The organism is Rubidibacter lacunae KORDI 51-2 (genome assembly GCF_000473895.1).
Classification (GTDB): domain Bacteria; phylum Cyanobacteriota; class Cyanobacteriia; order Cyanobacteriales; family Rubidibacteraceae; genus Rubidibacter; species Rubidibacter lacunae.
In genome coordinates this window covers 57,672-115,342 of record NZ_ASSJ01000041.1, presented here as the reverse complement: position 1 = coordinate 115,342, position 57,671 = coordinate 57,672, and the positions used below count along the sequence as shown (strand labels likewise).

Sequence of the window (57,671 nt, the reverse complement as noted above, 5' to 3'; positions counted from 1 at the left end):
GCACGGATATTGCCGGTCGCCTCGAGCGCGAGGAGCTGTTCTTCTCTCTCGCGCCGCATCGTACCCTGTGGCAGCACATCTGCGACCTCGAAACCGCCGACCCAACTCTCTGCAGCGACTTCGGTAACCGCTTGCTTGCCCGTTTGCAAGACCGTCTGGCCAGCGATCGTGCTCTCGCACCAACAGCCTCCTTGTTACAGCTAGATGAAGCGAAAGCTCGCGACCTCGACCGCGCCAGCGTATCCGTCCGTGCCGCGATTGCCGCTCTCGAGCAAGTTACTTGCGAGAAACGCAAGCGCTATTGCCTGGAGCAATGGCAGCAGCTCGATCCCGTCGCCGATGCCGATCGCTCTCAGTACTACTACCAAGAGTTCTACAACGCTCAGCGCCGGAGTGCCGAACTCGCACGCCAGCGCAGTCAGATTCCCCTAACTGAAATCCTAAATGCTTGATGCCGGGCCGGCATAATTGCCCGCGATCGCAATACCGGCACGTCAACATCGGGATCGGCATTATCTTGATGGCAAAATCAAATTTGGCTAGTACTAAAAAGTAACGACAGATCTTCGTTTGAGCGAGCTCGTAAATTATTCTGAAAACACAGGAAGAACAGAGCGACTTTTTTGCTCCCCCTTACCTAACTGAAGCGGGGTGAGAGGTCTTATCCGAATGCTGTGTCAAGCTCTCAAACTAGGCTAACTCCGAGCGCCCGTTCTGATAGGGGTCTAGCCTGGATTATTCATGAACTCTTATGCGGAGACCCTAAACCTATAGCCGTTCAAGGCTTGCAGACTTTTTCGCTCAATGACAGTGCGTTTCTATACACGTAGATTGGAGCCTAGTCAGAGCAAGGGTTTGAGGCTACTTCAAAATCTTCGTGAATAATCCAGGCTAGAGGGCAACAACTCCTGAGGTCTTGCTTGACGCAGCAGTAAGTCTACGGCAACCACTGCGGGCGGTAGCCCAAGAGGGGAAGTTCCTCAAATTCGGGTGCGTCGGTATCCGATACAGTTGATGGCAACAGCAACCACAAGCGGCTGCCGGCGATCGCTTCACCCGAGTCGGCGCGTGGGGCATCGGGGCTGAGGGGTTGGGCAACTGTTTCGATCTGATCGAACAGCAACCCCAGGCCATCCGGTGCGAGGTCGAAGTGAATATTCGGCTGCGGTCCCGGCCACCCCAGGAGCGGCACTCGCTCAGCTGTTGCTAAGTCGATTGCCAACAGGTATGGAATCTCCACTAAATTCTGAGTCTCGTCGGTTTCCAAGCGCGTCAGCAAGCAATACAAGTCCTCAACTGTCGGAGCGAATTGGCAGGAGCGGATCGTGCCATCAGTTTCCAGAAGTTTCTGTTGCGTTCCCTGGTTGGTTACTAGATGCAGCGAGCGCACGTATTTCAGCTCGGGCGCATCGGTGTTGAAGTTCACCATAGCCGCAGCCGTCCCGTCGGGCGCAAAATCCAGCACCAGTCCGTATGCCGGCAGGAAATCCAGCGTCTGTCCGTCCGGATCCAACGGCAGCAATGCGATACCTTCTCCTTGGGCCATGGCCAGCGTCTGTCCGTCGGGGGCGATCGTAAAATCTCCACCCTGGGGATTGTTCAGCGGTCGCAGCTGCTTGTCGCTCAGGACCCACAACCCGAAGTCGGCTGGATCCTTGCGGTTTGCTCGCCTTACCACCACCGTTTCGCCGTCCGGTCCGAGGTCGAACTGCAGGATGCGATGGGTGCGGTGGTCGAGCACCAACTCGGTTTTTCCCGATGAGAGTTTGTCGGCAGCTGCTGTTGCATCGGGCAGGTTTGCACCGGTCGTGACGTCGTAAAGCTGCACGTCTAGAAATAAGCCCTGCCGCCAATCTCGACGTGAGGTTGCAGCAAACAGGATGCGATCGCCTTCGGGATAAGGCTTAAAATCGGTCACGACTAGTTCGAGCGGCGTCAAGATAGTCTTTTCTTGTCGTGTCAAGTTGTAGAGCACGAGCCGGCCTTGCTCTTCACCCTGAACGCCGATATAGGCAAAGGCGCGATCGCGCGTCCGAAATGAACTGCGGTACATTTGCACGGCATTACCCATGCCATCACTTGCCCGGGCGCGGGCTCCGTCTAGTGTTAGCTCGAAGGTCGTTCCGTAGGGTGCCGCCGCCGCCAGCGTGTAAGCCATCCGCCGTCCCGACCAACTAAACTTCCCCGGTAATGGCGGCACGATTTTCAGACCGTCTTCAACGCTCTCGCGATCCATCGGGCGGTCGAAAGTCAGAATGAATGCCCGATCCTGGCGGCCGATGCGCCCCTCGTCCCAGGTGAAGTCTCGCACGCGCGGGCGGCTGAGCCAGGAACAATTCCGACCGCAGGCGAGCGGGCTGCCCAGCAATAAAACGATCGCGCTGCCGAGGGTGGCAATGGTAAGAAGCGCGACGCGATCGAGTGGGCGCAACCGTCGGAAAATAGCTTGTTGGCGAGCATTACCCATAGGGAAGTCTTGTGATTCAGAAATCTCTTATGAACTCTGGGTTGAAGGCATTGGGAGCATTGCCGCTCGCGCGCTGACGCCTGCCCCATCGATTTTATTACGGCGGTTGAGTTACTAAAGACTGCCGCCAAGGCGTTCGCCAACTCGGACGCGCGTGCCGTTGACAAAATCCCAGCCGGATTGCGGTTTCTTGCCGCTCGGCTGCACTTTACTCAGCAAAAGCACGCCCCCGCCCGTCCGCACGACAGGACCGAGTTGCTTTGCCAGATGGACGACTTCTCCCGGTGCCCCTTCAGGGAATGCGATCGCTTGCAGTGCCGCAATGTTAGGCAGCAGGTTTGCGTTCGCGCTCGCGGCAGAGGTCAACGGCACGGTCTGGAGTATTTTTAACGGTTTGTCGGCGTAGGTTGCCGTGCAGCTGGGATAGAACGCGCGCACTTGGTTGTGGAGCGCGATCGCCGTTCGCGACCAGTCAAGGGCGTAGTCCGCTTTCTGGATGAGCGGCGCGTAGGTTGCTAATTTGCTATCTTGCGGCAGGGGTTCGATGTCGCCGCGCTCGAGCTTCAGGAGCGTCTCAACGAGCAGCGTCGCCCCGAGATCCGCCAGGCGATCGCCCAACTGCCAAGCATTTTCCCCCCAGGCGATCGGCACGCTCGCTTTCAGCAATACCGCACCTGTATCCATACCTGCATCCATCAGCATTGTCGCAATGCCGGTCTCGGTCTCGCCGGCGTGCAAGCACCATTGAATCGGTGCCGCACCGCGATACTTCGGTAGCAGCGAGCCGTGAACGTTGACGCAACCCAAGCGCGGCATATCGAGGATTGCCTGGGAGAGAATCTGCCCGTAAGCCACGACAACAAAGGCATCGGCTGCCGCCTGACGCAACCGCTCGAGCGTCGGTTGGTCCTTCTTAATGCGGCGCGGCTGCCACACGGGAATCCCCTGCTCTTCGGCAAGCTGTTTGACCGGTGACGGCATCACCTGTTTCCCGCGCCCGCGCCGTTTGTCCGGCTGCGTAACAGCTGCAACAACCTCGAACTCCGATCGCGCCAACAGCTGCTGCAGCGTCGGAACTGCAAATGCTGGCGTCCCAAAAAAGACGATTCTCATGTCCTTGCCTCACGTATTCGGCGATCGCGATGCTTTCGCGCGCGGGTAGCGCTCCATCAGCGATCGCACCTGCTCGGCGTGATAAGAACTCCGCGTCAGCGGTGAGGATACGACCTGTAGGAAGCCGATCTCTTCCCCGTAAGCTTGCCAAGTGGCAAATTGCTCGGGCGTTACGAATTGCCGAACGCCCAGGTGCTTTTGCGTCGGTTGCAAATATTGTCCGACGGTCAGGATATCGCAATCGACTGCCCGCAGGTCGCGCATCACCTGCCGGACTTCGGCATCGGTTTCGTCCCAGCCGACCATGATCCCGGACTTGGTGTAAACCCACGGTGCAAGCTGGCGCGCGGCTTGCAACAGGTCGAGCGATCGCCGGTAATCTCCCTGCGGGCGCACGCGGCGATAGAGACGCGAGACCGTCTCGGTATTGTGGTTGAGTACGTCTGGCTCGGCGCGCAGAATCGCCGCCAATGCGTCCCAGTTCCCGCAGAGGTCGGGGATTAACAATTCGATTGTCGTCTGCGGCGAGACTTTGCGAATTGCGTCAATACTGCGAACAAACTGAGCCGCTCCACCATCGTGCAAATCGTCGCGATTGACCGACGTGATCACGACGTGGGCAAGTCCCAGGCGCGACACAGCTTCGGCAAGGTTCAGCGGTTCCAGCGGATCGAGGGCTTGCGGGCGCTTCTCGAAATCGATGTCGCAATAAGGACAGGCGCGCGTGCAGGCCGGACCCATAATCAGAAACGTTGCCGTTCCGTTGTGGAAGCACTCACCAATATTGGGGCAAGAGGCTTCTTCGCACACGGTGTTGAGACCGAGGTCGCGCAGGATTGCCTTGACGCTACCAACGCGCTGTTGCTGAGGAGCTTTAACTCGCAGCCAGTCTGGTTTTACTGTCACGTTTCTATTTTGGCGATCGATTATCGCAATCTGTGGTGATGAGTTTGGACTTTCCGTATGCTATCAACCAGGGACTAACAGCATTGTCGAGGATGCGTGCTATCCTGGTTAGGTTCAAAGCGGGATGTAGCGCAGTTTGGTAGCGCACTTCGTTCGGGACGAAGGGGTCGCTGGTTCGAATCCAGTCATCCCGATCGCTAGGAATACTCGTTTAAGAGGGGTTCGATGCCGCGAAGGGCTCGGACCCCTTTCCGGTGGATGGGAGGATGCGAGCACCCCCAGCTTGCCAAGCCTTACAGGTTTAAGAAAGCGCTTTAAGAAGGGTCAGATAGCGCATGAATATTAAGCTCTGCAGTTCTCGCTTGTTATCAAGCCGAACCTGCAGAGCTCTAAAAAATTGCAATGTCAAATTGAGTCGAGAACAGCTAGAACTAGTGAGCGGTCGCGCGATCGGTGTCGTCATCGTCGCGGGAAACTCCAGGCGAGTTCTCATACAACGCGTCGAGTTTCTCGCGTGCATCCTCGACACTGACCGATCGCATCACGAGTAGCGGCTCGTCGATCGGGCGACCCCGCTCGTCCAGCAGCTCCGGGTGAATGGGTTCAGGGGTAGGCGGGCGCCGGCGGGCAGTTGAAATCTGGGGCTCGCTATTGACACTAACCATGCTGCGGATGAGATTGCTGACCGCAAGGAAAGCAATAATCGAAAATGCAAGGATGTAAAGAAGGTGTAGCATAGTCGCTTTCGGGTTCTAAAGGCGGATCGCTGATGCGCCGCGATGACTGTCAAGGATAATGGAAGTGAGGAGCTACAGGTCAAGGTTCTCTAGCTGCCGCAGAAAGCTGGATGGTGCCCGAGTGATTTCCCCGAACTCCCAAAATATTTTGTAAATCCTCATACACATGGTAAGGCTCGCTAGGGTGCAATGGGAAACAGCATCTTGTTCCTGCTGCCTCACGTTACATCTGGCGGGAGGTGAGCCAATTTCCCAATAAGATACGGGGTCATGCTTCAGCAGACTCGTCCGTTCGATCTGCCTCGGTTATCCCCGTCGATTGGCGGCTCAGTGCCGACACTCGCCAGCATTCGGTGACGAGCTGGTGCCACGGTGCCACTGCGTTCATGTCGATCCCCACCGCACCGTCGGTCGCGCGAAACAGCCCTTCCGCCGCCGTTACTTCCAGCTGTGCTTGCTTGAGGCGCTCCAACAAGCGATCGCGCTCCTCTGGTTGCAACATTGGCAGGTCCCGCGTTTCAAGCATGTCGCGCGAGCGGGAAAACCAATACTGAAAGTCTGCGAGGAGGGGTCCCAAAACTGCCTTGAGCACCGCGCGATGGTCGTCTGAGTGAGGTGATGGCTGCATGTTTAAACGACGCACTTATTAGGGCGTATTGGGAGGCATCTGCAAATTTTATATTCATTTATTATTATCGCTCCCCGGCTCGCAGCGGACCTCTTACTAACGAGCGACTCCTGTATGAGACTCAGTGGCTCAGTTCGCTAGGGCAAACTCATACTCGGAATCACGGCACGATTTTCGCGATCGGCGAGGCTCGATCTGGACTGGCTGTGAACAAAGAGCTAGGTTCCAGCAATCCAGTTCGCTAAAGCCTGAATTCGGTCCTGGCGCAGAAAAGCTGTATGCGTTTGTTTTTCTCAGTTTGCCCGTTCGAATCGGTTCGGGGGCGATTGCTAAGGTAGAATAAATCGCGTTTGCGCTGCCCTCGCATTACTTTTTTGGATGCACTGAATCACCGCGAACGCCCTTTCAAAGCATTTTCCGAATCCGAACGAGCTCAGACAGACAGGGCAAGCCATGCAGAGTGCCGAGCAGAGTGCCGAGCGCGCCGAACAGTCTCCAGAACCTATCCACCTGCCCCGCACGAGCGAGTCCGAACAGCTCAAGCGCATCCGCCATACTGCATCGCACGTGTTGGCAATGGCCGTACAGCGATTGTTCCCCAAGGCGCAGGTCACGATCGGACCGTGGACAGAAGCCGGTTTCTATTACGACTTCGATAGCCCGGAATCTTTTGCAGACAAGGATCTGAAGGCCATCCAAAAGGAGATGGTCAAGATCGTCAAGAAAAAGTTGCCCGTCGTGCGCGAGGTCGTCAGCCGCGAAGAAGCCGAGCGCCGCATTCGCGAGATTCAGGAACCCTACAAGCTCGAGATTCTGGCAGATATCAAAACCGATCCGATCTCGATTTATCACCTCGGCGACGAGTGGTGGGATCTCTGTGCTGGACCGCACTTGGAATCAACGGCTGATTTGAATCCCAAGGCGATCGCGCTCGAATCTGTAGCCGGGGCGTACTGGCGCGGCGACGAAAATAAGCAGCAGCTCCAACGCATTTACGGCACGGCATGGGAAACGCCCAAGCAGTTAGCCGAATACAAGCGCCGCAAGGAAGAAGCCCAACGTCGCGACCATCGCAAGCTCGGGAAAGAACTCGGACTGTTTCTGTTTGCCGATCCGGTCGGACCGGGACTGCCGCTGTGGACGCCGAAGGGCACGATCTTGCGCGACCTTCTGCAAGATTTCCTCAAGCAAGAGCAAGTCGCGCGCGGTTACTTGCCGGTGATTTCGCCACACATCGCGCGCGTGGATCTCTTTAAAACATCGGGACACTGGCAGAAGTACAAAGAAGACATGTTCCCGATGATGGCGGAGTCGGCTGAAGCGGCTGCCGAGGAGTTGGGCTTCGTGCTCAAGCCGATGAACTGTCCGTTCCACATCCAGATTTACAAGAACGAGCTGCGGTCTTACCGGAATCTGCCGCTGCGGTTAGCGGAGTTCGGGACGGTGTATCGATACGAACAGTCGGGCGAACTCGGCGGATTAACGCGAGTGCGCGGCTTCACCGTAGACGACTCGCACTTATTCGTGACGCCGGAGCAGCTCGACGCGGAGTTTCTCAATGTCGTGGACTTGATCCTGTCGGTGCTGACGAGTTTGCAGCTGAAGGACTTCCGCGCGCGCTTGAGCTTCCGCGATCCGGACTCCGACAAATATATCGGCTCCGAAGAGGCCTGGAATAAGGCCGAGAATGCCATTCGCCGCGCTGTCCAGCATATGGGTATGGAACATTTCGAGGGCATCGGCGAAGCTGCCTTTTACGGTCCAAAACTAGACTTCATCTTCCGCGATGCCCTGGAGCGCGAGTGGCAGCTCGGGACGGTGCAGGTCGATTACAACCTGCCAGAGCGCTTCGATTTAACTTACGTGGCAGAAGATGGCTCGCGCCAGCGTCCGGTGATGATTCACCGCGCGCCGTTTGGATCCTTAGAGCGCCTGATCGGCATCCTCATTGAGGAATATGCCGGGGATTTCCCGCTCTGGCTCGCGCCCGTGCAAGTGCGGTTGCTGCCGGTCAGCGACGCGCATTTGGAATACGCGCAGCAGGTTGCAATTCAGATGCGATCGCGCGGCATCCGTGCCGAGGCGGATACCAGCGGCGAGCGCTTGGGCAAGTCGATTCGCAACGCAGAGAAGGAAAAGATTCCCGTGATGGCAGTGGTCGGTGCGCAAGAAGTGGAGTCGAACAATTTGAGCATCCGCACGCGTGCCCATGGCGAACTCGGATCGCTGCCCGTTTCGGAGGTCTTGGATAAGCTGACGGACACGATCGCCCGTCGCATCACCTTCTAGTTATGCCCCACCTACTTGGAGTACGGTCGAGAATTCAGTCTGCTTGACATCTGATGCGCGCACCGTGACCCAAACACAACTTTGGTCTGCAGAGTATCACCAGTTTCATTTGGGGATGCTGGCGTTATTGCATGCACGTCAGGAAACACATCAAACGAACGCTTGCACCAACTGCGCAAGGATTGCAGTCAATGCCCGAGAAGTCTCCCGGCGGCGAGCAAACCTTCTTTCTTCGCTGCTAGAGAGTAGTTCGCCCAGCTTTCACCAATCGAGTTTCACTCGTGTAAAATCGATCCTCGAGTCTGCTCCAGACGGCGGGCTTGCAGGTAGTTCAAGCCAATGAAATTTGGGAGCTACAGGAGCAATATGCATGATATTCCTTCAACTGGTTGCACTCGTCTCTGTTGCCTCGGCCGCGATCTCACTTTGCTAATTCCTTTTTAAGGGTCGTGATGCCAGACCAGGAGCTAGGCACTTGATGCGGGCGGATGATACGCACGTCCTGTTGGTCTTTGATGACAACGTCAATACGATGGATCGTTTGGTTGATTGCTTGGCTTCTCTCCCCAGAATTACTGAGGGCCGAGCGATCGAGCTGACGATGCGAGTGCACAATGAAGGCGCTGCCATCGTATGGGCGGGATCGAAGACGGACGCTGTTACATGCACCGCCGTCATAGCAGATAACGGCTTGAGCGTTCGCATGACTTCGATCGCGCCCGCCGACACCACGAACTAGACTCGCGGTCTAGAATCAACCAAGCGGGTAATCTTGCCGGATCGTTGGCGGTATTGTCCACTCATCAGTGGGCTTGCATTGCGAGTCCGGTGAAGCAGCAGTTCTAAGGGCGCGATCGCCGGAATGCTAACGCACCGATCGCCTGCCGTCAGGGCACTTGGGCGTAGGCACGCCCTTTCCAACGTCCGCCTCGACCGCGCCAATGCCGCCACGCCGAATCCACGGTCATTGCCGTATAAAGCGCGGCGATCGCGGGCAATCCCAAACTCCAAAGCCGCGATCGCTCGTAAAATTTCAGGGTCGGTAGGTACGTGGCTGCCATCAGCAACCACGCGATCGCGCTCAGTGCAGCCACCAACCATTCCCCGCGGGCGACCCCCCACAGCGTCCCCAACGGCGGCACTAAATATACCAATGTCATGCCCAACACCGTCAGGACCAGCAGTAGCGGGGAGTAACGCAACTGTGCGTATGCCGTGCGTGCCACCATATCCCAAATACTCGCCAGCGAGGGATATGACCGCAAGCTCATCGTGTGCTGCGTAAGCCCCAACCAAATCCGACGGCCGCGGCCTTTCACGGCTGCCGCTAGCGCGCAATCGTCGATCAGCGCCGTCCGCACCGCCGCAAACCCACCGATTTCCTCTAGTGCCGCGCACCGGATCAAAATGCAGCCGCCGGCTGCCGCGGCCAGCGATCGTTGCGGGTCGTTCGCCCAACGAAACGGATAGAGCTGCATGAAGAAGTACACGAATGCCGGAATCAGCCAGCGTTCCCACGCCGTCTCGCTGCGCAACAGCACCATCAGCGAGACCAAATCGCGGCGATCGCCCACTGCCTTAGCCACTAACTGCTGCAGATTGAGCGGATCGTGTTGAATGTCCGCGTCGGTCAGCAACAGCCACTCGGTCTCCGGATAGCGCTCGGCTACAAAGCGCCGCCCCTGCTCCATCGCCCATAGTTTACCCGTCCACCCAGCGGGCAAGGGCTGCGACGCAATCGCGTCCAGCCGCTCCGTAAAGTGAAGTTGTTCGGCAGTTTGTTGCGCGATCGTGCCCGTGCCGTCCGTACTCTGGTCGTCCACCAAAACAATACGGAACGAACCGGCATAGTCCTGGGACAGCAGCGATCGCAGCGTTGTCGGCAGCAAGACTGCTTCATTGCGCGCGGGCACCACCGCACACACTGACGGATAGGTTGGCGACACGATTGCCTCTAGCCGCTGGTCTGCCCGCCAAAATTGCCCCAAAACTACCACCAGCACCAGCCAACTTGCTAATGCCAGCCCCACGATCGTCACGCCTGCGATTGCCATCGACTATTGCCATTCCTGTCCACTAGAGAGCAGAATACAGTATCTGCCCAACCAGGCAGGTAGATGTCAACTATCCAATCGCCCGCGATCGCGAATGCAACTTCATTCTGAGGTTGGGCTCGACCGGCTCGACCGTGCCGTGGCTGCAAGTCAACGTTATTTACTCTCCCACCAATATCCTGAAGGTTATTGGTGGGCAGAACTCGAATCTAATGTCACGATTACCGTCGAAGTGCTCCTCTTGCACAAAATTTGGGGAACCGATACGGTAAGGCCCCTGCATAAAATTGAAGCTTATCTGCGCCAGCAACAACGCGAAAGTGGCGGTTGGGAATTGTTTTATGGCGACGGCGGCAGTCTTAGCACCAGTGTTGAAGCCTATTTGGGTTTGCGCTTGCTCGGGGTTCCTGCTGGCGATCCGGCACTTGTCAAAGCCCGTACGTTTATTCTGGAACGCGGCGGCATCAGTAAAACTCGGATCTTTACGAAGTTCCACTTGGCGCTTGTCGGCTGCTACAACTGGCGGGGATTGCCATCGATTCCACCGTGGATCGTGTTCTGCAACCCGCCCTTTCCCTTTTCGATTTACGAAATGTCTAGCTGGGCGCGTGGCAGCACGGTTCCCTTGGCAATCGTATTCGACAAAAAACCTGTTTATCCGGTTGAACCGTCTGTCAAACTCGACGAACTCTTCGCCGAAGGTAGTGCAAACGTCCGGTACGAATTGCCGCGCAACAATGACTGGAGCGATGCCTTCGTTTGGCTCGACAATGCCTTTAAGCTCGCAGAAGACTGGAACCTCGTGCCGTTGCGCCAAGAAGGACTCAAAGCCGCCGAGCGCTGGGTAATAGAGCGCCAAGAAGTCACTGGCGACTGGGGCGGAATCATTCCTGCGATGCTCAACTCAATGCTGGCCCTGCGATCGCTCGACTACTCGGTTGACGATCCGATTGTCGTTCGCGGTTTTCAGGCGATCGATAATTTCGTGTTGGAAGACGACGAAGTGTATCGCGTGCAACCCTGCATCTCCCCCGTGTGGGATACGGCTTGGGTGGTGCGTGCGTTAGTCGATTCGGGCATGGCATCAGACGCGCCCGAACTTGTGGCTGCCGGTCGTTGGTTGCTGGAGCGGCAAATTCTCGATTACGGCGACTGGAGGGTTAAAAACCCCCAGGGGGAACCCGGCGGGTGGGCATTCGAGTTTGACAACCGGTTTTACCCCGATGTAGACGATACGGCGGTGGTCGTGATGGCGCTGGAGCAGTTACGCCTGCCCGAGGAAGCTCTCAAACGCCAAGCGATCGTGCGAGCCACGCAATGGGTTGCAACCATGCAGTGTCGGGCAGGCGGCTGGGCAGCATTCGACATCGACAACGACAGCGATTGGCTTAACCTTTTGCCCTACTCCGACCTTAAAGCCACGATCGATCCCAACACTGCCGACGTGACGGCACGCGTGCTGGAGATGATCGGCTACCTCGATCCCCAACAACCGGGGATCGCCCGCGAGCGCTGCGATCGTGCCCTCGACTATTTGCTAGACGAGCAAGAACCTGAGGGCTGCTGGTTCGGGCGCTGGGGCGTCAACTACATCTACGGCACCAGCGGCGCGCTCTCGGCCCTGGCGCTGGTGGCTCCCCAGCATGCCCGCGATGCCATCGAGCGAGGAGCAGCTTGGCTACTCGGCGTCCAGAACCCCGATGGCGGTTGGGGCGAAACCTGCCGCAGTTACGAGGATCCGACGCTCAAAGGTAAGGGAGTCAGCACGGCCTCGCAGACGGCGTGGGCGCTCATCGGGCTACTGGCAGCGGGAGACGCCACGGGTAGCTACGCGCAACAGTTTATTGTGCGAGGCGTCGAGTATCTGATAGGCTCACAACTGGAGAACGGACGCTGGGAAGAGGCGGAGTTTACCGGTACGGGTTTCCCAGAGCACTTCTTTTTGCGCTACCACTACTACTACCAGTATTTTCCCTTGATTGCCCTCGGGCGCACCCGGCAGATTTTTGCCGGGCGGACATAAATGCAGCTAAGTAATCGCTAAGACGGAATCTCAGCTTATAATTTTTTAATAAGTGGGGCACGTCGAGACTTGTTGAGAACATAGATCTAATTTCAAGCACCCTAGATCGTTGGAATATTAATTTAGGTTGTGGCACTAAAATCTATATACCTATGCCCTATCTGTTATCGCGATCGCATTTTCTCTCTGAGGATAGCTTATACAACTTCACTCTAAGGTTTAGCTCGACCGACTCGACCGTGCTGTGGATGCCAGTCAAGGTTATTTACTGTCCCAGCAAAATCACGAAGGTTATTGGTGCGCAGAACTAGAATCTAACGTCACGAATACAGTCGAAATGCTCCTCTTGCACAAAATTTGGGGGGCCGACTCAGTATTGCCATTGCATAAAATTGAATCCTATTTGCGCCAGCAACAAAGTGAAAATGGCGGTTGGAGATTGTTTTATGGCGGCGGCGGCGATCTTAGCACCAGTGTTGAAGCCTATTTGGGTTTGCTCTTGCTTGGGGTTCATGCTGGCGATCCGGCACTTGTCAAAGCCCGAACATTTATTCTGGAACGCGGCGGTATCAGCAAAACCCGGATCTTTACGAAGCTTCACTTGGCACTTGTGGTCTGCTACAAATGGCGGGGATTGCCATCGATCCCACCTTGGATCGTGTTCTGCAAACCACCTTTCCCTGTTTCGATTTACGCAATGTCCAGCTGGGCACGACTCGGCACCGTCCCCTTGATATCGTATTCGACAAAAAACCTGTTTATCCCGTTGAACCAGCTGTCAAACTCGACGAAATATTCGCCGAAGGAATTGCGAAAGTACGTTACGAATTGCCGCGCAACAATGACTGGACTGATGCATTCGTTTGGCTTGACGACGCTTTCAAGTTCGCAGAGGACTGGGACCTCGTGCCGTTGCGCGAAGAGGGGCTTAAAGCCGCCGAGCGGTGGCTAATCGAGCGCCAAGAAGCCACCGTTGACTGGGGTGGATTCTTTGCTTCGATGCTCAACTCAATACTGGCCCTGCGATCGCCTGACTACGCGGTTGACGACCCGATTGTAGATCGCGGTTTTAAAGCGTTGGACTACTTCGTGCTACAAGATGACAAAGTATATCGAATGCAAGCTAGCATCTCCCCCGTTTTGGATACGGCTTGGGTGGTGCGTGCGCTGGTCGATTCGGGTATTAAACCGGACGTAGCCGAGCTAGTGACTGCTGGTCGTTGGTTGCTGGATCGGCAAAGTCTCGATTACGGCGACTGGAGTTTTAAAAACCCCCAGGGAAAACCCGGTGGGTGGGCCTTCGAGCTGGACAACCGTTTTACCCCGATGTAGACGATACGGCTGTGGTCGTAATGGCACTAGAGCAGCTACGCATGCTCGAGGAAGCTTTTAAACACCAAGCGATCGTGCGAGCAACGCAATGGATTGTAACCATGCAGTGTAGGGCGGGCGGCTGGGCGGCAGATGACGTCGACAACGACAGCGATTGGCTCAACTTCTTGCCCTACTCCGACCTTAAATCCTCGATCGATCCCAACACCGTCTATGTGACAGCACACGTGCTGGAGATGGTTGGTCACCAAGATCCCCAACAACCCGCGATCGGCCGCAAACGCTGCGATCGCGCCATCGACTATCTGCTCGAAGAGCAAGAACCTGAAGGATGCTGGTTCGGACTTTGGGGTGTCAACTACATATACGGCACCAGCGGCGCGCTCTCGGCGCTGGTACTGATAGCTCCCCACCGAGTACGCGACGCGATCCAGCGAGGCTCGACCTGGCTAGTCGGCATACAGAACACCGATGGCGGTTGGGGCGAAACCTGCCGCAGTTATGAGGATCAGGCGCTCAAAGGCAAGGGAGTCAGTACGGCCTCACAGACGGCGTGGGCGCTCACCGGGCTAATGGCAGCGAGAGATGTCACGGATGAATACACGCATGAGTCTCTGGCACGCGGGGTCGATTATCTCTTAGGCTCGCAACTGGAGAACGGTTGCTGGGAAGAGTCGGAGTTTACAGGTACGGGTTTCACAAAGCATATGTAGGGCTTGCTGAAAAAGTCCACAAAGTGAATTTAGGGGACAGAGAGCTCATGAAATCAGGCTTTCGCCATCTAGCCCCAGATTTTCGCCCCTAGATCTCGGCTCAAGTGCAAGGGTTTTGAGGCTCTAGCAACCATAACCTTGCACTTCTCTGACGCAGAAAACGCTGGAACCTTCTCGCTAAAACAATTCCAGCCTTTTTCAGCAAGCCCTATGTACATCCGCTACCATAACTACTGTCAGTATTTCCCGCTCGCTGCACTTGGACGCTACAAACACATATTTGCCGGAAGCTAAAAATTTCCGCTCTAAGGCTAGATTGCGCACAGTAGTCATCTAAATGCGTGGCTTGAGTACGTATCAGACAATCGTGTGTTGATGAATAGTTAAACCGTCTGAGGAAACACTGTAGTATGGCTTTACTGCAAAATGCGATGGATGCGTTGAAAACGACCAGCAGCACTTTTCTGAGTCCAATTAGGGGATTGCCACCGCGTCTGAAAGAGGCTGTAACCTCTGCCTATTTATGCATGCGAGCGATCGATGAAATTGAAGATCACCCCGATCTCGACAATGCACTCAAGTCAAAGTTGTTGCGTTCGCTGAGTCTCACCCTTCAGTCGGCGAACCCGACTACTACTGTTGATGATTTCACTATTGAGCTGGAACCGATCAGCGATCGCTTGGAGTCAGTAACGATGCACCTCGGCGAATGGGCGCTGCTGGCCCCGGTTGAGATCGCTCCGAGGGTGTGGGATGCGACAGCAGCTATGGCCGACCGTATGGCCCACTGGGCGGAATGTAATTGGAAGATGCGATCGAAAGCCGACTTGGATTGTTACACCTTCAGCGTTGCCGGTGCGGTAGGCTTGCTGCTCTCGGATTTGTGGGGATGGTATGATAAAACCCAAACCGATCGCACCTACGCGATCGGCTTCGGGCGTGGGTTGCAGGCGGTCAACATTCTGCGCAGTCGCAGCGAAGACCTCGCTCGCGGCGTGGATTTTCTGCCTAATGGGTGGAGCATAACGGACTTACACAAGTACGCAAGCAATAATCTGTCGCTGGCAGATGCGTACTGTTCTTCGCTGCCTCCAGGTCCAGCATTGAATTTCTGTAGGATTCCGCTGAAGCTGGCATACGGGGCACTACGTAGTAGTACTTGCATGATACCAAGATGACTGACCCAGTCCAGCGCTTGTGGTTGGCGATTGCGTTAGCCACTCTGTGACTCGTCAGTGTAGGGTCTAAGAAAACGCGCCGCTATCAGCAAGTCCAAAATATTTTTCAAGATGGGTGGGACGCAGCCAATTCAGGGCATGGCTTGGCGGCAATTTTAGTCAACATGATTGCTCATGATATATAGCACTTGCACCTCGGTTACTCATGACAACTTTTGTATTAACCCGTCTCCTCTATCTCATTGTCTGCCTTAATAACGATGTTAATAAACCAAGAGCACTTGGTCTTAAGAATGCTCGAGGTAGCATATAACAAGTCTGCCCATGCTGCGGTTCTACACACCATCCGAAATGGTTCCATCACTAGATGCACGCAAAAGCATCTTCCTCAAGGGCACCTCGATTAATTCGCCCAAGACCGAAGGTGGGCACGGCAGCACGGGCATTTCAGCCGCAGATACGCCATAATCCGGCAATTTTTCGAGGTGCCTTAGCATTATTACTGCAAGTTTTTCCCCAAGTCGTTCTCTGACGCTACTGTCAAATCTTTGCTGGGCTAATATTAGTGCCGCTAGGGCAAACGCATAGCTTGGGAATCGCTGCTCAATTATCGCAATATGTGGGGCTTGATTTAGACACGTTGAGACCAGAGCGCTAGGTTTTAAGTATCCAGATCGCTGAAACTCTAACTTTGGTCGTGACAAAGAAATCTGTATACGTTTGCCCGCGATCGCTAGTTCAACTTCACCCTGAGGATAGCGAATGCAACTTCACTCTGAGGTTTGGCTCGGCCGGCTCGAAGAGGCCGTGGCTGCCAGTCAACGTTATTTACTTTCCCAGCAATATCCTGAAGGTTATTGGTGGGCAGAGCTCGAAGCTAATGTCACGGTTACAGTTGAAGTGCTTCTCTTGCACAAAATTTGGAGGACCGATAGATTAAGGCCGCTGCATAAAATTGAAACCTATCTGCGCCAGCAACAATGCGAAAGTGGCGGTTGGGAAGTGTTTTATGGCGATGGCGGCGATCTTAGTACCAGTGTTGAAGCCTACTTGGGTTTGCGCTTGCTCGGGGTTCCTGCTGGCGATCCGGCACTTGTCAAAGCCCGTACGTTTATTTTGGAACGCGGCGGCATCAGTAAAACTCGAATCTTTACGAAGTTTCAGTTAGCCCTTGTCGACTGCTACAACTGGCGCGGGTTACCGTCGATTCCACCGTGGATCGTGTTCTGCCACCCACCCTTTCCCTTTTCGATTTACGAAATGTCTAGCTGGGCGCGTTGCAGCACGGTTCCCTTGGCAATCGTATTCGACAAAAAACCTGTTTATCCGGTTGAACCGTCTGTCAAACTCGACGAACTCTTTGCCGAAGGTAGTGCCAACGTCCGGTACGAATTGCCGCGCAACAATGACTGGAGCGATGCCTTCGTTTGGCTCGACGATGCTTTTAAGTTCGCAGAGGACTGGAACCTCGTGCCGTTGCGCGAGGAGGGACTCAAAGCCGCTGAGCGCTGGATAGTAGAGCGCCAAGAAGCCACTGGCGACTGGGGCGGAATCATCCCTGCGATGGTCAACTCAATGCTGGCCCTGCGATCGCTCGACTATGCGGTTGACGATCCGATTGTCGATCGCGGTTTTCAAGCGATCGACAACTTCGTGTTGGAAGACGACGAAGTGTATCGCGTGCAATCCTGCGTCTCCCCCGTGTGGGATACGGCTTGGGTGGTGCGTGCTTTAGTCGATTCGGGCATGGCACCAGACGCGCCCGAAGTTGTGGCTGCCGGTCGTTGGCTGCTGGAGCGGCAAATTCTCGATTACGGCGACTGGAGGGTTAAAAACCCCCAGGGGGAACCCGGCGGGTGGGCATTCGTGTTCGTCAACAGGTATTACCCCGATATAGACGATACGGCTGTGGTCGTGATAGCGCTGGAGCAGTTATGCCTGCCCGAGGAAGCTCTCAAACGCCAAGCGATCGCGCGAGCAACGCAATGGATTGCAACAATGCAGTGTCGGGCAGGCGGCTGGGCTGCATACGACGTCGACAACGACAGCGATTGGCTCAACCTCTTGCCCTACTCCGACCTTAAAGCCACGATCGATCCCAATACTGCCGACGTGACGGCACGCGTGCTGGAGATGGTCGGCTACCTCGATCCCCAACAACCGGGGATCGCCCGCGAGCGCTGCGATCGTGCGCTCGACTATTTGCTAGACGAGCAAGAATCCGAGGGCTGCTGGTTCGGACGCTGGGGCGTCAACTACATCTACGGCACCAGCGGCGCGCTCTCGGCCCTGGCGTTGGTGGCTCCCCAGCGCGCCCGCAATGCCATCGAGCGAGGAGCAGCTTGGCTAGTCGGCGTCCAGAACCCCGATGGCGGTTGGGGCGAAACCTGCCGCAGTTACGAGGATCCGACGCTCAAAGGTAAGGGAGTCAGCACGGCCTCGCAGACGGCATGGGCGCTCATCGGGCTACTGGCAGCGGGAGACGCCACGGGTAGCTACGCGCAACAGTTTCTGGCACGCGGCGTCGAGTATCTTTTAGGCACACAGCTGGAGAACGGACGCTGGGAAGAGGCGGAGTTTACCGGTACGGGTTTCCCGGGTCACTTCTATATTCGCTACCACTACTACTACCAGTATTTCCCACTGGTTGCACTCGGACGCTACCGGCAGTTCCTTGCCGAGCGGACATGAGTACCGCGCTCCGGCTAGCTTGCTCGCAGCATACGTGTTACTGTGCTGGCTGGATCGGATGCAGATTAGTGGGTATCGTTAATTAGCTAAATCGTGTGAGGAGTCCTACTAACAATGAGTTTGCTTCGCAATGCGATAGATATGTTGCAGGCGACTAGCCGCACGTTTCTCATTCCAATTAGCGGATTGCCGCCGCGTCTTAAAGAGGCTGTAACTTCTGCCTATCTGTGCATGCGAGCGATCGACGAAATTGAAGATCACCCCCATCTCGATAATGTACTTAAGGCAAAGTTGTTGCGTTCTCTAAGCCTGAACTTGCAGTCCGCAAATGCGAGTACGGCTATCGATGACTTCACGATCGGGCTAGAATCGTTCCGCGATCGCCTGGATTCGGTAACGATGCGCGTCGGCGAATGGGCGTTATTGGCTCCAGATGAGATCGCACCGCGGGTCTGGGATGCGTCAGCAGCGATGGCCGATCGTATGGCCTACTGGGCGGAATGCAATTGGTTGGTGCGATCGCAAGCCGATTTGGATTGTTACACCTTTAGTGTTGCCGGTGCGGTGGGTTTGCTGCTCTCGGATTTGTGGGGATGGTACGACAACACTCAGACCGATCGCATGCATGCGATCGGTTTCGGGCGAGGGTTGCAGGCGGTCAACATTCTGCGCAATCGCAGCGAAGACCTCGGCCGGGGTGCGGACTTTCTCCCCGAGGGATGGAGCACAGCGGACTTACACGATTACGCGCGCTACAATCTTTCGCTGGCAGATCAGTACTGTGCGTCGCTACCTCACGGTCCAGCACTGAATTTCTGCCGGATTCCGCTGGCGCTGGCTTACGGGACGCTGGATGCACTGTCACAGGGCAAAGAGAAGCTCAGCCGCAGCGACGTGCTGGCACTGGTGGCAATGGCTACGAGTAGTAACTAGAAACGACCCGCTCACGCTCACTCTGCTTAAGCCAGAGACTCGGATGCTTCAGTGCCGATAAGGCGATAGCATCCTTATCGGCGTTGGTGTTTAGAAGCAATTGGCGTTCGATGCTCTATAAAGTCACATTTAGCTATTGACACTGCAGCGTTTGGGCTTGTTACTGGCGCTGGAAAAGCCCGCCGTTCCATTTAATCTCCGCCTAACTGCGTGGTGTTGAGCCAGCATGACCCTGTCTGATTTCTAGCTTTCCGTAGGCATTATCGCCTAATTCACAACTGGTCTTTCGCCGCCTGGATTCTCCCAGCGGGGTTAGACGGAAGCGGTTGGAAGTTGACTTGGGCGCGATCGCGACCAGCGAGTTCTTCCCAGTTTGTTTTCCTCGGGCCAAGCACGAAACAACTGATGGCAACGAGCACGGTTACCAGGGATCGCGTTGAGTGTAGATCGAGCGATGCTGGGCCGAGTTGATAGGTTCTCGAGAAAGTACCCTATCAAGAAAGCATTTTTTGATGGAGGCGATGCGCAGCAAGAACCCAATAGATTCTTCAGTGCTGTATGCTATTGCAGAAGACTAACGGACAGTATGAAGCCATACGTAAAATGTGAGGGTTTTCTCGTGCCGGCAATCGGTTGAGATAAGTAACACCCTGACTTGCGTCGCTGAGAACCGCATAACGTTTGCCGAGGTTTGCTCGATAGAAAACTCGCTCTATCGACGTTCGAGCTAGTAGGTAAGCTGAGGAGATAAGTTTGGTGTTAGTAGAAAAAGAAGATATTTTCCCTTTGCTACGCTGTCCCAGATCGGGTGTTTTCCTGAGGGCAATCGACAGAAAGCTGATTGCGGAACTCGATACGCAATGTATTGAATATAAAATAATCGATGGCTATCCGGTTTTGATCGACTTTGACAAAAGCGTTCTCACTGAGGACGGCGTCAAAACCCTTTCATCTGCTGTCGAGCGACGTTCTTATGGCAAGGTTTCGGGAGCGATCAGGCGCTTGATATCCCCGCCCCTGGAAACCACTACTGAAAACGTGAAGCATTTATTAGCGCTGTTATTTGCATCGCGCGATCGCGCAAGCATTTTAGTGATTGGCGGCGGGACTGTCGGCCAGGGTATGGAATCGCTCTACAACGACCCTCATATTGCACTGGTGTCTTTCGACATTTACTCTTCACCAAGCGTTCAGTTTATAGCTGATGCCCATAGTATTCCACTACAAGACAGTAGCTTCGATGCAGTCATCATTCAGGCAGTGCTAGAGCACGTTCTAGACCCAGGCAGAGTGGTTTCAGAAATTCACCGAGTTTTAAAGCTCGATGGAATTGTGTATGCCGAGACTCCTTTTCTCCAACACGTTCATGAAGGTGCCTACGATTTCACCCGATTCACTGAAAGCGGGCACCGCTATTTATTCAAGCAGTTTGAGGCGATTTCGTCAGGCGCTTCAGCCGGCGCCGGAACTCAGCTGCTGTGGTCGCTCGAACACTTCTTTCGCGGACTATTTAGATCCAGAAAGGCTGGCAAAGTCGTCAAGCTTTGTTTTTTTGGTTGCAATACTGCGATCGATTAATACCCAATGCCTACAATGTTGATGCTGCGAGTGGAGTGTTTTTCCTAGGAAGAAAGCAGGAAACGCCAGTTATTTCTACAGAAATTATTGCCCATTATAAAGGAGCTCAGAGATAAAAGAGCCCAAGGGTGAGAACTTGATGAAGCACTGTATACCTGTTTAACTGACTAAACACGGGTCTAAAATCTCCAGAGAAATCTCAGAAGTTCTCTCCAGATCGGTTTGTCCCACGACTACGATGTCCTAGAGCACCGCGATCGCAAGGGCCAACACTGGAAGGCTCGCATGCTTCAGCGAGAGCAGTTCCAGGAGTGCTGGACTCCTAGAACTCAAGCTCTTCTGACATCGGAAAGGTGCGACCATCCATAAGTTTTGTCGGTCAATCAGGTGCAACCTTCTCAATGGACGTAGTGGTTAATAAGTAGGGGTGGAGGCTCAAGCCTGGCTAATTGACACATCTCCTGAACCTCCCGAAATTTCGCCACAAACTTGCAGGGCTTGAGGCACTTGTTTAGTTATTCAGTCCCTCGCCCGATCGCGCAACGAAAGGCAACGAGAAGATGCCACAGGGAGAGCGTCCGGACCGCGATCGCCCGTAACCGGGGTCCCCTTTGTTCAACTGCAATGCGCCAGCGAGCAATGCAAGGTGGCGCGGATCGCTCGAGTAACAGAGGTGCTAGGCCTGATGCGTCCCATTAGATGCAAAATTTAGGAAAGCTCGAATAAGCATCTCAAATCAGCTCGCTGGCAGAACGTACCTGTGGAACTCGCTCTCGATTTCGATTTGGCCGGATACATCGACCACGCGCTCCTGGACCCCAGCGCTACGCCCAAACGCGTCGAGCAATGCTGTATCGAAGCCGAGCGTTATAACTTCCCTGCCGTTTGCGTATACCCATCTGCCGTTCGCCAAGCCGCTGACTTTCTCTATGGCAAGCGCATTGCCGTATGCACGGTCATCGGATTTCCGAGTGGAGCTACTACACCCGCCACTAAGCTCTTCGAAGCCCAAGAAGCTGCCGAAAATGGCGCTACCGAACTCGACGTGGTCATTAACGTCGGTTTACTCAAAGCCGGAATGAGCGACGAGGTCTACCGCGAAATTGCCGAAATCTGCGAGGAAACCGGCTTGCTGGTGAAGGCAATCTTGGAAATGGGCTTGCTCGACGACGAACAAATTCGTCTAGCCGCCGAAGTTTGCCTCGACGCCGGAGCTGCGTTCTTGAAAACCCATACTGGCTGGTTTGGCGGTGCTACCATCGCCGATGTTCGCATTTTGCGAGCGATCGCGGGCGGTCAAGTGGGTATCAAAGCCTCGGGCGGCATCCGCACCTACGAACAGGCCAGCGCTCTCGTCCGTGCGGGCGCGTCGCGCCTGGGAACCTCGCGCGGACCGTTCCTCCTGCGGCAGCGCGATACGCTGGAAGAAGCCGACCTACTCACCGGGCTCGACCGCGATCCTCGTGACGTCGGTATCTAAGGCATTTAAGACTTTGGTCTGTAAACTGCCTTTATTCAGGAGCACCTGCTCGCGGGTTGCTCTTGCCGCTCCTGCCCTACCCAGACTGCCGACCGAGATTGAATGAGCCGTACCTATCGAGCTACCGGCATCACTCTGAGGAGTACGTCCTACGGGGAAGCCGATCGCCTGCTAACTGTCCTCACGCCCGAATTTGGACTGGTTCGTGCCGTCGCTAATGGAGCGCGCAAGCCAACATCCTCATTGCGCGGGCGTTGCGAACCGCTTGCAGTCAACCACTGGCTGTTCGTACGTGGGCGATCGCTCGATAAAGTGTCCCAAGTCGAACGCATTCGTTCGTTCACCGGCGTTGGTTGCGACCTCGGTAAGCTTGCGGCTTATCAGTATTTGACCGAAATCGCCCTCTACGTCAGCGCGAGCGATCGCTCCCAAGCTGACTTGTATTCCCTATTGCTCGAACATCTGCACCGTCTCGAACGGGTGTCCGAGCGCGACCCGCAACACCTGCAACCGTATCTGGCGCAGGGGACTTTCCACCTTCTCGCGGTGGCTGGTATCGCGCCCCAGGTGCGCATGTGCTGCCGGACCCAGGAGCCGATCGCGATCGACACCTGCGATCCGGGCTGGCGCGTCGGGTTCAGCCCCGAACTTGGCGGGACCGTTGCGCGCGCGGACGATCGCTTAGCCAGGCAACCAGCCGGCGGCACGGCGGCACCCTCCGCGGAGGCTCCACGCGCGCGCAGCAATACACGCTTGCGCGCGTGCGAGCTGATGCTGCTGCAAGCCCTGGCTAGTCCGACACTCCCTGAAGTGATAACTTCAAGTACTGAGAGCGGATGCGAGGTCGACCGAGCTGCTTGGTCCCGCGTGGAGCGCGTCCTGCGGAACTACGCCCAATATCACTGCGGGCGTCCCATTCGCTCCGCTGCTTTGCTCGACGAGATCGCCGCCGGTGCCGAGCCGCCATCTACCGTTCGCCCGTCGCCCGCAGATCCAGCATCGACCCGATGAAAACACGACCGAACCTCACCGATCGGGCTATCAACTCGGAAACCGAATCCGTTGCTCCGATGGACTCCAACTCCTGCCACGAGGACACCGCCCCGAAAGGCTTCCTGCCCGTTTTGCAAAACGGACACTTTTTGATTCTATGGCTGGGACAGATTTTTTCACAGCTAGCCGATAAAATTTACCTCGTGCTCGTCGTCGCGACCATAGCCACCCATTTTCAGGGGCCCGATCGCGAGATCGGGGCTTGGGTCTCAGCAGTGATGGTGGCGTTTACGATTCCTGCTGTGCTGTTCGGCTCGCTGGCCGGTGCGTATGTCGATCGCTGGTCGAAGAAAGCCGTGCTCGTGGGCACCAATTTGATGCGCGGGTTGTTGGTGTGGTCGGTACCGTTGCTGCTGTATGTCTCGACAGATCGAGCGCCGTGGCTCGGGCTGCCAGTCGGCTTCTGGATGCTGTTGGCGATTACGTTTCTGGTTTCGACGCTGACGCAGTTCTTTGCACCGGCCGAACAAACAACCATCCCGCTGATTGTCCGCAAGCGCGACCTCCTGCCGGCCAACTCCCTCTATACCACGACCATGATGGCCGCGCTGATCCTCGGTTTCGCGATCGGAGAGCCGTTACTGGAATTGACCGACATTCTTGCCGATGGGCTGGGATTGACCTGGAGCTTCAGCCGCGAGTTAGTCGTTGGCGGTAGTTATGTCCTGGCCGGTCTCGTGCTGCTGCCGCTGCAAACCTACGAACGCGAACGCCGCCAAAATGACGATTCCCCTCACGTTTTACAAGATATTTGGGACGGCATTTGCTACCTGCGCACCCACCACCGCGTCCGCAACGCCATGGTGCAACTGATACTTTTGTTCTGTATTTTTGCCGCTTTGGCCGTGCTGGCCGTAAGCCTTGCCGATCGCATTCCCAGTTTGAAAGCCTCGCAATTTGGCTTCCTGTTGGCAGCCGGAGGTGTTGGCATGGCCGTCGGAGCGGGATTTTTAGGAACTTGGGGCGATCGCTTCAGTACCGCACGCCTCGGTATCATCGGCTCTGCAGGCGTTGCCGCATCCCTCGCTGGCTTGGCACTGGCGACCGACCGACTTTGGTTGGCGATCGCCCTGACGACGGCCTTAGGAGCCTTCGCTGCGTTGGTCGGCGTACCCATGCAGACCACGATTCAAGCTGAAACGCCTGAAGCTATGCGCGGCAAGGTTTTCGGGCTGCAAAACAATGCTGTCAATATCGCTCTGAGCTTGCCGCTGGCACTGGCTGGCGCGGCCGAAGCCGTCTTCGGACTGCGCGCCGTATTCTTCGGATTAGCTGCCCTTGCCATCGCGGGCGGGCTCTTAACCTGGTATATTTCCCGTACGGGAGTCGCAATCTCGGCGCGGACATGACGCGGCGAACAGTTAGGCTGCCACTCGGTCGGGGCGGCGAGATCGCCGTGCTGTTATTACCTCTTTAACTTTGTCGCGCTCGCAATTGCATGCATGTTGCCTGGTTGGGAAAGAAGTCGCCGTTTTGCGGCAATGTAACCTACAGTCGACAAACGACGCATGCATTGCTCGAACGAAACTATCAAGTTAGCTTTTTGCATTTTGCTCGCACAGCTGCGTACGGCGAAAGCTGGCCGCATTGCCATGAAGTGGCGCTGCCCTTTTGGCACAAGTCGCAGATCTATACGATTCCTGCCCCGAGGTCGAGTCAATTCCTGGCGAGAGCACTTGCTAAGCTCAAACCCGATGTGGTGCATGCGTCGCTAACACTGTCGCCGCTGGACTTTCGCTTGCCGGACATTTGCCAGGAACTTGGCATTCCGCTCATCGCAACCTTTCATCCCCCCTTCGATAGCAAGCTACGCAACTTTAAGGCCAGCACCCTGCAGCTTTCTTATCGCCTGTACGCCCCATTCCTCGCCCGCTACGATCGCGCAATCGTGTTTTCGCGCGTCCAACGGGACTTGCTCGAACGTTTGGGTGTTCCAGCGGGACGACTGGCAGTCATTCCGAACGGCGTAGACGCCCAGCAATATTCGCCCGGGCCGTCAAATTTCAAACAGCGAGTTGGAGCCGAGCGCCTCTTCGTTTATCAAGGGCGCATCTCGGCCGAGAAGAACCTGGAAGCACTGCTACAGGCGTGGCAGCAATGTCGGCTCGGCGATCGCTGCAAACTCGTTATTGTTGGCGATGGACCGCTATTGCCGTTGTTGAAACCGCTATACGGCAAAGCCAGCGGGATTATCTGGCTTGGGTTCGTTGCCGACGAACAGCAGCGGATCGATATTTTGCGCGCGGCAGACGTCTTCGTCTTGCCGTCTTTTGTAGAAGGACTTTCCCTATCGCTATTAGAAGCCATGTCCTGCGGTGTGGCGTGCCTGGCAACCGATGCCGGAGCCGATGGCGAAGTGCTGGCATCCGGAGCGGGAGTCATCCTCAGCACGCAAGATACAGTTGCCCAGCTGCGGACGCTTCTGCCGTTGTGCCGAGATCGCCACGAAGTTACAGATCTACTGGGGCAACGCGCGCGCCAGCGGGTCCTCGAACGCTACACCCTCAATGGCAGCATTGCCTTACTGGAATCACTTTATGCCGAGGTCCGGCAGCCCCAATCGCTCGGTGTCAGTTAGCGTCGTTTGTGCGGCAAGTAAAGGAAAAGGAGAGGAATAAAAGGTGCAATCGGGCCGGCAGTTTGAGCCAAGCTGGCTCTGTCCGACCAATAAATCTTCGGTGTCGTTAGGCTATCGCCTATTTATATAAATTTGCAGAATGCCTACGACAGATGGTGCAAGCGAGCCCCGGGAGTAAAAGTTCCCGAGCTGCCATTTGTCGCGGCACTTCCTAGAGTTGGTATTACCCTAGCCGGGCTGTCAGCATGCCGCGCGCCCCGAGCGGTTGAGAACACCGTCAGATAAAGTTGCCCACACTCCAAAAACTGAATGAGAGCGGCTGGGGCGGATGCGCTATGGAAACTTGGAGCACACCTCAGGAGGGCTTCCGTGGCAATACGCGGGGGATTTCGGTAATCAGGTCGCTGTTAAGCGACCAGCGGTAGTCTACTTGGTTTTGGGCTTGTTCGCAGGTGGCTTCAATTTGCTTCTGCTGTGCGAGTGCTTTGCGGAGCGTCACGACCAATTGGCGTACTTGGTCGCGCAATAGCGGATTGCGATCGCTGGCAGGTAAAGTCTGTCGCTCTAAAAGCTGCAGTAGCAGCTCGTAATGCACGTGGGAGGGTAGAGGCAGCGGGTTCATGGAACGTTCCTTCGCGTGGGCCGCGTTTGCTTACAAGCCAAACAGACTGGCAATGTGGCGGGCAGAATCGGGCGCAGCGAGCAACGACTCGCCGATCAGGACCGCATCGGCACCGGCCCGACGGACGACTTGTACGTCGGCAGCAACGTGCAGACCCGATTCGCTAACGATAGCGATACCGCGTTCTCGCAATTGCTTGCCGCGAGCGAGTAGCAGATCGCGCGTCGTCGCAACATCCACCGAAAAGTCTTCAAGATTGCGATTATTGATACCGACCAGCGTAACTCCATCCACCCCCAAGACACGATCGAGTTCGTCGAGCGTGTGGACTTCGATTAAGGGGGTCAGGTGCAAGCTGCGGGCAATTTTGACGAAATACGACAGATCCTTGTCATTCAGAACGGCTGCAATCAGCAGAACAGCATCGGCTCCATGTAAGCGCGCCCACATAATTTGATACGGATAGATCAGGAAGTCCTTGCACAACACTGGCAACGCTGTTGCTTGGCGCGCGGCAATCAGGTTTTCGAAGCTGCCCTGAAAGAACTGTTCGTCGGTGAGGACCGAGAGGCAGCTTGCCCTCGATCGCTCGTAGGTTTGGGCGATCGCGACGGGATCGAAGTCGGCGCGGATCGTCCCTTTGCTAGGGGAAGCTTTCTTGAGTTCGGCAATCAGTGCCGGTTGCGTTTTGCCCGCCTGCAGCGCGCCGAGGAAGTCGCGGACGGGTGGAGCACTTTGCTGCACCCGTCGGCGCAGGTCCGGCAGCGGTAGGCGCTCCCGCAGGCGCTCGACTTCCTTTTCCTTTTGCCAGACGATCTTTTCAAGAATGTTGCGCGGCTCGGCGTCGGGTAAGGCCACTTGGTAAAGCACCTCGCCCGTATTAACGCCGGAACCGACCGGACGGCGGCGAATTTCCATGTTCGAAATATGACGGCGATCGATATAGACGGTCGTCCAGCGCACGGGCTGCGACTGGCCCGCTGGCTGAAAGTTAATACTGCGCGGGCATCAGGCAGCGCGCTTGTAAGCTTCGTCCAGCACTTCCGAGAGCGTCGGATGCGTGTGGACGGTGAAGGCGAGATCGCGCACGGATTGGCGGGCGGCGATCGCGTTGGCGGCTTCCTGAATTAAGTCAGAAGCGTGAATGCCGATAATGTGCGCGCCGAGGATTTCCCCGGATTCCTTGCGGTAGATGACCTTGGCAATACCATCGGGTTCGCCTTCAGCGAGGGCTTTGGAGTTGGCCTTGAAGTACGTACGCACCGAGCCGACGGCAAAGCCTGCTTCCGTGCCGAGGGCTTTTGCCTGTTCCTCGTTCAGGCCGACGTAGCTGATTTCCGGATGGGTAAACGCTGCTGCTGGAATGCTGCGATAGTCGATCGCGCGGTCGTTACCGAGGATGTTTTCAATGGCCGCGATGCCTTGAGCGGAGGCGGCGTGGGCGAGCATCATCTTGCCGGTCGCGTCGCCGATCGCCCATAGGTGGGGAACGGGTTCGCCATCGAGCAGCACGTGCATGCGATCGTCCACAGGAATGAAGCCCCGGCGATCGGTTTGGACGCCGACGGATTCCAAGCCGAGGTTTTTGGTCGCGGGAATGCGACCGGTTGCCACCAATGCGGCATCGACTTCAATGACGTCTTTGACGTCTTTGGTTTTGGCGTCCGCAAGTTCGATGACTACCGGCGAACCGGGCGTGACTTTGAGAGCAAGGGTGCCGGTATGGGTTTCGATGTCGCGCGGCTCGATCAGAAGGCGTTGGGCAATCCGGGCGATATCGCGATCGAAGCCGGGCATCAAGTTATCGAGGGCTTCGATCATGGTGATTTCGCAACCCAAAGCGGAATAGACGTCCGAGAATTCCAGACCGATGTAACCGCTGCCGATAATGGCGACCCAGTCAGGCAGCCAATTGAGTTTAACGGCATCGTCGCTGGTGTAGACTGTCTTGCCGTCGATTTGAATCCCCGGCGGCACGAACGGCGTCGAGCCAGTACTGAGGATGATGTCGCGGGCGGTGACGATCTTTTCGCCTTCCTCGGCCAGCACGGAGAGCTTTTGCGGTCCGAGTAATTTACCCCAGCCGTGGATGGTTTCGACTTGCAGGCGCGTGAGGCTGCCCGTGAGGTCGTTGCGAATTTTGCTGACAAGATCGAGGGCGTGGTCGGCGATCGCCTGGCGATCGAAGCTGACGCCACCGACACTGATGCCGAGGTTATGGAGGTGATGCCGATCTTGCAGTTCGCGCACGCGTCCGGAAGCTGCGAGCAGGGCTTTGGAGGGAATACAACCGCGATTGACGCAGGTGCCGCCCATGTCCTTGGCTTCGATGATGGCAGTTTTGAGTCCTTGCTTGACGGCGTGCAATGCCGCACCGTGGCCGCCGACGCCCGCCCCGACAATCGCGAGGTCGAAATCAAATTCCTGAGTCACGTTTTAGCTCCTGTGCATGGCTGGAAAGGCTCGGCCGCTGCCGATGGCGGCACGGTCGCAACGGTTGCCGCCGGCAGCGTCTCGCCAGCCCGACTGGCTTTCTATGATACGAGAGTATCGCGTGCAGCCCAACTGACGGAGATGGCGAGGAGATCGTGCGATCGACCAGAGAACATCAACACACTTGCATTTAAAGCACGAGTTCGAGCGGTTGACGTTAGACATCCATCTGCACGAGCAGGTTTCTCCACAGCAAGTTAGAGCTTTTTGAAAAGGGTCCAGCTGAGTAGCAGACTACCCCGAGTCACCCGCAGAAAAGCCCCGAAAGTCCTGTTCCCCCGTAGTGAGATACCTGCCTAATTTCGCACAACTCGACTTTTTTAAACAGCCTCTAAAATGCTTCTCAAAGAAAACTTGCAATTTTATATTTTCTAACTTGACTCGGCAACTAGCGAGGTAGCTATGGTAGAATGCATTGCAAATTTATTGCATTTTCCATATTGACTTTAAAAGACTCTTTCGAGCATACCGGTTGAAACCTCGATGATGACAAACTCAACACATGTTGAATTTCACGATATTGCGGTCAAGCTTTACACGCATGTAGATCGAAATGCTCCGACGTTCCATCACGATCGTTCGCACTGGTTCAAGTCAAAATTCCGCCTTATTTTTCGCGGAGTCGAGGACTTTCTCCTGGTAGGAGATGATGTGACGATCGTCTTGGTAGGCGGATTTCGGCTTCTTCTCAACGACCGCTCAATTTACCAATACATTGATTGGAGTTCTAAGACCAGTACTCTAGCTGGAGTTGAGTTGCACGAGCTGAATTCCGATGACGAACCTGTCACCTGTTGGACTGTTTCGTTAGAGGAGTTGAAAGACGTGGCAAAAGAGCGCCCGATTCTCGATGCTCACGAGAAAGATACCCAAGAGGGGACTGGCAATAGTAACGATGGCATGCCCTCTAACAGTGAGTTCGAGCAATGTGGGAAACTGCATGGCGAGCAAGAACTTTCCGATCGGTCGCGGGCATCAATGCTTGGGAAGTATGGTGAAAACCCCAGCACTTCCTCGGATTCAAGGCGTGCTCGACCAGTTGTTTTTACCTTTCAGACAACTTCTGACAACCATCCACAGAATCCATCTGTCACAAGAGAACCTGTTCGAGATAAAAACAACGAATGTGATGCAATCGAACCTTCAGAATTCGAGTGGGAGTCCCCCGACGAAGATCGTGCTCGTTCGGCAAAAGTAGGTTCGGAAGACGTTAATGCTGGTTTAGAGCAGCCAGTCGAAGTTGTTTGCTCTGGCACTGATAGTAGTCATAGCTCTTACACTGCCATTTCTCACCTTAATGTGAGATATTTGATTTTACTTGGGAGTGCTGTGGCCGTGGGAGTTGCAATTCTATCAATCTGGCTTTTGGGTCAGTCTCCTCCAAAATCTTTCGAGGAAGCACCTCTACAACCGGAGGGGATTTCGATCTTAGGGTACCTCGATTAATTCGCTCAAGACCGAAGGTCGGCACCGCAGCACGGGCATTTCAGCCGCCGGCTCGCCACAATCCGGCGATTTTTCGAGGTGACCCTTATCAAAAGTTTCTACACAACCTGTTCTAGATTGCTAAAATTGTGGGAAACAGAAGTCCGAGTTCGTCTTACAGTCAGACATTGGAGCGAATTAAAATTGCATCTTGCCTATCTAGTAAGGCTGGGATCGACTCTCGTGAGATGGTTAAGCAATACTTGGCGAGCAGTTTTGTGATCGCCTTCAGGAGTCAGGTTACACATCCACCATAGAACGCTGCTTTGATAGCATCTCGGCCGGTCGGTCGCAACTAGCCGACTGAGGTGCTCGCAGTTCCAACCGGTCAAGGTGTATTCCCATTCAGAAAAAACATGAAGAGCATGTTTTAATCTTGCGATCGCTCGTTCTGGTTCAAAGGCTATGTCGTCGATACCTTCAACAAGTCCTGCATTCTCTCTTTCAAATACACGCAATCCTTGACCCGTATCAAATATGTGTGTATCTGAAAGACCGATCCCGTAGTGCCAGAATGGGTCGGGTGGATTCTGCCAACTGAGCAAACGTCCATAGCGCTCGCTCGATGGATTAGCAAAAAGATCGATTGCTTTTACTGCCTCCTCGACTTTAGGGCAAGTAGCCCCTAAAAGCTCTTGATTCTTATGCAAGGACCTGGTTAGTTGGCGGGCAGACTCGACTACTTCCTCAACTTCATCGTTTGACAACTCTGAAGATGCTCGTCTATTGACAGTAGACAAGTCTATGTGGCTTTGGAAATTCTCGGGCTTGCTTATGCAATCATTTATGCGATTGAGGATACCTTGACGCATCCCATGTTCGATTGAGTACTTCCTTTCTCGATGCTGGAATATTGAGATGGAATCTAAAAAGAGTGTGGTTGCTGTGTAGAGGAGCTTCAATGAGTGCAGGGAGTTTACTGCAGTCAATTGGAGAGCTAATAACCGAAATTGAGAGCTAATCACTCTAGCTCGATCTCGGGTTAAGCCGTGATCGGCATAGTAGTAGCCCATAGCTTCTGCCATGTACTGGGCGTGCTTGGCCGCATCTTGAATCTGAGCCTGCACCTTTGCTGTAGGAGACAAGAATTTCTCCATCAACAACTCCATTGCTAGTCGATCGCGGATGCTAGAGTTATCGATAATTGAGATCTCTTGCCTTCTCTGCTCGTATTTTATGCGATCTTCTTCGTGAAGCTGAGTAAGAAAATCGCTAAGAAGATTTCCACTTAAGTGTGGTCTTTCCACTATGGCTCCCCCAATCTATCAATAGTCTAGTTCGTTTGTCTCTTGCGCCCTTCAAAGTCCAGTCTGCCATCACATCGACGCCAGAACTCATCACGCTTGGCTTATTCTGTTTCCCACTGCTCGACTTTTACAGCATGGCGTTCCTACGCGCGGCCTCTAAGTCTTCTTTCAGCTTATTAGCAACCGCTTCACGAGCTTGACTGACATTTTTCACCTTCCCTGGAATCGGTGAGTTAAGGAGATCGGGAGCAAGACTGTGAGAAGAGTCTAGCAGCTATTGCACCACTCTCACCTAACCAATTTCAATTGTCCGCTAACGCCCAAGACAATTGGCCTTTTCGCCCGCTTGGACTAGCTACACAGACCAGCAGGACACCGCAACAGATTCTTGTAGCATCATGCCGGTATGAGCAGGGCAGAAAACCTTTTGCCAAAAAGCCAGGCCAGGCTTAACAACGTATTGGTCCGGACTGCTTGTATCTATTCTTTGGTTCGTGCAAAATTCTGAGGTTGGTGCAAAATGTCAGATAGCACCTTATACCAACTTTTGGAAGTGCTGCGGTAGATCGTAGCTCTGGAACCTTTATTCTTAACGATTGTTTTCCTTGTCTGTCTTAGGCATTGTGCAAATTGGTATTAACTCAGCATTAAAAAGGCTCTGGTCGGAAGGAAAGTGTTCGATCTCCCCACTGACAAGCCATTTCTCAGGGAGAATCGAGGCAATGCCGCGCTTGCGTGTCACAATCGGGACGCCAACTGTCGAGATCGCCCTCATGAATGTTGCGACCCTCAAGGTTATGAAATTGCGCCCGGACGCGCGGCTACCGCGCTACGCCCACCCCGACGATGCCGGTCTCGACCTCTGTGCCGTCGAAGCCGCCGAGATTCCGCCTGGCGCAACGCAGCTCGTTTTGACAGGCATTGCACTGCAACTCCCGCTCGATACCGAAGCTCAGGTTCGATCGCGCAGCGGACTAGCGCTAAAGCACGGTGTTGCCGTACTGAATTCGCCTGGGACGATCGATGCCAACTATCGCGGTGAAATCGGCGTCATCCTGATCAACCACGGACGCGAACCGTTTCGCATCGAGCCGGGCGCGCGCATCGCTCAACTCGTTGTTGCCCCGATCGCGCGCGTGCAAGTGGTACCCGTCGAGCACCTCGACAGCAGCGATCGCGGCTCGGCAGGCTTCGGTTCGACAGGTATTTAGGACGAAGAATGAGCAGCGAACGAGATCGGGCGGGCGGCGACCGGAGGCAATCGTCGCAAATTGATGATGCCTGCAATCTCCTCGCGCTTGCCAGGCCGATTTGATTGTGGCTCTAGTAGAGATCTAGATCGGTGACCGCTCCCAGGCTGCTCGACGACACGAGTTTGGCGTATTTTGCCAACACGCCCGTCTCGTAGCGCGGGGCTGGTGGCTGCCACTTGGCGCGACGTCGCTCTAGTTCTGACTCCGAGACGTCTAGGTGCAGGGATTGAGCGTTGGCATCGATCGCGATCGTGTCGCCTTCCTCGACTAGGGCGATCGTCCCGCCCACGGCTGCCTCGGGCGCAACGTGACCGACTACCATGCCGTAGGTGCCGCCGGAAAAACGCCCGTCGGTAATCAAGCCAACCGAGTCACCCAGTCCCGCACCAACGATTGCCGAGGTGGGGGCGAGCATCTCGCGCATACCCGGTCCGCCCTTTGGACCTTCGTAACGGACGACGACAATATCTCCCGCCCGAATCTGCCCGGCCAAGATCGCGTCGAGGCAGTCTTCCTCGGATTCAAACACTCGTGCCGGCCCCACGATCTGCGGTGTCTTCACGCCGCTGATCTTTGCAATCGCGCCTTCCGATGCCAGATTGCCCTTGAGTACGGCTAGATGTCCTCGGGCATACACTGGCTTGTCCCACGGTCGCACCACATCCTGATTGGCTGGCGGTTCCGATGGCACGTCTGCCAAGACCTCAGCAATGGTCTGGCCGGAGATCGTCAGGGCATCGCCGTGCAGCAAACCCTGCGCTAGCAACATCTTCATGACCAGCGGAATGCCACCTGCTGCGTGCAGGTTGGTCGTCACGTAACGTCCCGATGGCTTGAGATCGCACAGCACCGACACTCGTTGTCTTAGCGTTTCGAAGTCGTCTAGGGTTAGCTCTACACCACTCGCCCGCGCGATCGCCAGCAAATGTAGAACCGCGTTCGTCGAACCGCCCACCGCCATGACCACTGAGATCGCGTTCTCGAAGGCTTGGCGCGTCAATAATTGGCTCGGCAAGATCTGCTTGCGGATGGCATCGGCCAGTACGAACGCAGATTTCTCCGCACTGTCGGCTTTCTCGGCATCTTCCGCTGCCATCGTGGACGAGTAAGGCAAGCTCAAGCCCAGCGCCTCGATCGCCGACGACATCGTATTGGCCGTGAACATACCACCGCAAGAGCCGACACCGGGACAGGTGTGGCGTTCGATCTGTAGGAGTTCCGCCTCGTCTATGCGCCCAGCACTGTGCTGCCCGACGGCCTCAAAAGCACTGACAACTGTCAGGTCGCGACCGTCGTAGTGTCCGGGCTTAATCGTGCCACCGTAAACGAAAATCGCCGGAATGTTCAAGCGCGCGATCGCGATTAGAGCGCCGGGCATATTTTTGTCGCAACCGCCGATCGCGAGCACGCCGTCCAGACTCTGACCGTTGCAGACAGTTTCGATCGCATCGGCAATCACTTCGCGCGAGACCAGGGAATACTTCATCCCCTCCGTGCCCATGGAGATGCCGTCGGAAATCGTGATCGTCCCGAACATCTGAGGCATCGTGCCGGCCTGACGCAAACTGGCTTCCGCACGCAGAGCCAGATCGTTGATGCCAGCGTTGCATGGTGTAATCGTGCTGTACCCGTTGGCGAGTCCGACAATTGGCTTGCTAAAGTCGGCATCCTCAAACCCAACCGCGCGCAACATGGCGCGGTTGGGCGTGCGCTGCGGGCCGCTGGTAATGATTTGGCTGCGGCGGTTGTCTGGCATGATTCCTCCCTATGGGCATATCCGCGGGTGTAAAAAACTAGCCTGTCCGATCGGGGAGCGAACCTGCCGGGCGATCGCGCGGTCCAATTGCGCGGTCGGATCGATCTCCGCAGCAAGGGTTCTGCCTATCGGGAACATCTCCCGAAGATCCTACACCAGCAATAGAAGCGATCGTCGCCCGGTCAAAACGGCGCAGTCTTCTGAGAAAACGATGCGCCATCGGCCGGGTTGGTCGCTCCTATATTGCGGGCACGTGCGTTCTCGGCCGAGTCCCGGTTTTTATCTCCGTTCACTCTCACGCGGCCGGTCCCCGGTCGGCAAAGGTCGATACTATGTTGCGTCACTGCTTACAACGCCTGCATGCCCGTCATCGGTTCGGATCGCTCGGACTGCTGGCGATCGCCGCGATCGCCGTAATTACCGCACCGCGTCCGGCGACGGCTGCCGAGATTCTGATCTTTAAGATTTCCTTCCTGCGCGAGTCGGTCGAAATTGACGACCTGGCAGCGTTTGCAGCAACCGGAGAAGCGTCGCATTCGCTTGAGTCCTACCTTCGCCAGGGCGGCAGCAGTCCTGAGGAGCTCAAAGCACTGTTAACAACGCCGATTCCCGCCGTAAGTCTCGACTTGTACCGGCAGCTTAAAACCCCCGTCGGCGAATTGGGCTTGCAGCAGATCTCGCGCTACGTCCACACGCCCGACGACAAAGCCAATGTTCAATCTATGCGCGCTGCCCTCGTCGGGTCGGTCTTACCGGATGACGAGTTCACCATTCTCGAGGTACTCCAGAACTATCCCACCCGCGAGGTCCACATAGAAGGCGATCGCTTGCTGGAGTTGCTGGAGTTGCTGGAGCGCTTGAACGCGATCTCCACCTTCACGAACGAACTTGGATTTCCAGTGCCGGCTCCGTTTGGATTTCGATGATTGAGACCTAAGCTGAGGAGCGATCGCGCGCGCTCCCCAAATATTGGCTTGCTGGAGAAATTAAGATGCTCGGTGGCGTCGCAACCGCCGCGATCGCTATGGGCTAGACTGACCCCATCATGAATGATTGCGATCTCCGACATCACTATGCGACCTTCGGATTGGGTGCGTTTGGGGATCTGAACAAAGTACCGCCGATGTCTAACGAATCCGAAACGGATCTCCAACCACTAGTTCGATCGCTCCAGCAAGAGCTAAAGCAGTTGCGCGAGGACCAGCAGTTGCTGCGATTGGAGTTCGATCGGCTCCGCAACCATACTTTAAGTGGAGGACGAGCGGGACAACCGCTATCGCCCCCTGTGCTGGAGCCAAATGTGCCGCCAGTGGCGGCAGCTCCGGACCACAAGAAAACCGAACCCGATCGAACGGGGGGCAGTCGTTACTCGCGGCTGCGCTCGTTTTTAAGCGATCGCAAGTGGAAAGATGCCGACGAAGAAACGCGGCGGGTGATGCTCGAAATTGTCGGACGCGAGCAGGAAGGGTGGTTCGACCTCGATTCGATCGAACAGTTTCCCTGCGACGAGTTGAGAACGATCGACCAGATCTGGGCACAGCTCACGCGCGGGCGCTTCTGCTTCAGCGTGCAGAAACGTATATGGCTAGAGGTCAATCGGGACTACTTTGCTTTCGGCGAGCGTATCGGTTGGCGCGAGAACGATCGCTGGCTGACTTATCCACAACTGGCTTTCCACAGCAATCCCAATCCGCCGGAAGGTCACCTGCCGGTATTGCGCGCGAGTGGTGCTTTGTTAGGTGCGGGCTCGGGCATCGGGACGTTTCGGTTTTCATCGCTGGCAAGTCGCATGATCAAATGCAATCTTTGAGACGAGTGCGTCACAGGGCAGGATCTGTAGCCTTCTCCACTTAGTTGGCGCAATACCTGCAAATAAATTTTGATGTGCTCGGCAGCGCTCAGCCCTGCTGCTTGCCTTCGCGGACGAGGTTCAAAGGAGTTTGAGGACCGCAGATCGCGCTCGAGTGGCTTAAGATGCAACGGCGAAATAGGCCGCACCCAATCCTGCCCGCAACTCCTCGGGCGTGATCTTACCGTCGTGGTCTTTGTCTAGTGCGTCGAAGACGATATCAGTGCCCAACCATTCCTCACGCGTGATCGAACCATCGCCGTCGAGATCGTAGGTGCGGAATAACTCCTCTGCCGCGTGGGAGATGGCCGAGCTGCCTTCCAAACGCGCCAGTCGTTGCTCCAACAAAGTTTCTAATGCTTCTAGTGCCTTAGAAAAGCCGCTAATGCCCTCGGATAGTTTGTCCGACGCCATGCGATCGCTTGCATGCATTTCATCGAAGGTCGCTTTATCGACTGAAATCTTTTCCAAGCCCATCTCGGCGGCTTTCGCCGGATCCAGCTTGCGCGGCAAATTGCACGTTGTTACCCGTAATTGGTCGAGAAGCTTGGGCGAGATTGTCAGCAAGTCACATCCAGCCAACTCCGAGATCTCGCCGATATTGCGGAAGCTCGCACCCATCACTTCTGTGGAATAGCCAAACTTCTTGTAATAGTTGTAAATTCGCGTGACCGACAGCACGCCCGGATCTTCCTCTGGGGGATAAGAATCGCGTCCGGTATCTTTTTTGTACCAGTCAAGAATGCGCCCGACGAAGGGTGAAATCAGCGTTACACCTGCCTCGGCGCAGGCAACGGCTTGATGAAAACCGAACAACAAGGTCAAGTTGCAGTGAATGCCTTCCTTTTCTAAAACCTCTGCTGCACGAATACCTTCCCAGGTTGCCGCAATTTTGATCAGCACGCGATCGCGTCCGATACCGTTTGCTTCGTATTGCGAAATGAGGTATCGAGCCTTCTCTAGGGTTGCTTCAGTGTTGTAGGACAGGCGTGCATCTACTTCTGTCGAAACGCGACCGGGAACGATCTGCAAAATCTTCAGCCCGAAGGCCACGGCTAAGCGATCGAACGCCAGTGCTGCAACTTCCCGTGCTCCGGAATTTGCTCCCAATTCCCCACGTGCACCCTCGAGCGTTTCGTCGACAATCTCTTGGTATTGCGGCATTTGCGCGGCAGCCGTGATCAGCGATGGGTTTGTGGTTGCGTCGCGCGGCGTAAACTTTTCGATTGCCTGAATATCACCTGTATCTGCCACAACTACCGTTACGGCACGCAACTGTTCCAGCAAATTTTGTTGACTCATAAGACTCTTTAACTTCTGTAAAAAAGCACGAGAGCACGTGACGAAATCGCAGGTAATTGCCACGCTCGATTGCAGGTTTAGCAGAACAGCGGTCGATCGAACAGCTATAGCCTAGCGACTAAGCGATCGCCTTGCTCCGTAAGCAACGGCACCGACTAGTTCGAGACAACACTGTTATAGCAGTTGAGGAGCTACTTCGGATAGTTCAAGTCTGCAACAACGGTGTGTCGGAACTCCCATTCTGGAGATTGTCCCGACCAGCCTTTGTGTTTCTATCTAGCAGACCTTCCCGAGGGCGATCGCGCTAGAAAACAACCTCCGGCCGCACGACCGGAGGTTGCCAAAAACAAGGGGACTCGCGAACCTTGATAAAGACTGAGCGTTCGCTCAAACTTGTGCCGGTGGCAACGTATCGCTGATGACTTCCATGTCGAAGTCTATGGTCTCGCCTGCAGCCGCATGTCCATTACCGTTAAGAGCGCTGCTGCGGACGTGGCGATCGGCATGGTTGCCATGTGTGTGACCGTTGCCATTGCGCGGCTGAATGACGCCGTACCCCCCGTGATTGCGTTCGTAGATAACGTTTATTTCGTCCGTAGTTTCGTTCCGAAAAACGAAGAAATCGTGATCGACTAGTTGCAGCTGTTCCAGTGCATCGGCAACATTCATCGGGGGCATTGCAAAGTACTTGGTCCGCACGACTTCAGAGGGCAGTTGCGGTTCGCGATTGCCGATCAGCGTTTCAGCAACAGAATCGGTTGGTACGGAAGCGCTTGTCTTTCCCCCGTGAGCGATCTTGGCAAGATTGCGCTCTTTGTACTTTCTGAGTTGGCGGGAAATCTTATCGGCAGCCAAATCGATACTGGCGTATAGGTTCCCGTGATCGACACAAGCGCGAATTACTTTTCCATTGGCACGAACCGTTACTTCTGTAATGTGCTTAGCTTCGATGCGTGGGTTGCGCTCTACCGAGAGGTTGACATCGACTTTAGATGTCATGCCCTGAAAATGCTCGATCGCGTGGTGCATTTTCTTCTCGATGTGGTCGCGAACGGCGGAAGTAACGTTGACGTTCTTGCCTTGGATGGAAAATTTCATATTCTCTCCTCGATCCTTCGCGCATTGCAAGCGTTGTAAAGAGAACGGAAACAATCGATAGAGCGACTCCAAATTGACGAGCATCAAGCTTGCATCTGCCGCAAAACCGCACTGCGGCTAATTAGGTTAGTAATCGCTTGGCGGTTTCTACCGAGAACCCATCTGCAATAGACTCTGGGAAGTGCTCTTTAATTTTCTGACAAGGGCTACTGAGTACTTTTAGTCCCAGTCTTCTCGCAATCTCGCCATTCCTTGCGGCGAACTTGTTGGGATGCGAGGCGACGAACGGTCAGTTACCAACTGGCTGCCGGACTCGTGTCAAAGAGGTTGCGCACAAGAGGCTTTAGCACTGCTCTTAGGAAGACGGGCTCGATCGCGATACGTGCAATCGGGAATATCGACAAAGCTTAGGATGGTCTACTAGGGTGCCGACTGAATTTGAACGCTCTAACTCTGTTTCTGTAACCATAGCCTAGCACTTGGTGTTTTACACGACATCGGCTACTTCACCTATCGTTAAACTCGGCGATCGCAATGCTTAACTCATTCGCCCGAAGCGGTCGCGTGTCCGCGTTGCCCTCGTGACTGCTCCCCGCTGCTGCTGGCTGGTCAACCTCGGTTGCGTGCCCTATCGCGCGGCATGGCAACTGCAACGCGATTTAGTCGTGCAACGGCTGGTTAATGCCAGTCTGCCCGACGTGCTATTGCTGATGGAGCACCCGCCCGTCTACACCCTTGGTACTGGGTCTAGCAAGGACTTTGTGCGGTTCGACCCCGACCGAGTGGATGTCGAACTGATCCGCACCGAACGCGGTGGAGAGGTTACCTATCACTGTCCGGGTCAACTAGTCGGTTACCCCATCCTCAACCTGCAGTATTATCGCCGGGACTTGCATTGGTACCTGCGACAGCTAGAAGCCGTAGCCATTGATGTGCTCGATAATTACGGGTTGCGCGGCGAACGGGTGCCTGGACGAACGGGGACGTGGGTCGACGGCCGCAAGTTGGTTGCGATCGGGATTAAAGTGCGGCGATGGATTGCCATGCACGGCTTCGCCCTCAACGTTTGCCCGGACCTCAGCGGCTTCGCACGCATTGTTCCCTGTGGAATCGGCGATCGCCCGGTAGGCAGCGTTGCGCAGTTCGTTCCCGAGGCTAGCGTGGAGTCGGCAAGGCCCCTCGTTGCGGCTGCATTTGCAGGGGTTTTTGGCGTGCAATTTGTATCTGTTGCAGCCCAACAACTTTCGGTGCCCCACCCTTGAAATTCCTAGACAGCCTCACTGGGTAGATTGCAGGTGGGGTCAATCTCGATAGGTCGCTGCTTGGACTGTATACGACCCAGTGGGCAGGTTAAATTCCAGGCGAGGGCATTTACGATGCGGAAGCGACGCCTCGTTCCAGACATGCGATTTCCCGCGTATTCTTTAATAAAGACTTTTGACGCTTCCTCGGTCAGGAGTTTGCTCGGGTTCTTCTCTAATGGGGGGCTCTGACGCAGAATGCCCAACCAAACCGTGTTGCCGGGTGTCTTGTTTTGAGACTGGGTATAACGTCAGGCCTTTGGTGAATGAGGCGATAATCCCTACGGAAAGGGGGCTGTGGAACTATTATCGGATGGCAGCCTGAGCAAGCGAGGGAGATTTCTAGCAGAGGTTACATTTAGCTGAATTTTTCACAACAAGTCTCATTAAGGTTAAAGATAGCACCACAATTTGACTTCTGTAGTCGCGATGTAGTATGGATACCGATTTCCGCCGACCACTATTGCTCGTTGATGGCTACAACATCATTGGAGCCTGGCCCGAACTCCAGCGCGAGCGCGATCTGGAAGCCTCACGGTACCGACTGATCGAAGAGCTGGTTGACTACAGTGCGGCCTGCGATTTGCCCACGCAAATCGTCTTTGACGCTCAGATGCAGCGAACGCCAGGTTGCTGGGAAACCCATGGAACCCTGTTGGCAGCGTACTACACCGCCTACGCTCAAACTGCCGACACCTACATCGAAAAAGTCTGTGCCAGCTATGCCCGACTGCCGGAATACGCTCGCAAACCCTTGCTTGTCGCTACCTCCGATCGCGCCCAGCAGCTAACCGTGGGGGGTTATGGCGCGCTGTGGCAGTCGGCAAAGCAGCTCGGACAAGTCGTCCGTCACACCCAGCAGCAGACGCGCTCTCACCAGAAGCCGCGCAGCACGCGCGGGCGATCGCTATTTCACTCCCTCGATGCAGCAGCTCAGCAGCGGCTTGAGCAAATGCGCGAAGGCAAGCGCGAGAATTAACCATCCCAGCAAGCTGTTTGGTTATTTAGGTTCGGAAACGCAAGTGGAGTTGACACTCTTTCACTCGTTCGCTACATTAAGAAACGTCGAAAAAAACAAGCCCCCATCGTCTAGTGGCCTAGGACACCTCCCTTTCACGGAGGCGACAGGGATTCGAATTCCCTTGGGGGTATTGGCGGTAGGGCACTGACTTCGATAATGTCAGTGCCTTTTTGCGTTCTAGCTAAATCTTTTGAAAACCGCACTCGTGCCTGGGGAAGCTGTCGGTATTTGCCACAGGTCATTGAAGCTAACGCTATCAAAGGTAACTATTGCAATCGATGCCAGGGCTAACAGCAAAGGTTCTCGAGCCTGCCCAATTCAAATTCATCGGCAATTGCAGCGGCGCTCGGCGATCGCTCAGATCTCGCCAATGCATGTCTTCCTATCACGACCGACTACACCAGCGAGTCGGTCGCCTATCGAGCTCGCGCTAAAGATAAAATTCCCCGGGGATCGCACCCGATCTTTGGCAATCGCCCAAGCCCACTGAAATAGCTAATTTTAATAAACGAGGAGAACTCTTCTTTTCAGCAGCTGGCTGGCCGATTGCTGGAGTCGAATTTTAAGGCTCTCTTCCCCGCAGTAGGCAGATTTCGTTGCTTGCCAGCTGCCCCTAGATCCGTTCGGGAGGACTAGTCTTCTGGATCGTCCCAAGCATCGACAATCCCATCGATGAGTAGATCGATGTCGTCGCTCGATGCAGCTGCCGGGATATCGTTAATTTCCCAGCCGACCCGCAGTTGATGAGATGGAACGAAGCGTTCCCATGGCAACAGCACTGGCTTAGAACTCAAGATGATGTGCGCGCGATGGGTATCCTGCCGCACGGCAACACCTCGACTGGACTCGGCACGTGCAGGATAGATGTCGTAGCACTGCTGGTAAAGCTCGCGAGCAAGGTGCAGCGTCATCGGATCGACTAGAACGGGCAGTTCGGCGTCTGACGCGGTCGCAATCTCAGTAGTGGGATCGGTGGGCTGTGGCTGCATGGCTTGTCTGTACCAAGGGTTAAAAAAATCTTGCGGGCAATCACCGGACTGCAAGCCGTTCTGACTCCGTTGAGGCAACTGCAACGGTTCTGGGGCCCCGCTAGTGACTCGGTAGTTCCCAAAAGCGCTTCGGTATTTTACGAGTGCCTCGGCAGCAAAATGTTCCTAGGGAAATAGTCTCCCCCCGCGAGCGCTGCCTTACTGCAGCGAGTGCAATAATCTGCCATCAGGTTGCTAAAGCCGATGGCTGCGAGCGCAGAATCACATTCGTTCGGGGAAAGCACGGATATCCATAACGAGTCGCCTAGCCGCTTTGCCATTGTTCCCAATTGCCATGAGGTGCGCGGTCATAGGCTGCAGCACCTCCCAAGCGATCGCCTAAACTTCCTCAGATGGTTGTAGCGCACTGTACTAAACAGGCTGCTCGGATCGGCTAATGTTAGCCAGATGTAACCCAAGCTACATCTGGTTATGCGGATCGAGCAGCTTCAAGCATTCTTAGCCGTCGCAGAGACTGGCAACTTCGGTCAGGCAGCACAGCAGTGTGGCGTCACGCAATCGACAATCAGCCGCCAGATTCAGTCACTCGAGACCGATCTGGGTTTGCCGCTATTTCATCGCACCGCCCAAGCAAAGTTGACGGTGGCCGGGGAGCGCTGCTTGCCCCGCGTCCGCAAAATTTGCCACGAGTGGCAAACAGTTTCTGAGGAACTCAGCGACTTGCTGGCGGGGAAACAACCGGAGCTGTGCGTTGCTGCCATCCACTCCGTGTGCTCTTACCATTTGCCACCGTTACTCCAGGCATTTTGCCGCAACTATCCGCACGTGCAGTTGCGCGTAACCGCTCTCGGTAGCGATCGCGCACTCAAGGTGCTGCGAGACGGCTTAGTGGACATCGCGATCGTCATGAAAAACCCATTTTTGGCGGCGAGTGCCGAAATGGTCGTCGACGTACTGTTTGAGGAGCCGATCGAGGTACTGATGTCGGCAACGCATCCGCTGGCCCAGCGCTCGGAACTCAGCCAAGAGGAGCTGGGGCGCTACCCGCACGTTGTCTTTAAAGACGGCTATGGGATGCAGCGATTGGTTGGGGATTGGTTTGCCGGTTGCAATTTGAAGCTACAGGCAGCTATGGAGCTGAACACCCTCGATGCTTTTCGCGGGGTCGTGCGTCAGGGCAAAATGCTGGCACTCCTGCCGCGTTCGGCTTTAGTGGAAGCCCGTAACGATCCGACGCTCGCCATTCGGACAGTGACGCCCGCTGTTGCCGTCGAACCGGGTAGAACGGTCGGCAGCAAGAAGACTCAACTGCCGCTCGTCCGTCAAGTGGTGTTAGCCACAACCCGCGATCGCCTTCAGATTCCTCCGATCCAGGCATTCCGCCAACTGGTTCTCCAGAACGGCATATCCGCACCGGCCGATCGGTCTCCGGCCGAGCAGCCAACCAACACTTCACTCCGTCGAGTTGGCTAGCCGAAGCATTACAACATCAGAGTGCAGAGCAGTCAGTTATTGTTTCAGTGGTTGTATCGATCGGCTAACCGACTGACTGGCTGGCTGCGCTACTTTCAGCATGTCAAACAGGGAATCAAAGCCACTAGCTATCGGACTCGATACCATAACGAGACGACCGCATGGCGATCGCATTATTTCGAATAGTTGGGGTATGGGACGGGACACACCAAGTAAAGTCGAGCAATTTCGCGAACTGTTAAAGAAAGTCGGCAGCGGCACTCACACCAGCGAAGCCCTGACGCGTGCTGAAGCGGCTGCCGCGATGCGCATGATGCTGAAGCAAGAAGCAACGCCCGCGCAAATCGGGGCATTCCTGATCGCCCATCGCATCAGGCGCCCGGCGCCAGAGGAATTGGCGGGCATGCTAGATGCCTGCAGCAAGCTAGGACCTCATATCGCGCCGATCGCCTCAACGCCGGTGACCGTGTTCGGGGTGCCATACGACGGGCGCGCACGCACGGCCCCAGTCATGGCGGTGACAGCTCTGTTATTGGCAGCAGCAGGGGTGCCAGTGTTACTGCACGGCGGCGATCGCATGCCGACAAAGTACGGGTTGCCGCAGGTGGGGATTTGGCAGGGCTTGGGGGTAGCATTCGCGACGCTGTCCTTGGCACAGGTCCGAAAGGTCTTGGTTGAGACGGGCGTGGGCTTTACCTACTTGCCCGTGCAGTTTCCCCAAGCCGCGCAACTCGTCCCCTACCGCGATGAAATCGGCAAGCGGCCGCCGCTGGCAACGCTGGAGTTGGTGTGGTCACCTTACGATGGCGCAACTCGGGCGATCGTGGGTTTCGTCCATCCGCCGACCGAGGGGTTGCTTCGCACGACATTGGCCCTGCGCGGCGCGCCTGCACTGACCACCGTGAAGGGTTTGGAAGGCAGTTGCGATTTGGCTCGCAGCCGACCGGGCATTGTCGGGGTAGTGCGAGCAGACGGCAGTTGCGATCGCCTGACCCTGCACCCACACGACCACGGACTCGGTGGCTCGGACGCCCCGCTGGAGGCCCCGGAGATCTATTGCGCCCAACTGCGTGCGGTGCTGGAGGGCAAAGCGAGCGCACTAACGACTGCAGCGATTTGGAACGGCGGATTCTATCTCTGGCACTGCGGCGTTTGTACGGATCTGGAAACGGGCTTTGCTAAAGCCGAAGCCATGCTGAAAGATGGAGTAGCGGCGGGTAAGTGCGAGCAAGTGGCGTTTGCCTGCCGGGATGCGATCGCTTCCTAATGCGATCGACAGATGCTGCTGCGATCTCACCATAAGGAGATTGGCGATCGCCCGATACATGCTTGCAGACTGGCAGCTTGATAAGATAATCGAGCTTCGATCGCCCGCAATGCTCCATTAATCGCTACTGTTTTGAGCTGCTTTTATGCCTGCTGCATCCCTTCCAATTGTTGAGGTGGCGACAAACGGCAATCGCCAGACACTAACGATAAACCGTCCGTTTGCCGGGCTCGCGCTGCACGCAACCCTCGCAGTACCGGGCGACAAGTCGATCTCTCACCGGGCATTGATGTTGGGCGCGATCGCGTCAGGAGAGACGCGCGTGCGCGGTCTGCTGTTGGGGGAAGACCCTCGCAGTACGGCACTCTGCCTGCAAGCCATGGGAGCCGAGATTTCCGGGCTAAATGCATCTGAAGTGGTCGTGCGCGGGGTCGGAGTCGGCAACTTGCAGGAGCCGGCAGACGTTTTGGATGCGGGCAACTCCGGCACGACACTGCGATTGCTGTTGGGGCTTTTGGCATCTCAGTCCGGCTGTTGTTTTACAGTGACGGGCGATCGATCGCTGCGATCGCGACCGATGTCGCGAGTGGTGATGCCATTGCGAGCAATGGGCGCGCAGATATGGGGTCGTCGGGGAGACACGCTTGCACCGCTGGCAATTCGAGGACAAGTATTGCAGCCGCTGCGCTACGAGTCGCCGATCGCATCGGCCCAGGTGAAGTCGTGCGTGTTGCTGGCAGGGCTGGCAACGGAGGGCAAGACGACCGTGGTGGAACCGGCGCGATCGCGCGACCATACCGAACGGATGCTACGAGCGTTCGGTGCCGAGGTGCGAGTAGACCTGGAAGCACATAGCGCGACGGTGACGGGTCCGACGCAATTGCGGGGGCAAACCGTAGTGGTGCCAGGAGACATTAGTTCGGCGGCGTTTTGGTTGGTGGCAGGCGCAATCGTCCCGGATTCGGAGCTGCTGGTGACGGGCGTCGGCGTGAATCCAACCCGGACGGGCATCTTGGAAGCGCTGGCGCTGATGGGTGCGGATGTACAGCTTCTCAACCAACGCGAGGTGGCTGGCGAGCCGGTTGCGGACGTTCTGGTGCGGACCAGTCAGCTCCACGGTTGCAAGTTGGGGGGGGCGCTGATCCCGCGTCTCATCGACGAAATTCCAATTCTGGCAGTGGCAGCAACGGCGGCAACGGGGAAAACCACGATCGAAGATGCGGCAGAGTTGCGGGTGAAGGAAAGCGATCGCCTGGCAGTGACTGCCTCGCAGCTGGCGCGACTGGGCGCGCGGATAACAGAGCTGCCGGACGGTTTGGAGATCGAAGGGGGCGCGCCATTGCGAGGAGCAGAAGTGGATTCCTTTGGCGACCACCGCATTGCAATGAGCTTGGCAATCGCGGCGCTGCTAGCGAAGGGTACGACGACAATCGGCGGTGCGGAAGCCGTGGCGATATCTTACCCGGAATTCATAGCGCAATTGCAGCAGGCGTGTGGGATGTAGGCCCTGACCGACTCAACCACCGTACATGCCGACTTAATCACTATGGGGCCACTCGATTCATTCGCTCAAGACTGAAGGTCGGCACGGCCGCATGAGTATTTCTGCTGCCAATACGCTAAAGCCTCGCAATTTCTTGCAATTTAGCTCGCAATTTTAAAGAGTTTCTCTATGGATTTAAAAAGGCTTGATAGTTCTGTTTCCGAGCGAGCTGCGCGATCGCAACTAATACCGCCGGGTTTAGGATTCGTGCGCTCAGTCTAGCGCACGTCGAACTCGCGTTCCGGGATCCGAAACGCGAGTGACTTCTGGATGCCTGATAGACAAGTGGCTGAGAACACAGCACGAAAAATGCTCTGCGTGGGTTACGCCGTCGTTGTCGAACCGTCGTCCTGAGGCGGCTTTTGACCTTCCGGTGGCACGTACTCTGCAAGCTTAGTTGTTGGGCGAGCCAGGGCCGTAGTAGTGGTGCGACTGTCGCTGGACAGGCGCTGGACGAAGGAAGGAACGTACTTTGCCTGCAGCAGTGCGACTGCGAGGGTGATGCCAAAGAAACAGCTAACGGCGAGGATGCTTCCTAATTGAATCGGTCGGAGTGCAATCATTGCGAGTACCTTCAAATTTGGGATAAGACCGGCGATGGATGTTAAAAACTAAGTCAGTTGAGGGTGGGGACTGTATGCATGTTGCGCGTCTAATCATTTCGGCAACGCGTGCCTGCCCCCTCTAACCGGGTCGGACGCTAGGGGATGCTCTGGGCAGCTGCCAGAGGGGCCGGCGCTGGCGAATGGGGAAACTTAACTCGCAGAGCGTGCCTTTGGGTTGGCAAGATTCTCGTTTGAACGTGCCGTTGAGGTCGGCTTTGAGCCGCAAAATTTGCTTGGTGCCCTGCCCATTGCGGTCGGAGCAAATGCCGGGTCCATTGTCGCGAATGCCGAGAACGTACCAACCGTCTTCGTGCTGTTTGCCGATCGCTTTGAGCTGCGTAGCACCGCAGGCATGCTTGCCGACGTTACATAAGGCTTCTTCGAGGAACTGACACAACCCGCGCTTGCGATCGACAGCGATCCCGCTATCGTCGAGCGGATCGAAGGCGCGAACCTTGACCCGCAGGGTGGCAAAACCGGGAAACTCGCGCTCTAACGTGCGGCTGTAAACTTCGTACAAGAGCTCGTGGACGGGAAGGCGGAGGTCGAGTTTGGCACCACTGCCCAGCAGGAGGCTCTCATCCTGGCCGAGCAGATCGAGTTCGAGCGCCTCGCTTAGCTGGCGCAGCTCCCGGTTGAGGCTGCTGAGCTCGTCGATTAAATAATCTTTGGGCAGCTCGCGATCGCGCGCACTGCGCATGAGGTTAGCCAAGCGCTGCAGCGGACCATTATGAATAACGTTAAAAGTGCGATCGATGACCGTTTCGCGTTCGCTGACGCGCATGTGCAGGTCGCGACTGTGTTGGAAAATGGCAAAAGAACTCAATCCAATTCCATTGACGGTCAAGATAGCTACGGCCGGCACCACGGGCAACCACCAACCGCCCCACAGCAACAACCCATAACTTGCTCCGATTGCGACCGCGTTTGCCAGCCCGATGTAGGCAAGAGTTCGAGCGATCGCGCCGCTCGAGTGCAAGTGCCGCCGGCCGAGGACCGCACCCAGAACGCCCCAGCCGACAATCCAGACGTATTCCCAACCCTCTGGCAAAGAGCGCAGCAACGGGCGACCGTCAAGGGTGGCAGCCAGCAATTGTTCTGTGGCGTGAGCTTGAACTTCCACGCCGTCAATCAAACCGGGGGTGGCATTCAAACCCCGGACGGCTAAAGTTTGGACGGTGTTTTTGTAGCGTGGGTCCGTAACGCCGACGATCACGACGCGATCGCGAATCCAATCGGGATCGACCCGCTCGGACTGCAGGTCGTCAAGGGAAAACTCTCGAAAGGGTTGTGGCGATCGCCGATAGTTGAGCAAGGTTTGCACGCCACCGTCATCTACATCCCGGTAGCCGCCAAAGTTCGGCGTTAGGTAAGGAACTTCGGTGTCGCCAAAGCTCATAGCTGCTGGGTTGCGCCGTCCGGCAGAGAGCTCGATGCCCAACGGTGCCAGATAGGCTTGTGCGAGGCGGATCGAAAGGGCGAATTCGTAGGTGCCGCGCCCGCTAGGATTTGGCGTCCCCAGCAGAATGCGCCGCAAGTGGTTGTCGCGATCGAGCAGAATATCAACAAAGCCCACTCGCTCGGCCGGAACGCTGGATGGGGCTTCAATTAACGGCGGCAATACCTTTTCCACAGCTACAACGTTCGAGTGGCTGGCGAGGACTTCGGCTAAGTTGCTACTCCCAACCGGACTGCGGGTGTCGATGTCGCGCTGCAGCACGCTGAGCCCTACAACTAACGGTTCATAGCGCTGGAGTTCTTCGATCGCACGCGCGATCGCCTCAGCCGGTAGCGGGTGTTCGCCCAAGCGCTCGACGTCCGCTTGCTCGATCGCCAAAATCGACACGCGATCGCTCGTTGGCTCGGCCGGACGCCAACGCAGCGTGTAATCGAGTGCGCGCCACTCAAGACCCTGCAACGCGCCGGACGCGCGCAGCGCCAGCACGCAGGCGAGCGCGTAAAACCCTGGCTGGCGAGCGAGGTGGGTGGTCCACGGCAGGGTCGCTTGCAACGCGCGCTGAGTGCCCTGCCACGTGAGGAGCGCGCGCCGGCGAAGCTGTCTCAATTGATTAAACCCTCCTCGCGGGCGCGAATTTCCGTGATGATGCGCAGGTTCTTGCCGTCTTTTTTACTATCTTCTGGATAGATGTCGAGCGCGTCTTGGAGCTTGGTCCAGTAATGTCGCACCAATCGCTCGGAGACGTGCATGCGGGCAGCGATCGCTTTATCTTGTAAACCTTCTTGAAAGGCAAAGGTCAAGACATCCAGCCATTCTGGTTTGACTTCAAGCCCAGCTTGCATAGCGCGGATGTCTTTAGTGTGGGTCAATCCTTGCAATGCCCAACCGATTCGCAGCAGCATGTCGTCCTTAGACAGGGATTTATCGATGACGGTAAAGCCGCCTTGATGCGCGTCGATCTCGTGCTTGAGCCGTACGAGTACTTTCACGTAAGTACTTTGCACGGCAAGGTTTAATTGCGGAAAATCTTGCAAGAGCGACCGCAACAACTCCAGTCCGTTATCAACCTGGCTGGTGTCGTCGGGTGTTTTCGGCAGCGATAAATCAACAACTGCAAGATTGGGTTCGGCGGCAGTCAGCTGTTCGCGCGCCGCTGTGGTTGTTTGAGCGCGACGCAAGGTAGCGTCAGGGTAGGCCGCTTGCAGCGCGCCGACCGTACCGTCAAGCATCATTTCGTGGTCGTCGACGACCAGAATATCAAGCGTTGTAGGTGCGATCGCGTCGTTGCTCATGGTCCTAAATCCGTGGCTGTTCGATATCGTCCTATACCGTTTAAGTTACCCTATGACTCACGCAGGACTGAGTAAGGTTTGGGTCAATTGCGCTGGCGGATCGCGCACCGAAATTTGCCGAAAAATTCCTTGACAAATTGGCGGGATTTACAACTTATCCATGTTGCCCGGTGTCTCGGTTCGCGAGACCCTTGCCCGTTGAGCACTATCTCTTACCAACGCCACTGCTTCCCGGCAGAAATCATCTTCTACTGGTTTTGGCTCTAAGATTCCTGCGCCCTCAGCTTCCGCGACATCGAAATAATGATGCTCTAACGCGGCATCCAGGTCGCCCTCGAGTCAATTCGGCAGTGGTGCCGAAATTTACCCCAAGCTGGCGCCAACCAACTTCGTCGCCGTCGCCCCAGACCTGTCGATAGGTGTCATCTTGACGAAGTCCTTATCAAAATCGAGGGCAAGCCGTTCGATCTCTGGCGAGCTTTCGACCGACACGGTCAAGTCATCGACATCCTGAGGCCGAGCCGACGAGACGAGGCATCCATGCGAAAAATAGCGTCAGTTTTCTGAAACACGCTGTTAAGTTAGCAATGCCCAATCGTGCTGTCTGGCGGGGAACGCATGCGTGTCTTTCGCCGAGCCGCCGCTGTCGTTTAGCCCGCCCGAGGGGATCGCGATCGCCTTGCTGAAATCCATACCGCGTCCAGCAAACGGTCGCGGTAGAATCCCTGACGGTTGTTGCTGGCAGTCGATGTGGCTGTCCGGTACTCGCATTTGCTTTTCTAACCATGCAATTCCCAAACCAGCCAGCGATTCGCCCCCCGTTCGCGGTATTTGCCATTTGGGCGTTTGCGGTCGGCTTTGCCGTTGGCTGTAGGACCGTCCCGATGAGTTCCACCGACGAATTGCCCGAGCCTGATGCGATCGCCTCAGAGGAGACTGCACGGGATACTGCACCAGAGCGTCCGCGCGTGCTTCCCAACGGGCGACCGCGCCTCGAGCCACTCCCGGTTGCCGAGGAAGTGTGGGAATGCCAAGTTGTGGTCATCGGCGGGTCGCTTGGGGGCGTGGCTGCAGCGACCCATGCCATGCACTCGGGTGCTCAAACTTGCACGATCGAGCGATCGCCCTGGTTTGGCGGACAAATTAGCTCCCAGGGCGTGGCCGCGATCGACGAATCCCTGACAATGCGGGCACTCCAGAATTTCTCCCAGAGCTGGCAAGCGTTTAAGGACGCGATCGCGCGTCGGCCCGTGCGCGTGCCGTCGGATGTGACCTTGCCCGACTCCACCCGCGTTGCCGATGTCAACAGCTGCTGGGTGGGCGACCTGTGCTTCCCGCCAGAGGCAGGAGCGGCGGCAGCAATTTCCGTGCTGGAGGATGCTGCGACGCGATCGCCTAACAGCCGCTGGGGGGCGCGCATCGCATTCAAAGGTGCCGAGTTCGATGCGGCGGGTCGCGAGATCGCTGCCATCTATGCCGTGCGTCGCGTGCCAAGCAACCCGGACCGCATACCCAGCGGCCGCCTCTCGCAAGAGCTGTACGCGTGGTACGCCTGGACGAGTGACGACACGTTTGAGAAGATCCCGCTTTACCTGCAACCGCCGCCGGGGGAGCGTATGCTCGTCATCGACGCGACCGATACGGGCGAATTCGTCGGCTGGGCGGACATTCCGTACCGCCTCGGCTCGGAATCCGTTGCGACGACGGGTGAAGTACATGCTAGCGATCGCGACAACCCTGCCTGTACGCAGGCATTCACCTATCCGTTTGCGTTGGCTATCCGCGACGACGGCGGTCGCAGTCGCGATGCCTTGGCGCACGAACCCCTGGCATTTTCGGCGGACGAACACCGCCGCAGCTTTAAACTGCACGGCTATCCGTTTTTTGCAGGACGTAGTTTCTTCCACTACCGACGCGGTTTCAGCGTGACGCGCAACGACCCCAATACCGGCATGCCTGCCCGCGGCGATCGCACCCTCGTCAATTGGAATGGCGGGAACGATTGGGGAGCAATGGACCCACCCTTGCTGCTCGATGCCGAGGCGATCGCGGCGGCCGGACAACAGCAAAATTGGTTCGGCGGCATGTCCGTCGACGCCTTGCGTCACGGAGAACAGCGAGCCTTTGCTTTCGCACACTGGCTGCTCGAGACCCACGCGCAACCGGACCGACCGCTTGCTTACGAAGCCGGCGCGGGGTCTTTGTTAGGTACTCAATCGGGCTTGAGCGTAGAGCCCTACATTCGCGAGGGGCGGCGCATCCTCGGGCGAGCGGCCTACGGGCAGTCCGAGTTCCAAATCCGCGAAGCCGACCTGCGTCGCGACCAGCCCGGCGGCCGAGACTTCTCGCCCACCACCGTTGCCGTAACCCATTACGCCATCGACATCCACGGTTGTCTTTACCGAAACGGTGCGCCTTCCGGAGAGGCTAGTAGCGCGCCTGCGATCGAGACCGTCGTCCGACCAATCGCAATTCCCTTAGAAAGCCTCATTCCGCAAGGCGTCGATAACTTGCTGATCGGTGGGAAGAACATTGCCGTCTCGCATATTGCCAACGGTGCTACTCGCACCCACTATGGCGAGTGGAGTATCGGTGCGGCGGCCGGCGCAACCGCTGGTTGGCTGATCGAGCGTCCGGACTTGTCGCCGCCCGACGCGCTCGCCCCCGAACAGATGACCGAACTGCGCCAGCACCTGCAAGATCGAGGGTTGCGCGATCGCTGGTGAAACCTTTTGGTGCCAATATTCGGTCGATTTACCGCGGCCGAATGCTTGGCAAAACTCTCGGTTTAAGGTGTCATGGGCACACCGTTCAAGCGGATGGTGGGTTCGCGATCGCAGAGTCCAATATTGGCTTGCCAACGCGAAGGAAAGTCTGGGTCGATGAAGGCAATCTCAAATCTTCCCCAGTGATACGTTGGCTTGCCATCTGCTCCTTCTCTATAGGTATCGCACCGCAACGAAGAAGTTTCTTGCACCCAATAGCCGGTGTAGGAGCCTCGGTCGGTATACACTCCTGCCAAACCGTCGATAAAGATCGTGCCGACGCTTCCGTAAGTCCAAATAGCCGTTCTATTCCGGTCTTCTTGATAAACGACGTCGTATTCTTCCGTCGACCACCTCTCATCAGCCACCACTTTTTGGGAGGCAGAGGTGCAAGTGAGCAGAGTGACAAGGCTAAGAAAAAGAATTTTTTTCATGAGTTTTCAAATCGACAGACTTTTTGAAGCGTAGCACCAAGTCGAAAAGTCTGTGCTTGCAAGTGTGGTTGCGATAGTGCTCTCAGTTAACCCATCTCTTGGCACCCACAAGGAATCTGAGACGAACAGCTGAGAGGCTGTTTGAAAAATCGAGTTGCGCGACATTAGGCACATGTCTCACGACGAGTGAACCTGACGATCGCGCTTTTCAACGGGTAGCTCAGGGGGAGTCTTATGCCCAGCTGGACCCTTTTTAAACAGCCTCTGCAAGACATGGAGCGGTCGGGAATTGGGTGAAAACCCCGGACAGGTTTCTATCGGACTTTCTTGAGAGGCTTTGTGGTCTTCACCGGGAAAACCACCCCCAGCTATGGAAGCTGTGGCGGCATCTGGGCAAGGAAAATGTGCGCCTTGCTGCCCATGCTGGCAACGACCGCCTCGAGCATGTGGCACCATCGGTTTGGCACCCGGGTCAACTCGCGCTGTCGGCTGAAGTCGAAACCAAATCACAACATTTGCTATCAAAACAGGCGGACGATCGCGCTATTTCCGAATGGCGATCGCCGCTCTCTTCACACGCACTGCAACACAACTTACTATGCCTGGATTGTTCTGTACCGTTCGGCAACGGGCCGCGATCTCCCTAACCCTCGCGATCGCCGCCCTGTCGGGACAACAACCCCGCACCCTCGCCGTAACCGCCTCCACGCAAACCATCGAGTGCGACATCTTGATCGTCGGCGGTGGTTTGGCCGGCGCGGCAGCAGCTTACGAAGCCCTGCTGGCCGGACGCGAGGTTTGCTTGACCGAGATTACTGATTGGGTGGGCGGACAGATTTCCTCCCAAGGCACATCAGCCTTAGACGAACGGGCGACTCAGAGGTCGCGCCTGTTCTTTCCCCGCGGCTACCTGGACTTTCGCGATCGCATCGAAGACGAATACGGCGAACTCAACCCTGGTGACTGCTGGGTGAGCGCATCCTGCTTTATCCCTGCAGACGCCCATGCAATTCTGCTAGAGCAGCTGCGCGATGCCGAAGATCGCGGCGACGGCACCTTACGGTGGTTCCCGTCCACGGTGGCCAAGGAAATCGACCTCGTCACCAACCCCGATGCCCCGACCGCCGGTGGCAGCCTCATCGCTAGCGTCACGGCGATCCAGCACGCACCCGCACCGGGGACCCCACCGCTCAACAGCGAGCCGCTGTCCCAGATTATCGAAGATGCCTATCGCTACGAAGATAGCGATCGCCTGACGAAGACCGTCGTGCAGTTTATCCCGCCTGCTGGAGCAGCGCCGCGAGATTGGATCGTCATCGAAGCAACGGAGACTGGAGAGCTGATCGGCTTGGCCGATATCCCCTACCGCTTGGGTATTGACGCGCTTAGCCACCTCGAACCCTCGTCTGCAAGTACCGAGAACGATCCGTACTGCACCCAAGGTTTTACCTACACCTTCGCGATGGAAGCCACCGAGGAGCCGCAAATTCACGACATCCCGGATTTCTACACTCAATACGCCCCATACTTCAGCTACGAACTCGAGCGCCTCGCTAACTTCGATCTTGTCTTTACTTACCGGCGCATTTGGAGCCCCGAGGACGGCCCCGAAGCGACTTTCGGGGGAATCGGCTTCAGCGAGCCAACTCCCGGCGATATCTCCATGCAGAACTGGACTTGGGGGAACGATTACCGGCCGGGCCGGGCCGAGGACAACTTGATTTACACCCGCGAGCAGCTGCGAGCAGACGGGCAACTAGCGCCGGGCGGCTGGCTGGGCGGCCTGCGCACCGCAACCCTGCAGCGTGGCGAAGAACACGCGTTCGCCTACTTCTATTGGCTGGTAGCAGGCACGACGGACTCGCAGCTCGGTGAAGGGGTCAAGCAACTGCACCCGAACTACCGCTTTGTCGCCGGCTTCGACGCGCCGATGGGCACGGCCCACGGACTCTCAAAATATCCCTACATCCGCGAAGGGCGACGGATTATCGGGCGGCCTGCGCCCGCCTACCCCAACGGCTTCACAATCTGGGAAGTGGACCTCTCGCGCCAGGGCTACGACGACGAGTACTACCGTCAGACACTGCCTCCAGAGATGTACCGCCGCTTGCAAACCGAGCTGTCCGGGCGAAACTTGCTCGCCATCCTTAGCGGCGAGATGGCCCCAGAAGATGCCGCGAAACGAACGCGATCGCGCATCTATGCCGACTCCGTTGGCATCGGTCATTACGCGATCGACTTTCACCCCTGCATGACCGAAAGCCCGCCAGAAAAGCCGGGCAACACCGAACGCGAAGGCGAACGCCAGGGAGCCGGGCAAGCCTATCCGTTTCAAATACCGCTGCGCGCGACGATTCCCCAGGAAATCGATAACCTCCTTGTGGCGGGCAAAAGCATTGCGACCAGCCATATTGCAGCGGCGGCCTACCGCGTGCATTCCTTTGAGTGGTCCTCCGGTGCAGCGGTCGGCACAACAGCGGCGTTTGCGTTAGAAACAGGTATCTTACCTTACGAAATTATGGACTCAGATGGGTTCGGCCGCGATGCACCCGTGCAACAGCTGCGCTATCGCTTGCAAAGCAACGGTAACCCCATTGCTTTTCCGGACACATCGATCTTCAACGAAGATTGGGACGACTGGCGCTAAGAATGCGATCGCGTCGATAGTTTAACCCGTCGGCGCGATCGCATCGGAATTCTTTCTAACCCTACTTTTTGCGAGCGATCGCGTACCCGCGTTGCTCGCTGACAGTCAGGACTTCTTTTGAGTATCCCTGGGTCGCACAGATTTCATCCACTGCTTTCACGACGCCTGGAAAAAGTTCCGGTGTGTAATCGTCAAAAACGGCAATATCTCCCGATTTCTGTTTGTCAACAATGTGCCCGAACTCGCTCAAGACATACTCGTAGGTGTGCGTTCCATCGAAGTAAGCAAGATGAACTCTCGGGACGAATACCTTTCTAAGCTGCATCTGCGTATCGCCCTGGATAAAAACAATGTAGTTGTTTACGAGCTGCTCGTAAGCTTTCAGCAATTCAGCTCGAGACATCGACCCTTTATCGTCGGCAATGCAATTCCAGTACATTTCGACGTCATGGGGAAGAATATCGAAGGTAAAAATTTTGCCCGGCTGTCCGGCATCGTGCAGTGCTTTTGCCATGCACAAGCTAGAGTAGCCTCTTGCGGTCCCCGTTTCGACAATGTTGACGCTGTCGTATTGACTGGCAGCAACATAGGACGAGAGCACTGCATAAAGGATGCGACCGTGCTGATAGCAAATATCTGATTTTTTGATGACAACTTGGGTCAACAACGCCAGCTCATCCATCCAGTCTTTGTCGATGGAGTACCCCTGGCTGGCTTCAAGTCGATCGATCGCGGGGCAGTTATTCTGCTTAGCCGCAAGCCAGATTTCCCGGTAGGTGCTGGCCTCTGCTCGCGGCGAGACTCCAAAAGGATAGTTATAAAAGCGTTGGCTTGCCAAGCGATCGGCAAACTCGGCAAACCGACTGGCAAACTCCTGAACCTTACCTGGCATCGTTATGACTTCCTAGAATTTTTGTTGTGACAAACGATCGCTACTCTGGAGCTGAAGCCAAACGCTTTAGAGCATCGATAATACCTAAGCTTAGCTCTGGCGTATACCAGCAAGGCATTGCACGACTGAAACGCTAGCATTCTCCATTCATTTTGGTCAAGCACGCAGTCATCGCCGCCCGAGGTGAACCTGTCCTCAGTTTCAACACCCCAAGATTCTGCTCCACACCCGATTCGGGACTGTCGAATCCGATCTTTAAACAGGATGCCCTTACGTCCTCGCCAATCCGGATTTATACCGATATTGCGCAAACCTATAGGGCTGGCTTATATACCGCAGTGCCGCGATCGCCGCCACCCGAGCTCGCGACGTTCCGTGCCCCGCACCTGCAGGTGCCCGGGTGCGGCAATTGCCAGTCCTGCAAAGCTGAGAGCATCTACCGACCGCGTGGCAGCCGAGTCCCACCGTTAAGTTCAAACACCTGTAATGTATACTTGCCTGAGAAATCCCTCGACCGCTGCCGGCAGGATACCGATGGCGTCCGTGCGGCAGTCGATAGCGCGCGGAGGCGGGGCGGGGGAACTATGGCAGCCAGCCGCTCCACGGTTTCGCTGCAAGGTAGTGTAATCTTGGACGGAGGCTCGTCCGACCTCCAGCAGCCCAGTTTGGATGAGCCGGAAGATGGTAGGTCATGACGAAATCGAAGCAGGACGTGGCAGGTGCAGTCGGTTCCCCAACGGCAACAGCAACCACCATCGACTATATCGGCGGCGGTCGCGGAAACTGGGTACTGAATTGGGAAACGCGTTATATCGTTCGCGGTCTGCGGGCACAAAAACTGACTGCTCGCCCGCAGAATATCGGACATACACGGTGGGGCAAGCTCGGCAACTGCTGGTACCTTTTAGCGCTCGAGCGCCATTTGATTCGCAACCGGATCTTGCATTTCTGCAACCGCTATGTGTATTTGCACGACGCACTATACAAGCGCATCCATCCCTCCAATACCGTTTTTTTAACCTGGTTCCACGGTAATCCCAAGTTCGGGCAAGCCAACCTCATGGAACTCCTAGAGCAGTTGGTGAAAGCCTCGCGTCACCTCAGAGGTATCGTCGTCAGTTGCAA

Annotated in this window: 46 protein-coding genes, 2 tRNA genes and 2 pseudogenes (2 of these 50 cut by a window edge); 29 read left to right on the top strand and 21 right to left on the bottom strand. The window is 56.1% G+C overall.

Features of this window, described 5'->3' with window-relative positions; genetic code table 11:
* A protein-coding gene (dnaG, locus tag KR51_RS07400; RefSeq protein WP_022606385.1) for a DNA primase crosses the window boundary here: on the top strand, positions 1-452 show its final stretch. The gene continues 1,501 nt to the left of window position 1, outside the view; 452 of the gene's 1,953 nt are visible here — the last part of the coding sequence; the start codon falls outside the window, past its left edge; it ends in the stop codon at positions 450-452.
* A 485-nt stretch (positions 453-937) separates the two neighbouring features.
* On the opposite strand, the gene KR51_RS07395 is transcribed toward dnaG, so the two are convergent.
* From KR51_RS07395 to lipA, 3 genes are all read right to left on the bottom strand, one after another.
* On the bottom strand, positions 938-2,467 hold the full coding sequence (locus KR51_RS07395) for a hypothetical protein (protein ID WP_022606383.1): 1,530 nt from the start codon (positions 2,465-2,467) through the stop codon (positions 938-940).
* 114 nt (positions 2,468-2,581) lie between these two features.
* Positions 2,582-3,580, bottom strand: coding sequence for a methionyl-tRNA formyltransferase (gene fmt / locus KR51_RS07390; RefSeq protein WP_022606382.1), 999 nt, complete (start codon positions 3,578-3,580; stop codon positions 2,582-2,584).
* 9 nt (positions 3,581-3,589) lie between these two features.
* Positions 3,590-4,507, bottom strand: a complete 918-nt coding sequence (gene lipA / locus KR51_RS07385) for a lipoyl synthase (RefSeq protein WP_071783240.1) — start codon at positions 4,505-4,507, stop codon at positions 3,590-3,592.
* 99 nt (positions 4,508-4,606) lie between these two features.
* Between lipA and KR51_RS07380 the strand changes: the two genes are divergently transcribed.
* Positions 4,607-4,680, top strand: a tRNA-Pro gene (locus KR51_RS07380).
* 237 nt (positions 4,681-4,917) lie between these two features.
* Here KR51_RS07380 and KR51_RS07375 read toward each other — a convergent pair.
* Both KR51_RS07375 and KR51_RS07370 read right to left on the bottom strand, forming a co-directional pair.
* The gene (locus KR51_RS07375) at positions 4,918-5,223 is read right to left on the bottom strand and encodes a DUF2973 domain-containing protein (protein WP_022606378.1); all 306 of its coding nucleotides are present in this window, start codon (positions 5,221-5,223) and stop codon (positions 4,918-4,920) included.
* 268 nt (positions 5,224-5,491) lie between these two features.
* Positions 5,492-5,815, bottom strand: a complete 324-nt coding sequence (locus tag KR51_RS07370; RefSeq protein ID WP_332254515.1) for a DUF2605 domain-containing protein — start codon at positions 5,813-5,815, stop codon at positions 5,492-5,494.
* 489 nt (positions 5,816-6,304) lie between these two features.
* Between KR51_RS07370 and thrS the strand changes: the two genes are divergently transcribed.
* Positions 6,305-8,140: a threonine--tRNA ligase gene (gene thrS, locus KR51_RS07365; RefSeq protein WP_022606374.1), complete on the top strand. Its 1,836-nt coding sequence runs from the start codon at positions 6,305-6,307 to the stop codon at positions 8,138-8,140.
* Positions 8,141-8,618: 478 nt separating this feature from the next.
* A complete protein-coding gene (locus KR51_RS07360) occupies positions 8,619-8,879 on the top strand; it encodes an ATP-dependent Clp protease adaptor ClpS (protein WP_022606373.1) in 261 nt (86 codons plus the stop codon).
* Positions 8,880-9,027: 148 nt separating this feature from the next.
* Here the strand turns inward: KR51_RS07360 and KR51_RS07355 are convergent, their stop codons facing one another.
* On the bottom strand, positions 9,028-10,194 hold the full coding sequence (locus KR51_RS07355) for a glycosyltransferase (protein WP_022606372.1): 1,167 nt from the start codon (positions 10,192-10,194) through the stop codon (positions 9,028-9,030).
* A gap of 94 nt (positions 10,195-10,288) precedes the next feature.
* Here KR51_RS07355 and shc (KR51_RS07350) point away from each other — a divergent pair, with 94 nt between their 5' ends.
* The 10 genes and pseudogenes from shc (KR51_RS07350) to KR51_RS07305 all read left to right on the top strand — a co-directional run bounded on the left by shc (KR51_RS07350) (position 10,289) and on the right by KR51_RS07305 (position 25,753).
* A complete protein-coding gene (shc, locus tag KR51_RS07350) occupies positions 10,289-12,217 on the top strand; it encodes a squalene--hopene cyclase (protein WP_022606371.1) in 1,929 nt (642 codons plus the stop codon).
* Positions 12,218-12,461: 244 nt separating this feature from the next.
* Positions 12,462-14,262: pseudogene (shc, locus tag KR51_RS18680) on the top strand (squalene--hopene cyclase).
* A 410-nt stretch (positions 14,263-14,672) separates the two neighbouring features.
* Positions 14,673-15,440: a squalene/phytoene synthase family protein gene (locus tag KR51_RS07340; protein WP_022606368.1), complete on the top strand. Its 768-nt coding sequence runs from the start codon at positions 14,673-14,675 to the stop codon at positions 15,438-15,440.
* Positions 15,441-16,202: 762 nt separating this feature from the next.
* Positions 16,203-18,131 carry a squalene--hopene cyclase gene (gene shc, locus KR51_RS07335; RefSeq protein ID WP_022606366.1) on the top strand — a complete coding sequence of 643 codons (1,929 nt, stop codon included), beginning with the start codon at positions 16,203-16,205 and terminating at the stop codon, positions 18,129-18,131.
* Between the two features lie 114 nt (positions 18,132-18,245).
* The gene (locus tag KR51_RS07330; RefSeq protein ID WP_022606364.1) at positions 18,246-19,064 is read left to right on the top strand and encodes a squalene/phytoene synthase family protein; all 819 of its coding nucleotides are present in this window, start codon (positions 18,246-18,248) and stop codon (positions 19,062-19,064) included.
* 756 nt (positions 19,065-19,820) lie between these two features.
* Positions 19,821-20,642 carry a class I SAM-dependent methyltransferase gene (locus tag KR51_RS07325; RefSeq protein ID WP_198016717.1) on the top strand — a complete coding sequence of 274 codons (822 nt, stop codon included), beginning with the start codon at positions 19,821-19,823 and terminating at the stop codon, positions 20,640-20,642.
* A 760-nt stretch (positions 20,643-21,402) separates the two neighbouring features.
* Positions 21,403-22,122, top strand: a complete 720-nt coding sequence (gene deoC / locus KR51_RS07320) for a deoxyribose-phosphate aldolase (RefSeq protein ID WP_022606362.1) — start codon at positions 21,403-21,405, stop codon at positions 22,120-22,122.
* A gap of 102 nt (positions 22,123-22,224) precedes the next feature.
* Positions 22,225-23,133 (top strand): DNA repair protein RecO, encoded by a 909-nt coding sequence (gene recO, locus KR51_RS19395; RefSeq protein ID WP_022606360.1) that lies wholly within the window; start codon positions 22,225-22,227, stop codon positions 23,131-23,133.
* Complete coding sequence (locus tag KR51_RS07310) at positions 23,130-24,524, top strand: MFS transporter (protein ID WP_022606359.1); 1,395 nt, start codon at positions 23,130-23,132, stop codon at positions 24,522-24,524. Before recO ends, KR51_RS07310 begins: the two co-directional genes overlap by 4 nt.
* Positions 24,525-24,613: 89 nt before the next feature.
* Positions 24,614-25,753 (top strand): glycosyltransferase family 4 protein, encoded by a 1,140-nt coding sequence (locus KR51_RS07305; RefSeq protein WP_022606357.1) that lies wholly within the window; start codon positions 24,614-24,616, stop codon positions 25,751-25,753.
* A gap of 355 nt (positions 25,754-26,108) precedes the next feature.
* Here KR51_RS07305 and KR51_RS07300 read toward each other — a convergent pair whose 3' ends face one another.
* The 3 genes from KR51_RS07300 to lpdA all read right to left on the bottom strand — a co-directional run bounded on the left by KR51_RS07300 (position 26,109) and on the right by lpdA (position 28,808).
* Positions 26,109-26,375 carry a DUF5340 domain-containing protein gene (locus tag KR51_RS07300; protein ID WP_022606355.1) on the bottom strand — a complete coding sequence of 89 codons (267 nt, stop codon included), beginning with the start codon at positions 26,373-26,375 and terminating at the stop codon, positions 26,109-26,111.
* Between the two features lie 30 nt (positions 26,376-26,405).
* The gene (trpC, locus tag KR51_RS07295; protein WP_022606354.1) at positions 26,406-27,293 is read right to left on the bottom strand and encodes an indole-3-glycerol phosphate synthase TrpC; all 888 of its coding nucleotides are present in this window, start codon (positions 27,291-27,293) and stop codon (positions 26,406-26,408) included.
* Between the two features lie 90 nt (positions 27,294-27,383).
* Positions 27,384-28,808, bottom strand: a complete 1,425-nt coding sequence (gene lpdA / locus KR51_RS07290) for a dihydrolipoyl dehydrogenase (RefSeq protein ID WP_022606351.1) — start codon at positions 28,806-28,808, stop codon at positions 27,384-27,386.
* A gap of 543 nt (positions 28,809-29,351) precedes the next feature.
* Between lpdA and KR51_RS07285 the strand changes: the two genes are divergently transcribed.
* On the top strand, positions 29,352-30,314 hold the full coding sequence (locus KR51_RS07285; protein WP_022606347.1) for a hypothetical protein: 963 nt from the start codon (positions 29,352-29,354) through the stop codon (positions 30,312-30,314).
* A gap of 194 nt (positions 30,315-30,508) precedes the next feature.
* Here the strand turns inward: KR51_RS07285 and KR51_RS20165 are convergent, their stop codons facing one another.
* Positions 30,509-31,600, bottom strand: coding sequence for a hypothetical protein (locus KR51_RS20165; protein ID WP_022606346.1), 1,092 nt, complete (start codon positions 31,598-31,600; stop codon positions 30,509-30,511).
* Positions 31,601-32,373: 773 nt separating this feature from the next.
* Between KR51_RS20165 and dut the strand changes: the two genes are divergently transcribed.
* Positions 32,374-32,811 carry a dUTP diphosphatase gene (gene dut, locus KR51_RS07265; RefSeq protein WP_022606345.1) on the top strand — a complete coding sequence of 146 codons (438 nt, stop codon included), beginning with the start codon at positions 32,374-32,376 and terminating at the stop codon, positions 32,809-32,811.
* Between the two features lie 112 nt (positions 32,812-32,923).
* Here dut and ilvD read toward each other — a convergent pair whose 3' ends face one another.
* Entirely contained in the window at positions 32,924-34,609 is a 1,686-nt protein-coding gene (gene ilvD, locus KR51_RS07260) for a dihydroxy-acid dehydratase (protein ID WP_022606344.1), read from the bottom strand.
* Positions 34,610-34,941: 332 nt separating this feature from the next.
* Between ilvD and KR51_RS07255 the strand changes: the two genes are divergently transcribed.
* Positions 34,942-35,535: an alpha/beta hydrolase gene (locus tag KR51_RS07255; RefSeq protein ID WP_022606343.1), complete on the top strand. Its 594-nt coding sequence runs from the start codon at positions 34,942-34,944 to the stop codon at positions 35,533-35,535.
* Positions 35,536-35,654: 119 nt separating this feature from the next.
* The gene (locus KR51_RS17410; RefSeq protein WP_022606342.1) at positions 35,655-36,419 is read left to right on the top strand and encodes a GUN4 domain-containing protein; all 765 of its coding nucleotides are present in this window, start codon (positions 35,655-35,657) and stop codon (positions 36,417-36,419) included.
* A 159-nt stretch (positions 36,420-36,578) separates the two neighbouring features.
* Here the strand turns inward: KR51_RS17410 and KR51_RS07245 are convergent, their stop codons facing one another.
* Complete coding sequence (locus KR51_RS07245; protein ID WP_022606341.1) at positions 36,579-37,760, bottom strand: transaldolase; 1,182 nt, start codon at positions 37,758-37,760, stop codon at positions 36,579-36,581.
* 525 nt (positions 37,761-38,285) lie between these two features.
* A pseudogene (gene hpf, locus KR51_RS07240) lies at positions 38,286-38,858 on the bottom strand (ribosome hibernation-promoting factor, HPF/YfiA family); the annotation flags it as partial.
* Positions 38,859-39,439: 581 nt separating this feature from the next.
* Between hpf and lipB the strand changes: the two are divergent.
* Entirely contained in the window at positions 39,440-40,120 is a 681-nt protein-coding gene (lipB, locus tag KR51_RS07235; protein ID WP_022606339.1) for a lipoyl(octanoyl) transferase LipB, read from the top strand.
* 5 nt (positions 40,121-40,125) lie between these two features.
* Here lipB and KR51_RS21220 read toward each other — a convergent pair whose 3' ends face one another.
* Positions 40,126-40,365: an MEKHLA domain-containing protein gene (locus KR51_RS21220; RefSeq protein ID WP_408638091.1), complete on the bottom strand. Its 240-nt coding sequence runs from the start codon at positions 40,363-40,365 to the stop codon at positions 40,126-40,128.
* A gap of 230 nt (positions 40,366-40,595) precedes the next feature.
* On the opposite strand from KR51_RS21220, the gene KR51_RS07230 reads away from it, so the two are divergent.
* Positions 40,596-41,138: an NYN domain-containing protein gene (locus KR51_RS07230; protein WP_022606338.1), complete on the top strand. Its 543-nt coding sequence runs from the start codon at positions 40,596-40,598 to the stop codon at positions 41,136-41,138.
* Between the two features lie 99 nt (positions 41,139-41,237).
* A tRNA-Glu gene (locus KR51_RS07225) sits at positions 41,238-41,310 on the top strand.
* A gap of 502 nt (positions 41,311-41,812) precedes the next feature.
* Here the strand turns inward: KR51_RS07225 and KR51_RS17405 are convergent.
* Positions 41,813-42,169 (bottom strand): hypothetical protein, encoded by a 357-nt coding sequence (locus tag KR51_RS17405; protein WP_022606337.1) that lies wholly within the window; start codon positions 42,167-42,169, stop codon positions 41,813-41,815.
* A 471-nt stretch (positions 42,170-42,640) separates the two neighbouring features.
* On the opposite strand from KR51_RS17405, the gene KR51_RS07215 reads away from it, so the two are divergent.
* From KR51_RS07215 to aroA, 3 genes are all read left to right on the top strand, one after another.
* A complete protein-coding gene (locus KR51_RS07215; protein WP_022606336.1) occupies positions 42,641-43,642 on the top strand; it encodes a LysR family transcriptional regulator in 1,002 nt (333 codons plus the stop codon).
* A gap of 193 nt (positions 43,643-43,835) precedes the next feature.
* Positions 43,836-44,909, top strand: coding sequence for an anthranilate phosphoribosyltransferase family protein (locus tag KR51_RS07210; RefSeq protein ID WP_022606335.1), 1,074 nt, complete (start codon positions 43,836-43,838; stop codon positions 44,907-44,909).
* 145 nt (positions 44,910-45,054) lie between these two features.
* Positions 45,055-46,413 (top strand): 3-phosphoshikimate 1-carboxyvinyltransferase, encoded by a 1,359-nt coding sequence (gene aroA / locus KR51_RS07205; protein ID WP_022606333.1) that lies wholly within the window; start codon positions 45,055-45,057, stop codon positions 46,411-46,413.
* A 362-nt stretch (positions 46,414-46,775) separates the two neighbouring features.
* Here the strand turns inward: aroA and KR51_RS07200 are convergent, their stop codons facing one another.
* The 3 genes from KR51_RS07200 to KR51_RS07190 all read right to left on the bottom strand — a co-directional run bounded on the left by KR51_RS07200 (position 46,776) and on the right by KR51_RS07190 (position 49,808).
* Positions 46,776-47,015: a hypothetical protein gene (locus KR51_RS07200; RefSeq protein ID WP_022606331.1), complete on the bottom strand. Its 240-nt coding sequence runs from the start codon at positions 47,013-47,015 to the stop codon at positions 46,776-46,778.
* A gap of 121 nt (positions 47,016-47,136) precedes the next feature.
* A complete protein-coding gene (locus KR51_RS07195; RefSeq protein WP_022606329.1) occupies positions 47,137-49,122 on the bottom strand; it encodes a sensor histidine kinase in 1,986 nt (661 codons plus the stop codon).
* A complete protein-coding gene (locus KR51_RS07190) occupies positions 49,119-49,808 on the bottom strand; it encodes a response regulator (RefSeq protein WP_022606327.1) in 690 nt (229 codons plus the stop codon). Before KR51_RS07190 ends, KR51_RS07195 begins: the two co-directional genes overlap by 4 nt.
* 321 nt (positions 49,809-50,129) lie before the next feature.
* On the opposite strand from KR51_RS07190, the gene KR51_RS21215 reads away from it, so the two are divergent.
* On the top strand, positions 50,130-50,375 hold the full coding sequence (locus KR51_RS21215; protein WP_084202421.1) for a DDE-type integrase/transposase/recombinase: 246 nt from the start codon (positions 50,130-50,132) through the stop codon (positions 50,373-50,375).
* 9 nt (positions 50,376-50,384) lie between these two features.
* Here KR51_RS21215 and KR51_RS07185 read toward each other — a convergent pair whose 3' ends face one another.
* Positions 50,385-50,579 (bottom strand): hypothetical protein, encoded by a 195-nt coding sequence (locus KR51_RS07185; protein ID WP_232214554.1) that lies wholly within the window; start codon positions 50,577-50,579, stop codon positions 50,385-50,387.
* Between the two features lie 14 nt (positions 50,580-50,593).
* Between KR51_RS07185 and KR51_RS07180 the strand changes: the two genes are divergently transcribed.
* Complete coding sequence (locus tag KR51_RS07180; RefSeq protein ID WP_022606326.1) at positions 50,594-52,534, top strand: FAD-dependent oxidoreductase; 1,941 nt, start codon at positions 50,594-50,596, stop codon at positions 52,532-52,534.
* 62 nt (positions 52,535-52,596) lie between these two features.
* Here KR51_RS07180 and KR51_RS07175 read toward each other — a convergent pair whose 3' ends face one another.
* The gene (locus KR51_RS07175) at positions 52,597-53,007 is read right to left on the bottom strand and encodes a hypothetical protein (RefSeq protein WP_022606325.1); all 411 of its coding nucleotides are present in this window, start codon (positions 53,005-53,007) and stop codon (positions 52,597-52,599) included.
* Positions 53,008-53,605: 598 nt separating this feature from the next.
* Here KR51_RS07175 and KR51_RS07170 point away from each other — a divergent pair.
* A complete protein-coding gene (locus KR51_RS07170; RefSeq protein WP_022606324.1) occupies positions 53,606-55,654 on the top strand; it encodes an FAD-dependent oxidoreductase in 2,049 nt (682 codons plus the stop codon).
* Between the two features lie 61 nt (positions 55,655-55,715).
* Here the strand turns inward: KR51_RS07170 and KR51_RS07165 are convergent, their stop codons facing one another.
* Entirely contained in the window at positions 55,716-56,546 is an 831-nt protein-coding gene (locus KR51_RS07165) for a class I SAM-dependent methyltransferase (protein WP_022606322.1), read from the bottom strand.
* 152 nt (positions 56,547-56,698) lie between these two features.
* Here KR51_RS07165 and KR51_RS19390 point away from each other — a divergent pair, with 152 nt between their 5' ends.
* Entirely contained in the window at positions 56,699-57,241 is a 543-nt protein-coding gene (locus KR51_RS19390; RefSeq protein WP_156915013.1) for a hypothetical protein, read from the top strand.
* Positions 57,238-57,671 carry the 5' portion of a glycosyltransferase family 4 protein gene (locus tag KR51_RS17400; RefSeq protein WP_022606320.1) on the top strand. Its footprint extends 718 nt past the window's final position, so only the first 434 of its 1,152 coding nucleotides appear in the window; it begins with the start codon at positions 57,238-57,240; the stop codon falls past the right edge of the window. The genes KR51_RS19390 and KR51_RS17400 overlap by 4 nt, the downstream gene beginning before the upstream one ends.

What these genes read in the sequence shown, in the direction of transcription:
- KR51_RS07215 (WP_022606336.1), top strand. Translation starts at nt 42,641, where the DNA reads ATGCGGATCGAGCAGCTTCAAGCATTCTTAGCCGTCGCAGAGACTGGC.
- KR51_RS07355 (WP_022606372.1), bottom strand. Translation starts at nt 10,194, where the DNA reads ATGGCAATCGCAGGCGTGACGATCGTGGGGCTGGCATTAGCAAGTTGG.
- KR51_RS07305 (WP_022606357.1), top strand. Translation starts at nt 24,614, where the DNA reads ATGCATGTTGCCTGGTTGGGAAAGAAGTCGCCGTTTTGCGGCAATGTA.
- KR51_RS07185 (WP_232214554.1), bottom strand. Translation starts at nt 50,579, where the DNA reads ATGCGAGTACCGGACAGCCACATCGACTGCCAGCAACAACCGTCAGGG.
- thrS (WP_022606374.1), top strand. Translation starts at nt 6,305, where the DNA reads ATGCAGAGTGCCGAGCAGAGTGCCGAGCGCGCCGAACAGTCTCCAGAA.
- recO (WP_022606360.1), top strand. Translation starts at nt 22,225, where the DNA reads ATGAGCCGTACCTATCGAGCTACCGGCATCACTCTGAGGAGTACGTCC.
- shc (WP_022606366.1), top strand. Translation starts at nt 16,203, where the DNA reads ATGCAACTTCACTCTGAGGTTTGGCTCGGCCGGCTCGAAGAGGCCGTG.
- ilvD (WP_022606344.1), bottom strand. Translation starts at nt 34,609, where the DNA reads ATGCCAGACAACCGCCGCAGCCAAATCATTACCAGCGGCCCGCAGCGC.
- KR51_RS07330 (WP_022606364.1), top strand. Translation starts at nt 18,246, where the DNA reads ATGAGTTTGCTTCGCAATGCGATAGATATGTTGCAGGCGACTAGCCGC.
- KR51_RS07360 (WP_022606373.1), top strand. Translation starts at nt 8,619, where the DNA reads ATGCGGGCGGATGATACGCACGTCCTGTTGGTCTTTGATGACAACGTC.
- KR51_RS07245 (WP_022606341.1), bottom strand. Translation starts at nt 37,760, where the DNA reads ATGAGTCAACAAAATTTGCTGGAACAGTTGCGTGCCGTAACGGTAGTT.
- KR51_RS07230 (WP_022606338.1), top strand. Translation starts at nt 40,596, where the DNA reads ATGGATACCGATTTCCGCCGACCACTATTGCTCGTTGATGGCTACAAC.
- KR51_RS07210 (WP_022606335.1), top strand. Translation starts at nt 43,836, where the DNA reads ATGGGACGGGACACACCAAGTAAAGTCGAGCAATTTCGCGAACTGTTA.
- KR51_RS07165 (WP_022606322.1), bottom strand. Translation starts at nt 56,546, where the DNA reads ATGCCAGGTAAGGTTCAGGAGTTTGCCAGTCGGTTTGCCGAGTTTGCC.
- fmt (WP_022606382.1), bottom strand. Translation starts at nt 3,580, where the DNA reads ATGAGAATCGTCTTTTTTGGGACGCCAGCATTTGCAGTTCCGACGCTG.
- KR51_RS07180 (WP_022606326.1), top strand. Translation starts at nt 50,594, where the DNA reads ATGCAATTCCCAAACCAGCCAGCGATTCGCCCCCCGTTCGCGGTATTT.
- KR51_RS17410 (WP_022606342.1), top strand. Translation starts at nt 35,655, where the DNA reads ATGAATGATTGCGATCTCCGACATCACTATGCGACCTTCGGATTGGGT.
- KR51_RS07190 (WP_022606327.1), bottom strand. Translation starts at nt 49,808, where the DNA reads ATGAGCAACGACGCGATCGCACCTACAACGCTTGATATTCTGGTCGTC.
- KR51_RS07310 (WP_022606359.1), top strand. Translation starts at nt 23,130, where the DNA reads ATGAAAACACGACCGAACCTCACCGATCGGGCTATCAACTCGGAAACC.
- KR51_RS07395 (WP_022606383.1), bottom strand. Translation starts at nt 2,467, where the DNA reads ATGGGTAATGCTCGCCAACAAGCTATTTTCCGACGGTTGCGCCCACTC.
- KR51_RS07300 (WP_022606355.1), bottom strand. Translation starts at nt 26,375, where the DNA reads ATGAACCCGCTGCCTCTACCCTCCCACGTGCATTACGAGCTGCTACTG.
- aroA (WP_022606333.1), top strand. Translation starts at nt 45,055, where the DNA reads ATGCCTGCTGCATCCCTTCCAATTGTTGAGGTGGCGACAAACGGCAAT.
- KR51_RS07255 (WP_022606343.1), top strand. Translation starts at nt 34,942, where the DNA reads ATGTTGCGTCACTGCTTACAACGCCTGCATGCCCGTCATCGGTTCGGA.
- KR51_RS17405 (WP_022606337.1), bottom strand. Translation starts at nt 42,169, where the DNA reads ATGCAGCCACAGCCCACCGATCCCACTACTGAGATTGCGACCGCGTCA.
- KR51_RS07375 (WP_022606378.1), bottom strand. Translation starts at nt 5,223, where the DNA reads ATGCTACACCTTCTTTACATCCTTGCATTTTCGATTATTGCTTTCCTT.
- shc (WP_022606371.1), top strand. Translation starts at nt 10,289, where the DNA reads ATGCAACTTCATTCTGAGGTTGGGCTCGACCGGCTCGACCGTGCCGTG.
- trpC (WP_022606354.1), bottom strand. Translation starts at nt 27,293, where the DNA reads ATGGAAATTCGCCGCCGTCCGGTCGGTTCCGGCGTTAATACGGGCGAG.
- KR51_RS07285 (WP_022606347.1), top strand. Translation starts at nt 29,352, where the DNA reads ATGATGACAAACTCAACACATGTTGAATTTCACGATATTGCGGTCAAG.
- KR51_RS07200 (WP_022606331.1), bottom strand. Translation starts at nt 47,015, where the DNA reads ATGATTGCACTCCGACCGATTCAATTAGGAAGCATCCTCGCCGTTAGC.
- KR51_RS07340 (WP_022606368.1), top strand. Translation starts at nt 14,673, where the DNA reads ATGGCTTTACTGCAAAATGCGATGGATGCGTTGAAAACGACCAGCAGC.
- dut (WP_022606345.1), top strand. Translation starts at nt 32,374, where the DNA reads ATGAATGTTGCGACCCTCAAGGTTATGAAATTGCGCCCGGACGCGCGG.
- KR51_RS07175 (WP_022606325.1), bottom strand. Translation starts at nt 53,007, where the DNA reads ATGAAAAAAATTCTTTTTCTTAGCCTTGTCACTCTGCTCACTTGCACC.
- KR51_RS07170 (WP_022606324.1), top strand. Translation starts at nt 53,606, where the DNA reads ATGCCTGGATTGTTCTGTACCGTTCGGCAACGGGCCGCGATCTCCCTA.